The sequence below is a fragment of the Negativicutes bacterium genome (assembly GCA_021372785.1).
Classification (GTDB): domain Bacteria; phylum Bacillota; class JAAYKD01; order JAAYKD01; family JAAYKD01; genus JAJFTT01.
On the sequence record JAJFTT010000072.1, the window covers coordinates 1 to 51002 of the forward strand.

A 51002-nucleotide genomic window follows, 5' to 3' on the forward strand; every position below is an offset into this window, starting at 1 on the left:
CCCTTGGTACACCCTTGGTACACCCTTGGTACACCCTTGGTACACCCTTGGTACATGGTGGGCCATCAGGGATTCGAACCCCGGACAGGCTGATTAAGAGTCAGCTGCTCTACCAGCTGAGCTAATGACCCATAACTGGAACACGATGTATACTAACATAATTTGAAACGCTTGTAAAGAGAAAATTGCTTGTTTTATTTCAGGGTTTCACTTTATTTTCTGTTCCCTCTTGACAAAAAACTCATTTTCGGTTATACTACCGAAGTCAGTTGATTAGTCGACAGGATATCGCGGGGTAGAGCAGTCTGGTAGCTCGTCGGGCTCATAACCCGGAGGTCATAGGTTCAAATCCTATCCCCGCAACCATTCTTTTGGCGGAGTAGCTCAGCTGGCAGAGCAAGCGGTTCATACCCGCTGTGTCGTTGGTTCGATTCCGACTTCCGCCACCATTGTCAATAAAAACCACCGGGCAATGCGCTTCGGCGGTTTTTTTATGTACCTACGCTGCTTTTTTCAAAACAGAGGAAAAATCTCAGCCCTACTAGAAATAAGTTCACAATGAACAGGAAGGGCGGCGGCAGCATGAATAAATTAGACTGTTATATTCTCAATGACTCGGCAGAGCAGCACAGCCATGCTTATGCGCAGATTTTTCTGCCGCTGACCGGCTTCCTGGAACTGCATTGCAAGGATGCCGATTATACCATTCTGCCCAATGAGCTTGGTTTCATTCCACCCGATACCGTGCATCGCTGCCTGTGCAAGAATCAATTACTGACCATCAATATCCCCAACGATATGATCAAGAAGGAAGATATGCAGATCTTATCCAATCAGATTGTGTTTCCCATCAAAGGTCCGCTGATCCCGCTGATTGAGTTGATCAGGGCAGAAATCTCCGGCGGGAAAAACGATAACTCGGTTCGCTATCTTTTCTACTATCTTTATGACAAATTGATTGAAAACCACCGCACCAACTCCATCCGCTATATTCAGGAACATTTCGAAGAAGCCATTAGCGTAGCGGAGCTGGCGAAAATGGAAAACTATAATATCTCTTACTTCAATGAATGGTTCAAACGCCAGACCGGCTGCACACCGGCGAATTACCTGAAACGAGTGAGGATCGAGAAAGCAAAAGAGCTGATTGTCTCCACCGATTATACAATGATGGAAATTGCGCTGCAGGTGGGCTATCATAGCCATGCGGCGTTCAGCAGGGCTTTCAGCAAGACTACCGGGCTTTCACCGGCGCAATATCGCGCCGAACGTTGAAACCGGTCCAGGATCCAACACAACCGCCCCGGGGAGCTGAGTAATCGCGCTCTTTGGGGCGGTCGTTTTTTTGAATTACTTTAGAGTTTGCACCAGTCATGCAGATATTGCTCTTTGCTTAAGGCGGGTTGGAAGCGTTCTTTGACAAATCGCGCTTTCTCCGCCCCATCCGCCAACAGATCAATCAGCGTGCAAACCATCACTTTGGCAGCATCCAGTACGGCATAATCCGGACGAACGATATCAAAATCCACGCCGTGGAAGGTGCCTTTGGCGCCGCCGGTGTTGAAAGCCAGGGTGGGCAGCAGGTTCGCCACATCATAGGTATCAGTGGATGCGCCGAAACCGTCGCGCTCACAGTGGTCAGCACCGAAAATCTCTTTCAGATTTTCAAAGCCCAAATCTTTCAACTCCTGCGATTCATAGGGGCACATATAGCCGGGGATCTGGGTGATCTCACACTTGGCGCCAATCACGTAGCCGCCAGCCAGAAAAGCGCGGTCGACTTTTTCGGAAGCATCGAGAATTGCCGGCATGTTCTGCCCACGCACATAGGTTTCAATCCGCACATCGGCCGGGATGACATTGACGAGATTGCCGCCTTTGGTGATGATGGGATGCACCCGGATGCCATCCTCATCGCGGAACGTTTCCCGCAGGGCGTCCATCCCGTTAAAGCCGAGCCGGGCGGCAGTCAGAGCGTTGATGCCTTCACTGGGCTGAGCCGCGTGCGACTCCTTGCCGGTATAGCGGATCATTTTACCAACAAAGCCTTTGCCGATGGCGCCACCGCAGTTGGCTTTGATCTGAATCTGCTTTGTTTCTTTCTGACCTTCCGCGGCAGCATCCACTTCCGTTCCCAGCGTATGCTGCGTCAGCACAATATCCACCGCATCGAATTTACCCAGCCGAATGAATTCCTGCTTGCCGCCCAACAACTTAATTTTCCCTTGCTGAATCAGATTTTCGCGGTATTCCAGCTCGACAAATTCTTCACTCGGCACGTGCATCAGCGTCACATCGCCATCGAGATACTGCATCACGCCGGATTCTACCAGAGCCGCTGCCACGCCAATCACCGAAGCCGCCTGGGCACAGTGACCGCAGCAATGCGCTGCGCCGGTCAACGGGTCGGCATATTTATGACCAGGCACCAGCACAGCGTCCAATTCCCCCATCACGGCAACATTGATCCCGTGGCTGCGGCCGCTGAGCGGTGTAATGATGCCGGTAATCGCGACTCCATCCTCATACTTCAAACCCAGCCGGTTTAATTGTTCCTTCATCTTCGCCGCCGTCTGGAATTCTTTGTAACCAAGCTCCGGTTCCCGATAAACTGCATCATTGAGAGCGATCAATTCCTCTGCATGCCGGTCGATCACGGTACAGGCTGCTTTTTTCATTTCCTGCACATTCATCTGCATACACCCCTTTCCCTCTTCAGCTTGTTTTCTGTTCTGTTAACCCAACCATTTCGTTTGGCAAATCATACTTTGTCAGGTAAATCATAACAAAAACCGACTGCTTTGTAAAGAAATAATCTATCGTTTTCCTCAAATTTGAAACATTCTTTTCAGCCCGCCTGCCAGCTCCCGTTTCTCCGCTCCCTTTCTCTGCGTCCCACTTGGGCGGTGTTTTTAGCGCATTGGCAGACGTGTTTTTAGACATTCTCTCTTGATCTTCTGCAAATCCGACAGGTGCAGGTCTTAATTTTCTCTTGACATCGCTTGCCCAAAGCCTTATACTGACAAAAAATCACCCGTTACCGGAATGGAAAGGGAAACACCATGCACGCATTACCGACTGATTATTTAGTTGCCGTTGCTGCCAAGGCTTGCAATTCTTCTGCAAGTCTGTTTTCCTATACCTATTTTTATTATTTTAGCAGCCTGCTAAAGAATCGGCGAAGAGTACCTGCAAACTAGGTTTATAGTAATATAAACAAATGCAGCCTCGTCGGTTTCGACGGGGCTGTTTTTTATTTTCCTCGTTATTTTTGCCGGAAGTGGCCATTCTGGCATCAATATAAATCACTTAAGGAGACGAAAGCATGAAACAACATTCTTCGGTTATCATGAAAATTACTTTTGTATTACTCACAGTGACTGCTCTTTTTCTGAGCGGCTGCAATAGCGGAAATTTACCCGCTGCTTCCGCGGCAAAAACCTATCGGATCGGTATCATTCAGTTGGCAGAGCATCCCGCTTTGGATGCAGCCACAGAAGGCTTTCAAGCCACTCTAACTGAAAAACTCGGTGATAAAGTCAGCTTCAATCTGCAAAATGCTCAAGGTGAACAAACCAATTGCACCACCATCGTCAATAAATTCGTTAGCGATAAAGTCGACCTGATCATGGCAAACGCCACCAATGCAGTCAAAGCCGCCCGGGAAGCAACTTCTAAGATTCCCATTGTCGGCACTTCGGTCACAGATTACGTTAATTCCGGTTTGGCAGCTTCCAACGCCAAACCCGGTGCCAATGTCACCGGTGCTTCCGACAATAATCCGGTCTCTGTCCAAGTCGAATTACTGCAGCAGCTCTGTCCGGCTGTGAAAACCGTCGGAATCGTTATTTGTTCTGCAGAAGAGAACTCCAGAATCCAAGCTGATGAAGCCAAAACGGCTCTGGAAGCGGCAGGCTATGCCGTGAAGATCTATACCGTGGCTGACTCCAACGAGATTCAAACGGTAGTAACCAAAGCCTGCGGCGAAGTCGATGCTTTTTATGAACCCAGCGACAATCTGATCGCTTCCAATGTGACGACCATGTCCAATATTACCACCGCGGCCGGTAAACCGGTGATCTGTGCGGAGCAAAGCATGTGCGAAAACGGTTTTCTCGCTACCTATTCTATCAGTTACTATGACCTCGGCTGTCAGGCAGGCAAGATTGCCTATGATATTTTAGTCAACGGCGCCAAACCAGCCAGCACCCCGATCTTTACCTTTGATGCCAGTAATCTTGCTTTGTTTATCAACAAAGCCAACGCAGCTGAACTGGGGATTAAAATACCGGAGACTTTAAAGTAAAAAGCTCCGCGGATAAGGTAAGGTAATGATCATGCAGCTTCTATCATTGATAAATTCTTTACCCGGTGCGATCGCACAAGGATTGATCTGGGGAATTCTGGCGCTCGGGGTAGCGGTTAGTTACAAAATCTTGAATTACGCCGATTTGACGGTGGACGGCAGTCTTTGTACAGGCGGCGCGGTTTGCGCCGTCTGTATCGCGGCAGGAGTCAACCCCTATTTGGCGCTGCTGTTTGCTCTGCTGGCCGGTTTGCTGGCGGGCTTTGTCACCGGTCTTTTACATACAGCGTTAGGGATTCCCGCCATCCTGTCCGGAATTTTAAGCCAATTGGCGCTCTATTCGATTAATATGCGCATCATGAGTAAATCGAACGTGACCATCAGCCGAACCCAATTCACGCTGATTTTGACCAGCGCCGAAGTGAGGCATGCCATTCTGGTCGGGACAATAGCAGCTCTTGCCGTAATCGGTTTGCTTTTTTGGTTTTTTGGCACAGAACTCGGCTACGCCATCCGCGCCACCGGCAACAATGAAGCGATGGCACGGGCGCAGGGCATTAACACAAACACCGCCAAGGTGATCGGGCTTGCTCTTTCCAATGGTTTGGTTGGCTTCGCCGGCGGCTTGCTGGCGCAGTACCAGGGCTGTTCCGATATCAATATGGGTCGCGGCGCCATTGTGATCGGCTTAGCCGCCGTTGTGATCGGCAAAGCAATCCTGGGCAAACGCGAAAACTTGGCGCTCAGGTTTAGCGCAACAGTCTGCGGCGGCATCGCTTACTATATCGTGCTGGCCATCGTGATTTTTGCCGGCCTCTCCACAACGGATCTGAAGTTGTTCTCTGCTATCATCGTCGCTTGTTTTCTTTCTGTGCCTTTTTTGAAAGACAAGTATCTAATGCTGCATCCAAGTAAAGGAGGTAAACCCGCATGTTAAAAATACGTAACATCAGCAAGACCTTTCATGCGGCTACGGTCAATGAAAAGACCGCCCTGCAGCATCTTTCTCTCACCCTGCAGGACGGCGAGTTTGTCAGTGTGATCGGCAGCAATGGCGCCGGCAAATCGACGCTGCTCAACGCCATCGCAGGCACCTTTCTGATCGATCAGGGTAGCCTGGAAATGGATGGAATCGATTTTACTCAGCTTTCCGAAGCCAAACGCGCTGCGTTCCTGGGCAGAGTTTTTCAGGACCCCATGATGGGTACTGCTTCGGAGCTCTGGATCGAAGAAAATTTGGCACTGGCCAATCGGCGCGGCGAGCGGCGCGGTTTAAGCCGCGCGATTACCCGTCAGGAAAGGGAGCATTTTAAACAACTGCTCAAAGAACTTGATTTGGGTCTGGAGGATCGGCTGACCAGCAAAACCGGCCTGCTCTCCGGTGGACAAAGACAAGCCCTGACGCTCTTGATGGCTGTGCTGAAAAAGCCAAAATTACTGCTGCTGGATGAGCACACGGCAGCGCTCGATCCCAAAACCGCAGCCAAAGTCATGGCCATCAGCAATCATTTCATCCGGGAGGAACAGCTTTCCGTTCTGATGGTGACGCATAATATGAAGGATGCCATCGCCAACGGCAATCGCCTGATTATGATGAACAACGGAGAGATTATTTTGGATGTTAACGGCCGCGAAAAGCAGGCACTGACTGTTGAGGATCTGCTGCTGGCTTTCTCGCGCGCCAGCGGCAGGGAATTTGCCAATGATCGTGCACTTTTAGTATAACAATGAAATTGTCTCGCGTTTTTGTTCTTGTCAATGCCACAAAAACGCTTGTCTGTTTATAAATACTAAAAAGCAATCGCCGTTCTCTCACACAGAGCACGGTGATTGCTATTTTTTTGAGTTGCTGCTTCACTCGATGATAAACATGATTTCTCCCGCTCTCAGCATGCCAAGTCTGGAGCGAGCCGCTTCGGCAACATAAGCATCCGTTTGCAAATAAGCCAATTCTTCTTTCAGTTCCGCTTGTTCCTGCAACAAGGCTGCTTTTTCTTCCTGAATCATACGGTACTGCGCTTCCACCTGCTTGATGTTCTGCTCGGTGGCAATGCCCTGGATCAGGAAATAACCCAATGTAATCGAAGCAATTACCAAGAGCAGCTTTTCCCCCAGTTTTTGAAAACGCGGCGCCTTCTGCTCTGTTTTTTTACCGGTGATGGTATAGAATCTGTGTGATGGTATGACGCTTGGCGCCGCTGTCTTTGGGTTCTGCTGATCTTTCATACAGACTCCTCCTTCTCAAATATCATTAAGTTTCAGTTTAGCATGTTATTCTTCATTGTGCAAGTAAAAATTCAGATATAGATACAGAAATGTATTTTCCTGTTACCAGTCAAATGTCACTTCTTGCCGTGTTTCTGATAAAACCTTATACATTTCGGCGGCATCCTCTTTTTTAGGCGCCGCTGTGATGCTGAGAACTTGCACGGTTGTGGTGCGGGAACCGAAATGCAGCGTGATGACATCTCCCACTTTCACCTCCGCCGCCGGTTTTACCGTTCTGCCGTTGAGTTCAATCCGCTGGCTATCCGCAACTTCTTTGGCAAGCGTCCGCCGCTTGATCAAACGCGAAACTTTCAGGAATTTATCGAGCCGCATTGCTTCCCCCTATTCTGCAGCCTTGATCTGCTGCCACAATTCTTCCTGCTCTGTCAGTGTGAGTGAACTGAATACCTTGCCTTGTTGCTGCGCCAGCTGTTCCATTGCCTGAAATCGCCGGCTGAACTTCAGATTCGCCTGCAGTAAAGCCGTTTCCGGCTCCACCTCGAGGAAGCGAGCCAATTTTACGGCGGCAAACAGAAAATCACCGACTTCCTCCCGAACGGCTGCCGGATTGTTTTGCGCGGCTGCCTGTTTTACTTCTGCGCTTTCTTCCTCGATTTTCTGCCAAACATCGCGGATATCCGTCCAATCGAAACCGGTTTTGGCCGCTTTGCTCTGCAGTTTGGCAGACGCCATCAAAGCCGGCAAGGCGGGGGGAATCCCGTCCAGTGCCGAATTGCGCGGTTGATACTTTCGCTCCACGACCTTGATGGCTTCCCAGTTCTGCATTACCTCCGCGCTGTTTTTTACCTGCAGATTACCGAAGACGTGCGGATGACGCCGCTGCATTTTATCACAGATCGCCCGGATGATATCATCCATCGTAAAAGCAGCTTCCTCTTCGCCAATGGCAGCGTGATAAACAACCTGCAGCAGGAGATCGCCCAATTCATCCACCAAAGCCGGTGTATTCCCCTGCTGCACCGCTTCCGCCACCTCGTAAGCTTCTTCAATGGCATAGGGGCGTAAACTGTCATGCGTCTGCTCTCTGTCCCAGGGACAGCCATTTTCACCGCGCAGGCGCTGCATGATCTGCAGCAACGGCTGTAAATCTCCTTTGGTCATCCGCTCTCAAACCCTTTCTTATTATCGCTGCAACAGCAACCTCTTTGATCTACTTCTGTTTGGAAAAACGGTTTAAAATCTTTATCACGGCAGGTCCCAATTTAGGAATACTGCTGAGTTCTTCCCGGTTCAAACCGCCGCTGAGCAGAAGAACGCCGGCGTAGAACAAAACGCCCAGCATCACGCTGCAGCCGGTGGAGATCAGAATGCTGCCAGTGATACGGTGCAGCAGCGGATAGCCAAAATAAACCGTCAAGCCCATCAGGGCGGAACTGATCACCGGCGCAATCAGCAAACCGCGCCAGTCCGGTTTCATTTCGGTATAGCGGTAGACCGCCAGCAAATTCATCGCCACAGCAATGGCAAAACCAATTCCGGTGGCAATCGCCGCTCCGTAAATATTAATGGAGGGAATGCCGCAGAGCAGGAAAGTCAAAATAGATTTCACCGCGACACCAACCAGCATGCTGTAAACCGGTAAACTGATGCGATCAATGCCCTGCAGGATACTGGCAGATGTTTGATAGAGCAGCAAGAAAAGGATCACCCAGGAATAAACCGCAATGATATTACCGGCATTGGCAGAGCCGTAAAGCAATTGCGCCACCGGACCGCTCAGTAGATTCAATCCCAGAGCGGCAGGCAAAGCGATCAGAACACTCAACTTTAAAGCGAGATTGGCGCGGCTGCGCATGGTAACGCCGTCTTTGCGCACCATCGCTTCGGTGATGGAGGGAATCAGAGAAGCGGCTACCGCTACCGTCAGAATACTGGGCATATTGATCAAAGGCCCGGCTTGCCCGGAATAACGTCCGAACAGCGTCGTCGCTTCTTCCACACTGAAGCCGGAAGACTGTAAGCGTCCGGTAATCAAGAGCGTATCCATAAATTGCATCAACGGCCAAATCAAAGAGCCTAAGGTCACCGGAATGGCCAATTTCAGCAAACGCTGTAATACGGTGACAGTTTTTTCTTCCGGCAGCACGGCGGCGCTGACTGACCCGCTCTGTTCTTTTTGGCGGTTCGTTCGCAGATACATCATTAACAGGTAGAGGAAGCCGGCGGCTGCACCTAAGGATACCCCCATGGCAGCACCGGCGGCGGCGGTTTCCAGACCGCGCCCGATCAGTAAGAAGGCGAGCACGAGAATCATTACCACCCGCACCAGTTGTTCCACGGTGTCGGACATGGCGCGGGGGATCATATTTTGTTTGCCCTGAAAATAACCGCGGAACGGCGCCATTAAAAAAACAAAGAAGACAGCCGGAGCAATACAGCGCAGCGGCAATAAAGCGCGCGGTTCTTTTAAATTAAACTCAATCCAATAAGGCGCGCCCAAGCCCAGCAACGCGGCGATCAGCAAACCTAAGACAGCGGAAACCAGCATGGAGAGCCACAATACTTTGCGGGTGCCTTTTTCATCCTGCTCGACGGTTTTCTCGGCGACGATTTTAGAAATTGCCAAGGGCAGCCCGGTCATCCCCACCGTCATGAAAACAAGCGCCAGGTTATAGGCCATTTGGTAAAGACCAATTCCCACATCGCCAATAATTCGGGTCAGAAAAATCCGATAAACCGCCCCCAAGACTCTGGCAAAACCACCGGCAAGGGTAAGAATCATCGTATTCAATAAAAAAGAAGGTTTTTTATCCGATTTCATTGCAATGTCCACCTGTCTGCCTTTTCAATTTCAGCCTGATCCTGTTTGGATGCCGGCTCATAATCATGTTATTTTCGCTGTTGGGTAGTAAGTGACCTTCTTTTTTTGCAGAACAACCTACCTTGACACCATCAAAAAACCGCCCGGCCTGTATTCCGAGCGGTCTCTCGCCTGGTCCGTCTATTACTTATCTTCCACCATGCCGAGCATCGCATTTTTAGCGCTGGTCGGACGGATGTTGGCTTTTTCAACAACGGCTCGCAAGACGGCATTGATCTTGCTGTCAACCATATCTGTCTTGATGGTATCAATGGCTTCTGACAACGGAGTCACCTGATTGCCGTCCAAACGGATGATGTGCCAGCCGAATTCGGTTTTAACCGGCTTGCTGATTTCACCGACTTCGGTCAGCTCAAACAACGCCTTGGTATATTCTGCCACCAAACCGGTCTGTCCATAGTAACCGATCTTGCCGCCATTGGCTTTCGCGGTTGTATCGATGCTGTAGGCGTCGGATAACGCCGCAAAATCCTCACCGGCCGCCAATTTGTCATAAACCAGATTGGCAGTCGCTTCATCGGCTACCAGGATGTGGCTGGAATCTTTTTTAGTATATTTATCCAGCAGATGTTTTTGATAAAATGCCGCAATCTCTTCGTCGGTGTAGACAAGTTCCGCTTTAATTGTCTCACGCAACCGGGTGGTCAGCAAATTTGTGCGGGCGCTGACGGTAAAGTAGTCGCGGGTAATGCCGCCGGCAGTCAATTTCTCATCTAAAATCTGAGCGCCTGTTTTACCGAGCAATTCAGCCAGGCGCGCCGCTTCCGCTGCCGACGCCGACGCATCCGTACTATACAGCGCGGCGCTGTCCATTTCCAATTTGGCATCCGTCGCTGCCTGATAGAGGAAATATAATTCCAGGGATTTTATCGTATCGGCTGCGGCTGCGCTGACCTCCTCGTCGCTCACTTGCAAACCGCGAGCAGTCGCTTCCTGCACCATCAATTTGTCCATAGCCGCATAAGGGGCGATGTTTTCCTGATAATAGACATTATCTACTTTCACCGTAGCGTCATATAAGTAGTACTGACCCAAAAGCGCTTTGGCATCTGCAACAGTAACTTTTTCACCGTTGACGACCACCAGGTTATTTTTCTGATCCAGAGCAAACCAGATTGCTCCGCCTAGAATAGAAATCATCAGGACCAGAATCAGCCACTTCACCCAAGAGGCCAACGGTTTAGTGAGATTGCTTTTTGCTTGATTGCTCAATTTCTACAACTCCCATTCATCTTCGTTTTTACTGTTCTTTAGCATAATACCACAAGTCATTATAAAAGTCTGCTTAATTTTTAGCAATACGTTGGAAGCCCTGCAGGAAAATTTCAATTTGCTGTAACATTCCGGATGTGCTTAAATTACTGGCATCCAGGAGGAATGGCGTCGATTTCCCGGGTTGATACCGCAGCCGTCCATTCATTCCGATGACCAGTAAAGCGGCATCATTGAGTGAATAGCTCACGTTTTCCGTTTTGATCGCAATCACATCATCCGGTTTATAGCTGATTTGACTGACGCCGCAGGCGGACGCTCTGACACGCAGTTTGGCAATTTGGATTAAATTGCGCAGCTGCAGCGGCAAATCACCGAAGCGGTCGATCAATTCATCCACCAATTCCGCCAGTTCCGCTTCGTCTGCCGCCTGAATGCGGCGGTAGAAATCAACTTTATGCCCCGTATCGGCAATATAAGCGGACGGAATAAAGGCATCCACAGGCAATTCCAATAATGTTTCGGTTTTCTTCTTCGTCACGCTGCCCTTTAATTCCTCCACCGCTTCTTTCAGCAATTGAGAATAGTATTCGAATCCCACCGCCGCAACATGGCCATGCTGTTCCGCTCCCAGTAAATTTCCCACGCCGCGCAGTTCAAGATCGCGCAGCGCGATTTTATAGCCTTCCCCCAACTGGCAGAATTCTTTTAAGGCTGCCAGCCGTTTTTCGGAAACTTCCGACAATTGTTTATCGCGCGTGTACATAAAATAGGCATAGCCAACCCGGTTTGAACGCCCGATCCGTCCTCTCAGCTGATGCAGTTGGGAGAGTCCGTAGCGATCCGCATCACAGACAATCAGGGTATTGACGTTCGGCATATCCAGACCCGCTTCAATGATTGTGGTGGAGATCAGCACATCATATTCGCCATCGAGAAAATCCGACATGGTTTCGGCCAGTTTTCCCTCCGCCATTTGCCCGTGCGCGATCACCATGCGGACCTGCGGCAGCAGTTGCTCCAGCATATCCTTGAGGACCGGCAGCGCGGCAATCCGGTTATGCACCACAAAAACCTGACCGCCACGCTCCAACTCCCGCTCGATGGCTTCCCGTACCAGCTCCGGATTCCATTCCATCACATACGTCTGCACCGGAAACCGGTTTTCCGGCGGAGTCTCCATCATACTCATATCCCGGATCCCGATTAAAGACATATGCAGAGTACGGGGAATGGGTGTGGCCGAAAGCATCAGCACATCCACATTCGTCTTTAGTTTTTTCAGTTTTTCCTTAGCTGCCACGCCAAAACGCTGCTCTTCATCGATGATCAGCAAACCCAAATCGGCAAATTCAATATCCCTGGAGAGGATCCGATGCGTTCCGATCACGATATCGACTTGCCTGTTTTTCAGTTGGCGAATGGTGTCTTCATTTTCCCGGCTGTTGCGGAAGCGGCTCATCAACGCAACGTTAATCGGAAAATTGGCCAGCCGTTCCCGAAAAGTATTGAAATGCTGTTGGGCCAAGACCGTGGTCGGAACCAAGATCGCCACCTGTTTGCCATCGGCCACTGCTTTAAAGGCGGCACGGAGGGCTACTTCCGTCTTGCCGAAACCAACATCGCCGCAAAGCAGACGCTCCATCGGTCGGGGCTGTTCCATATCCTGCTTAATTTCTTCGACACAGCGCAGCTGATCCTCGGTTTCCTCATAGAGAAAATCATCTTCCATTTCCTGCTGCCAGACGGTATCCTTGGAAAAAGCATAGCCCGGGCTGGCTTGCCGTTTCGCATAGAGCCGCAGCAGATCCGCAGCCATATCCTGTACTGCTTTTTTGACCTTGGCAGTAGTGCGGCTCCATTCCGTACTGTTCAGGGTATTGAGATGCTGCGTCTTGTTCTCGCTGTTGCCGATATATTTCTGAACAAAACCTATTTGATCCACCGGCACATAGAGTTTGTCTTCACCGGCATATTGGATATAAAGATAATCCTTCTGCAAACCCTCCAGAATCAGGGAATGCACACCCAGATAACGGCCGATGCCGTGATTGACATGGACTACCAGATCCCCGATGTTCAGCTCCCGGTAAGTGCGCAGTTTCCGTCCTTCGGCAGACGCTTTGCCGCGCCGTTTTTTAATTTTGGCAAAAAATACGCTGTCCGGCAGGACGGCAAAGCGAATGGAAGACATCTCTATGCCTTCGCTGATAAAACCCTTTTGAACGAGAATCTGACCCGCTTGCGGAGCGGTTGCTGCCGTGGACAAGCTGCTTTCCAATTCATATTCGCGCAGCAGCTCCTGAATCTGCTTCGCCCTTGCCTCGTCTTCCGCCAGGATCAGGATATGGTAGCCGAATTTCCGCCAGCGGGTTAATTCGGAGATCAGATTGGGCAGCACGCCGCGTAGCATGGGTAAGGATTTCATCTGATTGTTGATCACATCCACCGGTTTCAGCCAGACGGGACGGCGCAGCAGCATTGTCATGCTGATGCTGCGCTCGCAGTTGAGTTCCGGCAGCAAATCGTTAAAACTGATCAGGTGCTTCAGCCTGCCGTGCAGCATTTCACCGCGGGCAAAGCTCTGCAGGCAATATTCCTGGATTTCTTCCAGGCGGTGCTCCGCTGTTTCCTGCAAACGGGAGGGTTCATCCAAAAAGACGAGCGGCTTTTGCGGAAAATAGTCCGTCAGATAAACGGTCTGCGCATAAAAGTAAGGCAGATACGGACCCCAGCGCTCATCGATTTCATTCGCATCCAAGCGCTGCAGCAATTCTTCCACCCGCTGCTGCAGTTCGGCTGCCTGCTCCGGCGCCGCGCTTTTACGCAGCCGCGCGAGACTGTCGGCCAAATCGGCCGCAATGGCTTTACGGCCATTTAGTTTCGCGGCCGGCGTCAGGATGAACTCGGCGCCGGGAGAAAGTGTGTATTCCTGAATCGGTTCATAAGAACGCTGATTGACCGGATCAAACAGGCGAATCGAATCGATTTCGTCATCAAAAAGTTCGATGCGCACCGGCAGGGCGTCAATCGCAGCGTAGATATCGATGATACCGCCGCGGCGGGCAAAACTGCCGGGAGTATCAACGGTAACCACCCGTTCATAGCCTTGCGCCACCAACGATTCCATCAAACCCTTCAAGTCCAGCCGGTCACCTGTATGGAGGCTCAGCTGACGGGAGACCATGACCTCGGGCGGCAGCAGCGGCAGCATCAGCGCCTCGATATCGGTCACAACACCGTCCAGTTTCCGATTGAGCAGATCCAAAAGCACTTGCAGCCGCTGGTTGCTGAGATCACGGCTGGCTGCGGCGGAATCATAAAAGAAGCTCTCATTGGCCGGAAAAAAACCGATGCGTTTGTCAGGCAGCAATCCGCAAATATCATCAAAAAGGTTTTGTGCCTGATTATGACCATAACTGACTAGGAGGAAAGGCAACTCCTCCGCCGCCAATAAGGCAACATGCAGGGATTTTTGAGCGGTATCGGATAATCCGTACAGACAAACAGGCCCACGCTGCGCATGCACAGCCCGGGTCAGTTGCATCATTTGTTCAGTTTGATAGAGCGGGGTAAAAGCCTTCAGCAAAGCAAGCCCTCCTTTGAGGAAATTCCGCTTTTTGTTTTGTCAATTTTGTTTGCCATTGAAACCATTAAACTGCGCCATGGCGGCTTCTGTGCCTTTGCTCAGCCAAACCTCGACGATAGCGGGGATGACGGCCAAGACACTGCTCACCGTGTCCCATTCCACTGGCTTAAAACTGCTCAACACATAATCCGCTGAATCGATTCCCGGTGTTTGAGGACCGATACCCAGACGGATGCGGGGGAAAGCATCGCTGTGCAGATGATCGATCAGGGATTTGACGCCGTTGTGTCCGCCGGCACTACCCTGCGGCCGGATGCGGATACGCCCGCAGGGCAGATCAATATCATCGTAGATGACTAAGATATTCTCCGGGGACAGCTGATAAAAACGCTGCCAGGCTCCGACCGCACGACCGCTGTCATTCATGAAGGTAAGGGGTTTGACTAAAATCACTTTTTTCCCGGCGATCTGCCCTTCTCCATAAATCGAACTATTCTTATGCCCGTTCAATGAGATTTTGTACGCACCAGCCACCCGCTCGATAGCTTTAAAGCCAAAGTTATGGCGGGTAGGCGTGTACTGAATGCCGGGATTTCCTAATCCAACCAGCAGATCCATACCATATTGTTCCTTTGCGTCTTATTTAGAATTGAACACTATTCAGGTTTCTTCTCTTCTGTCTTCTTTTCCTTGATCATTTCCGGTTCGGCAGGAGTTTCGCTTTCCGTGACAGCCGCTTCTTCGGCCAACGAACTTACAATCGCAAGCACCATCATGCCGTCAATATCCAGCGTTACATCGGCCGGCAGAACAATGTCTTTGGCGTAAACCACTTCGTTGATCCCCAGATTTGAGATGTCAACTTCAACGCGATCCGGCAAAGCGGCAGGCAAGCAGGAAATTTCGATTTGATGAATCTGAATTTCAAAGATGCCGCCATTTTTAACGCCGACAGGACTGCCGACAAAAGAGATCGGCATCCTGAAGCTTTGCACCACATTCATCTCCATCTGATGCAGATCGACATGCACATAGCGGCGGTGAACGGGATGTTTTTGAATTTCCGTCACATAGACGGTCTTTTTTTCTCCATTGATTTCCAGATCAAATAAACTATGGGCAGAATACTTTGTTATTGCTTTATCGAACTCCGCGTTGTCCAAAGAAACACCCATGGAACCATTGGCAACTTCCGCGCCATAAACGACAGCAGGAATCCTGCCGGCTTTGCGTACGGCTTTAATATGATTCTTGCCGAGTTCTTTTCTGATTTCCGCATGTAAAATCGGTCTTTCCATGATCATAAACCCCTTTCGTTTTCACGAGTTTTTTTTTAACGTCTTAGGCAAGCCATGACTTGCCAAAGACATTCCAGCATGTGAATGCAAATTACCAAAGCACTGAATGCAAATGCATCCATGACCGGAAAATTATATCGTACTCTGAGACAAAAAGCAACTTTTTGTTTCAACAGTTCCTGATAGTTTTCAATTAAACCAATCGTTTGTCTGTTTTTCAGCCCAGACACCGGGTCGGATCATCAATTGTTTGCGCTCGGAATCCACATTTTCCAGAACTAAGAGTGAAGTGAAGTCCTGCACTGATTTTTGGCTGCCGCCCGCGCTGACCAAAAAACCCATACCCACGCATTCCGCCTGGAACTCCAGCATTAAGTCCAGGATGCCTTTGGCAGTACCGCCGCCGCGCAGAAAATCATCCAGAAATAAAACTTTTGCTCCCGGTTTTACCGCCCGCCGCGGCAGGGACATGGTAGCCAGCCGCTTCTGACTGTTCGAGATATAACTGATGCCAATGCTGGTGCCTTCGCTGATCCGGCTGTCGCTGCGCACGATCGCCAACGGCACATTCAGCTGCCGGGCGGTCATCAAGCCAATGGGTATGCCTTTGGTCTCGACAGTGGCAATCAGATCCGGTTTCAAATGACGAAAATGCTGCGCAAAAAACAAACCGACCTGCTGCATCAAAGCCGGATCGCCGATCAGGTCGGTCAAATATAAAAATCCGCCGGGCAGGATGCGTTCCGGAGCATTGATCATCGTGCAGAGGGTTTTCGCTAAGCCGAGTGCCTCCTGAAAGGTAAATACCGGCGTATAAATCACGCCGCCGGTCGCTCCTGTCTGCGTTTCAATGCGTCCCATATTCAATTGGGTGAACGCTTCTTTGATAATCGCCAGATCTTCGCTGATGCTGGACTTGGCAGAATTCAGAGTTTGCGTAAATTGCGTGAGGGGGATCAATTGACTGGGATGATCGATAAGATATTTGGTGATGGCAACGATGCGATCGTTCCGGCGGATCCGCTCCATAGATTCCCTCTTTCTTTCCATCCTCCGTGGTTGACGGCAGCAATGGAATGGTTTAGATTACGAACATTCAACTTAGATTATAACTGAATTGTCCGTAAAGTCAAGGAAAGAAAACCTTGCGGCAGAGAAGATTTGCGGGAAACCGCCCCGGTTGCCGCGCAGCCCGCCACAGCAGGGTCCCGCAAATGGCGGCCACAGGCATGGCCCAAACCAGCCGGCGTATCAGATCCGCACAGCAGTCCACTTGGATCGGTGTTTTCTTAGTTCTGCTAAACTGCCCGCAACGCAGTCTTAAGCCGCCTCTCTCTTTGCCGTAAAACCGTTTTGCTGCAGCGCATCGCAGCAGAGAGTGCCGGCCGGGATTCCCTGCTCAGCGCGCCCGGGATGATATAAAAAAAGAAAGAGCATCTCTCGACGCCCTTTTTTCGCTATTCTTCCGGTTCTTCCGGTTCTTCCTCAATTTCGGCGCCCAGTTCGGTTGTCACGGCTACCCCGCTCCACCAACCCGGCGGCGTCAGCTCCTCCACCAATTTGGCGGCCAATTCGGCGTCTTTGGTGATAGCAAAGACGGTTGGTCCGCTGCCGCTCATCAAAGCTTTTTCAGCTCCGGCAAACATCAAACGTTCCTTTAGCTGCTGCAATTCCGGCAGCATGGAAAAGGTTACGCTCTCCAGATGATTGCTCAGGTAATCCGGCAGATGATGCTGATCACCCACCTGTAAGCTGCGGACTAACAATTCCGTCACCGGCGCCGGCAGATGGTCCTGCTGCAGTGAAGTATAAACCAATTTCGTCGAAATGTTTTGCGGCGGTTTAAATAAAGCCAAATGCCATGTTCCCGCAAAAGGAAGCTGTTCCACAATCTCGCCGCGGCCGCTGGCAACCGCCGTCCCGCCCATGATACAAAACGGCATATCCGAACCAAGTTTTGCTGCCATTTTCATTAAATCCGTTTGACTGTAACCCAGCTGCCATAATCGGTTCAAACCAACCAGGGTAGCGGCGCCATCCGCAGATCCGCTGCCCAAGCCGGAAGCAATCGGCAACCGCTTATCCAACCAAATCGAAGCGCCGCGCGGACATCTGCTCACTTCTTTCAAGTAACGGGCTGCCCGCAGAATATCGTTGCTTTCATCCAAGGCCAGGGCGGGAGGGCGCGCCCCCCGCGGGTCCCAGATCAATTCCAGTTTATCGCCTGCCTGAAAGGTGAGAACATCGTACAAAGAAATACTTTGCATTACCATCGATACTTCGTGATAACCATCCGTTCTGCTTCCCAGGACATCCAATGTAAAATTAATCTTTCCTCTGGCACGTACAATGACCGGCATCCCACCAGCTCCTTCGTTGCATCACTGTGATTTGATTCCTGCTCTGAATGACTCAATCGCTTTTTTATCTGTGTTGTGCTTATTTTATCATAAAACAAACAAAACTTCAAGTCATTCTTGCCTGCAACTGCCGGTAGATTGCTTCTCATCTTCTTGCATCTGGTGATGCTTCGTTTGCTTTTTTTTGCTAATCGTGTTTACCGGGGAAAAATTTCCGCCGCAGCGCGATCACCACGATTCCGATCAGCAAAGGAGCAAAGGCGGAATACCGCTGCACAATCGCCTGGAAACCGCCGCTGCCACCATCCACACTCTCCGCCGCGCTTGCTGCAGCCCAAACCACAGCGGCCGGGCTGCTGACAACCATCAGCGATAAAACAATTACCGCAGTCAAAAAAGCCCATTGATTTCTCGGCATCTTCTTTTACACACCTTTCCTTATCAATCATAGGTAAACTTATTTCCTTTCTCAATTCCCCATGCAGCGGAAAAGACCTGCATTCTCTGCCGGAAATTTATCAATTCAGCCGAACTTGCCGGTATGAGCGGGATCCCGGCCAAAAAAGTTTGCCATCGCTGCGGATTTTTGCTATACTGCAAAAAGAGATCAAGAGGAAATGGTGATAAAAGAATGAAGGAGCTCATTTTTGCTGTTCTGGGCGGCGGTTGCGGCTTTGCGTCCTATCATCTGATGAACCTGCTGCCGGCCGCCTGGTTTTCGGAGATTGATGAAGCACCGCATGCGGCCCTGCAAAAAACCATCCGTTGGCCAAGGCTGCCCTGGCTGCCACTCAGTTGTCTGCTGCTTGCTGTTCTGGCGGCGCTGATTGCAAAAGTCTATGCCGGCATTCTGTTCCCGGTTTTAAACACCTTTGCCCTGCTGCTGCTTTGGATGATTGCTTTGTCCGACGCTCGCTTTTCTATCATTCCCGATCAATTCTGCATCGGCCTGGCGGGATTGGGTGTCTTGCGTCTGATGATCGTCAACACCTCCGCCGCCCTCTGGGCCGCCGGCATTGGTCTCGCCGCCGCAGCCTTCCTGCCCTGGTTGGTCGGCTGTCTTTGGTCCGTCCTGCGTCATCAGGAAGCCCTGGGATTCGGGGATGTCAAATTGCTGGCTGCTTTAGCAATTTATTGCGGCTGGCCGGATGTTGGATTGATCTTGTTCATCACACTGTTAACCGCCGGTTTGACTTTTGGAATTCTCCTGCTGTTGAAGCGCCTGCATCTCGGCGACAGCCGACCAATAGGACCTTACATTTGTCTGGCGGCAGCGCTTTGGCTGTTATTTCGGCCGCAGCTGCTCAATCTGATTCAATGGTATCTTAGTTTGATCCGCTTTTAAAGAAAGCGGATCAAATGACGAAAAGAAGCCTGGGCAGTTCAAGTTGAACGCTGCCAGGACTTCTTTTTTCTTTATTCCGCTAAAATTGCATCCACTTTCAAAGCAATTGCCGCGGCAATTTTCTCCATCATCGCATAGTGCTCCGGTTTTAAATCCCGGGCGGAAACGATTTTGCTGAGCGCCGCCTCACTGCCGATCACATCGGCTACCAGCAGGACATCTTTCACCGCTCCGCTGTATTTGACCGTGGCGCGTTCGGCACACGACTTGCTGCAGGCATCCACTGCAATGCAGGGATACTTCCTGGCAAATTCACGTTCTTCTTCGCCGCCGGCGATATACAAGGGCAGGCAAAGCGTTGATACCCGACCCGGACGCAGTTTAGTCATCACATGACGAATCGCTAATCTGGATAAAGTACCGCCTAAGTATTCCTCTCCGCTGCAGGCGAGAACACCCACTTTTTCCGCCATTTACTCTGCCTCCTGCTGGATTGCTTCGACTCGTGCCGCTACTTTGGCCGCCAATTCATCGCTGATCTGCCAGCCTTCCTCCGTCAGATCACTGCCGGTGCCGGGGTTCGCTCCCCGATGATTACGCATCTCATCCACGGAGCGAAATTTACCCCGCACGATACCACCGGCTGCTTCCAGACTGTGAAAAGAACACAAGGCAGCGCAGCCATCAATCGAAATGCAGTTTTTCCCACAAACTTTCGCCGTTACTTCCTCGTCTCCGGTCACAATATGCGCCAGACAAACCGTTTCAGCGTTTGCTGTTGCCAAATGCCCGCTGACTGCCAGGGCAGCTTCTCTCGCCATCAAGCCGTAGACTTTGCCGATCCCGCTGCAGGGTACCACAATTACTTTAGACATGAAACTCGTCCACCTTTCTTTTCAATACCGGAAAGTAACCTGCAAATTGGTGCAGCAGTTCCCGGTCATCTGAAAACGCCGTCAATTTCATTTCCAGAATCCAGCCTTTTTCATAGGGGCTTTGATTGATCAGCTCGGGTGTGTCCAGCAGCGTCTGATTGACCGCAGTAATCACACCGCTGACCGGACTGATAATTTCAAACACGGCTTTGCCGGATTCGATATTTCCGGTTTCCTCAAATTGCTCCACTTGGCTGCCAAGCAGCGGCGGGGTAAAGTAAATGATATCAGAAAGACTATGCTGCACAAAGTCAGTCACACCGATTCTTGCTTTGTCACCAAAAACATAGGCCCAAACATCATTCTCATTGAAATAGAATCCTGGATTATCGGGTATTTTAAAGAGGAACTTGTCTTTCGTATAAGTCTGATAATGCAGCTCGGCAGGGAATTGTAATGCTTCCTCAGCGGCAGCCGGCTGCGCGCCGCTGGCAGACCTACCTATTTTTTCTGCGAGCTGGCCGGCAAATTCAATTTCTGCCGCCGTTAAGCGTAAACGATCGGACAATTCCAGACCATGGACTTTCGCTTCTTCGCTGATGTTGATTTTCTCAGCAATTTTTAAGCCTTTTTCCGCTGCCAATTTGCTGGCACAGCGCGACGAACAGCCGTCGATCACCAAAAGTGGTTTTTCTTCTGTTCGCTTTTTATATTTTGCTTCGGCGACCCGGTAAAACACAGGGCAAATCAGTTCATTTTCTCCCGTTTCGCAAAGCTGCAGAGCCACTTCTCTGGCAACCGACCCGGCTGATTTATCCAAACCATTGCATGGCAACACCGCAAATGATCTAGCCATTGTCTGTTTCCTCCCGGCGCAGTTCTTTGATGGTAGCTGTTGTTGCTTTTTTATCGGGAAAAGAGATCGCATCCGGTCCGCAGGTCTTGGAGCAAGCCCGACAAAAAACAACGCAGTGTTCGGGATTCTGCACGATCAGTTTCGGAGTTGCATTTTCCCGCACGGCAAACACCTGATGCGGACAGAATTTATCGCATTCCAGACAATCATTGCATTTTGCCGGATCGATACGCGGCGCCCAATCAATTTTACTGCGTTCCACACCCATAAAAGTACTTTCGCTCATCTTACAGTTCCTCCTCATAGCCAAGCTGGCTCAAGGCATCCCTGACCTTTTGAAAAGCTTTCTCGTTCGTCAGATCGCGGATATCAAGCATCAGACAATCCGTCTCCAGATTCATCCCGGCCTGCTGGAAGGCTTGCTTAAACATTTTCTTTTGCATATTCGGTGCGCAGGCCGCAATCACGACTTTACGCCTGGCTTGCAGGAAATCGGCTAAAAAGCGATCGCCATCCTCTTCGCAAAGCTGCGGGTGAATAAAAGCATATTCGACCGGCAGTTCGATTCGCACCTGATTGATAAAATCCCAGATATCCATGGCACGAAAACCGGGACACTTGCCTGTGCAGACACACAGGATCAAACCATATCGTTCTTTTTCCATACTAAGTCTCCGCTTCTTTGTTGTTATTCTGGCTGACCAAATGGTTCGTCGCATTTCTTTGTGGAAGTACAGCTTATTTCAAGGCCGGACTGCCTGCCGGATTGCTCATTTTTTTCAGTTTTGACTGTGAATTTATCCCAAAACGTGATGATGGCAAGCGCCTTTTCCGGATCGACGCCATATATCATCTTCTTACCGTCACGCCGCACGTTGACCAAACCACTGTCCGTCAAAAGCTTCATATGATAGGACAGGGTGGATTGGGTGAAGGAAAACGACTTCAGGATTTCACAGGCGCATAACTCTCCGCAGGAAATCAGATCAACAATCTCCAGTCTGGTTTGGTCGGCCAGTGCTTTAAACAGCAAGGCATAAGCTTTTTCCATCACTTTTTACCCCCCCGCTCCCTTCGTCAGTATTTTGCCGGTAAACTACTTGACTGCTTCAATCAGATAAGAAGCGACATAATCTTCGATTTTGCTGCCCGGAATCCAGGCGGCAATGATTTCTTTGCTGTTGTCTCTTGGCGTCAATACCGGCTCCGTGAAGCCGGCTCTTCGCAGCATGCTTTTCAATGTTTCAATCGACTCGGCTCCGGCAATACAACCGGTAATTTTGCTTAAATTCTGTTTTGCCTCTGGCGGTAATTCGACAGTCGCCACCGAATCGGAAACAGATAATCTGCCGCCTTTTTTTAATACCCGGTAGGCTTCCTTGAACACTTGTTCTTTTTCCACGGACAAGTTGATCACACAATTGGAGATGATCACATCGACCGTCGCGTCAGCCACCGGCAAATGCTCGATTTCGCCTAAGCGAAATTCAACATTGGTATAACCGCTTTCTTTTAAATTCTTGCGCGCCAGTTTGATCATCGCAGGTGTCATATCAACGCCGATGACCAAACCTTGCTCGCCAACTTGCCGGCGAGCCAAAAAGCAATCGAAACCACCGCCGCTGCCTAAGTCAAGCACCGTTTCGCCTGGTTTCAATGCGGCAATCGCCAGCGGATTGCCGCAGCCGAGCCCGAGATTGGCCTCCGGCGGCACACTCTTTAAGTCTTCTTCGGTATAACCCAAACGCAAGGAGGCCTCTGTCCTGCCGATTGGGGTGCCATTGCAGTCGCAGCCGTTGCTGCAGCAGCCGGCGGCAGGTTGATTTTTAGCGATACTGCCGTATCTTTTTCGGATTGCTTCACGCACCGTTTCTTTGTCTTTCATTCCAAGTTCCTCCCTGATTGTCTTTTTAGCACTCGTCTTTCGCCGGTTGATGACAGACACAGTCATCATGATCCCCACAGAATAAATGACAGAATTCCCGCAATTCCTGAAAACGCGTTTGATTTAAGGTATAGCGCATCCAAATGCCGTCCTTCTGACCCTCCACCAAACCGCATTCCATCAGTATCTTCATATGGTAAGAAAGTGTTGGCTGACTGATCTGAAAACCCTCTAAAATTGCACAGGCACACATTTCTCCGCACGACAGCATTTCCAGTATTTTCAATCTGGTTTCATCGGCCAGCGCCTTAAACACCGGCACAAATTCCGCATAAGAATATTTCATCATATAACCGTCCTCCGATCTTTACTGATTGAACTTTATCTATCTGTTAAGTATACACATCATATCGAACTTTGTCAATCTATTTACCGGTTATTTTTTGATTCTTTCTTCTTTCTCTGACCATGTCCCAGCGAAAATCGCCGCTGCCAAGACGAACGACACAGACCGTAAATGGAGCAGCGTTTTGTTTATCAGATAATACATATAATTATATTAATAATTATTGTTATATTATGTTGACATTTAATTATAACTATGTTATGATACGGTTGTGGGAAAGATTTGTCACTTCCTCTTCTGTGTGTTATTGATGGGAAAATCGCTGAGCGTGGTCCGCCTGCTGCGGAAATATACTAACGATAGTTAATCAAAGGAAGGAGTTTGAAAATGCAAAGAAAAACCAGTCCTGCTGATCTGCAAACAACGGTAGAGGGGAGCGTTTTCTTCTATCGCTTGATCAGAGCCTTGACAACAGTGCTCGAATGCAGCTTGGCGTTCCGCTTGTTTTTTAAATTACTGGGAGCAGATCCGGCTAATGTTTTTGTCAAAGGAATTTATACTGTTACACAATACATTGTCGGCGCCTTTGACGGGATCTTTCCGGTAACACTGACCACCATCGATGCCTTGCCGCTTTTGGAGCCTGCTACCCTCATCGCGATGCTGGTTACCGGTATCATTGGTATGATTCTCATGCGGCTGGTCCGACCCAGAAGGGTCCGTCCCGAATGGGTGGAATACCCGCCGGCCGATCTTGCCGATCAATCAGTCGATTACCCGGTAAAGAAGAGTTTATCCGATTAACAAATCAAAGCAAAAAAGCGAAGAAATGATTCTCATAAGAAGAAGGAGCGAATGATGTTATATACGATTGCAGTTGTCCTGTTTGTTCTATGGTTACTTGGATTGCTTACTGCGACGGGCGGAAGCCTTTTGCATATTCTCCTGGTCATCGCGGTGATTTTGGTGATTATCCGGTTGCTCCAAGGAAAAAGAGTAATCTAGAGGTTCCTATGGCCTAAGCGTATAGCCAGGGAAAATATTGAGGCAAACGAGCCTCAGCAATATTAAAAAGCAGGCACTGGTCAGTGCCTGCTTTTTTATGTTTATTTTGTTTCACCTGCATTTATTTTTTCAGGTAGTCCCCCAGGAATTTACTGAAAGAACCGGCGGTATCACCAAACATATGTCCGTCGTAATCCGAATAGCCGGCAAGGCTCTTGTCAAAACCTTCCAATGGGAGGAAATTGAAATTGTAATAGGTCAGACCGTATCTTTGCAGCATTTCTGAAAAATACAGGTATGCTTTTTGATAGTTTTCCGGATAAAGCTCCAATGTCTCCTGTGGGACAGGCGTAGTAAAAACCACCAGTTCAATGTCGTTTTCCCGGCAGAAGGCAACCATTTTATCAAAATAGCGATATGAATTACTCAGAATTTTCTTCTCATCCCAAAGAGAGACATTTTGAGACTTTGTTCTCTTGGTATCTTTGACAAATAAGAATCCCTCTTCTTTCAGCTGCTGATAAGAAAGGTCAAACGTAGCCAGACCGTAGTTTTTATAATTCTCCGTCTGTTTCAATTGCAGATTGGCCAGATTCGGCTGCCACTGCAATTGATAATTGAACCAGGGAAATAAAACAGCTCTAAAATCCGCCGAAGTGATTTTTGCCAGAAAATATTCTGCTTTGATCCGGGACCAGGGCATATAATTAAATAATTGGGTATAATAATAAGTATCTATATCCTTATTGATCCAATAAGTGGGATCCAGCTCATAAATCACACGTTCCGGTTTGTGATTTCTGCAGGCCTCTTGCAGAAGATAATAGGAATCTCTGGGATATTCTCCCCAGACACAGAGATTGGTGCTTTTCCGTCCTGTGATACTGTCTACAACCAAAGGATCCACAGCCGAAAAGCCATGCGAAGTGCCAAGAAATAAATCATCACAGGTCGTCGTTTCCAAATTATGCAGCTTAATTCTCATGATGTTATTTGGTATCAGGATGTAATCTAAAATGGAATTGAGCAGCAGGCAAACAGCGAAAAATGTCGCAAAGAGGATTACCCTTTTAGAATTGCGCATAGATAAAGCCTCCTCCGGATGACGACAGCGTTCCGAATGCCGGCAAAGCATATAAAAGCAGCAAATAGACGAGGAAGCGGATAACAGCCGGTTTGGCGCGCAGAACTTCGCCAATCCGAACGCCTTTTTCCTGATAAAAACTGACGATAAAAAGCAAAAGACAGCCAAACAAGACGATATTGTAGAGGCGCGGTCCGATCTGGCTGACCCCTTTCAACATGAGAGTGCCATCCCGGAAATCGGAAAAGTGAAAATCAGTCACCGTTTTCTGCATCAGGGCAAACGCATGCGTCAGATTATCGGCCCGGTCAAAATACCAGCTGATGTTGACCAATAGAAAGGTTCTGAAAATCTGAAACAGATGCCAGACTGTTGATTTAGCAGGAATATGCCAAGCGCTTTTCCATTTCCTGGCGGTCGGCGTCATCAGTCCGCTGAAGCCGATGAGCAGTCCGTTATACAAACCATAGGCGATATATTTCCAGTTCGCGCCGTGCCAGACACCGACGATGAAAAAAACGATGATATTGGCCAGGCAAATCGGCAAAGCGCGCCCCAGATTTTTGCCCAAAAGTTTTCTGGCAAACTTGCCAAAGCGCAGCATCGTTTTGGATAGCGATAAGGGATAAAAGACATAATCCTTCATCCAGGTCCCCAGCGTAATATGCCAGCGATGCCAAAAATCCGCAATGGAAACCGCAAAAAAAGGCCGTTTGAAATTTTCGTCCAACTCAATGCCAAACAGGCTGGCAGCCCCTTTGACGACATCCATACCGCCCGAAAAATCTCCGTAAAGCTGGATGGAATAGCCTAAAACGGCCACTAAAATCGTTGTGCCGCTATATTTTTGATAGTTATTGCCCCAGAAAACCTCGCCAACCACCCGAGCCGCATTATCGGCGATCACCATTTTTTTAAAGAACCCCCAGAGAATCAGCTGCAGGGAACGCTCCATGCGCGGCCAGTTAAACTCATGCTCTTCATAGAGCTGACGCGCCAGCCGATCGAAACGGCCGATGGGGCCCTGCAGAATCTGCGGGAAAAAGGAGACAAACAAAGCAAACCGAAAGGGATTCTTTTCGGCTTCGTATTTTTCCCAATAGACATCGATGATATAACCTGCCGATTGGAAGGTATAGAATGAGATACCCAGCGGCAGCAGAAAGGCCTGGAAGGAAAGCTGCAGATCGAACAAACGATTCATGTTTGCCAGGGTGAAATTCGTATATTTGATTACTGCAAGCATACCGAAATCCAGAAGCAGCATCAGCAGCAGGACGAAGCGTTTCCTTTTCTGTTTCAGCTTCTTTTCGGTTTGACTGTTTTTGATCCGGTCCATCATTCTGCCAGCCAGATAGGATACGCCGGTAGAAAAAAGCAAAAAAGGTACTATTCTGAGGCCGGCAGACGCATAATAGACGTAACTGAAAAGCAGCAGCCATACCCATTGCCATTTTTTTGGTATGCGGTAATAGCCGATCACCGCAGCCAAGAGAAAGAGCGCAAACTTCAAAGAAACTAACGACATCATCTGCCTCCGGATCTAGAAGCGTGGCTCAGACACTACGCCTTAAGACGCTCTACCATTGCCCATAGAGCTTGGGCTGAGTTGAAATTAGCCGGTTTAATATCCATCGGCGTCACATAGACATCAAATTCTTCCTGCAGTTCGGCAACAATTGATAAAATAGCGAAAGAATCCAGAATCTGATTGTCAATGAGTGTATCACACGTTGTATAATCCACCTCCGGATTGATGTCCTCCAGAATAGCGATGATCTTTTTCATTCCTTCTGAATGATCCATGATGATTCCCCTCTCTCAAATCGAATTGAATGGATGGGTAGCAAGACTCGAGCGGACCAGACGGATTCCACCGGCCTGACTATAAAACAAAACGCCGGGAAGGTCGCGGCTCAAGAATAAGTAGATGCCTTCCGTGATCGAGTAAGCGCCTAATTTGCCAAAAACCAAGATATCACCCACGCTCAGCCGCCGTAAGGGGAGCTGTTTGACAATCACATCGCCGGCTGTACACAAGGAGCCGCAGATATGCCAATTCTCTAGCGGAGCGTCGTCCTGCTCTGCCAGATGCAGGATCGGCGGCGTTTTCATGGCCATGGTCTGCCCATAATAATTAATGTGATTGATGCCTCCGTCGATGATGCAGTAATTCTGGTCCTGATTCCGCTTACAATCAACGACGGAAGTGAGATAGTAACCGCAGAGCGCCGTCAGATAGCGTCCCATCTCCAGCATAATCTTGCCGCCGAAACGCATGTTTTGCAGCAAATCGCCGAGAGCAGCCAGCAGTTCTTTGTCATCAACGGCATCATCCTGCGCAAAATAAGGAATGTAGAGACCCGGTCCGTATTCGAGGTTCGTGAAGGTGATATGATAAGAATTCTGCAGCCGAATGCAGAGTTCATCCAAATAGCGCAGTTCTTTGGCGAGCAGCGCGATCTTTTTTTTCTGCGTCCCGGAATAATACTGCAAACCGATCAGCTGCAGGCCGGGATACTCCTGCCGGCGGGATAAAATGCGGCAAATGGTTGCCTCATCCATCCCGAATTGATTGCCGCTGGTCAGGCGCAGGATGATTTTGATGGTTTTCTGCTGTTCCCCGGCACAGCTCGCCAGCAATTGCAGCTGTTGTTCCGATTCGGCTGTAAAGGTCACAGCCGTGTCATAGCTGCGCAATACGCGTTCCATTTCGGCACGCTCTTTATTCACGCCGGATAAAACGATTTGCGCTGCCGGGATGCGGTTCCGCTCGCAAATGGCGAATTCACCCGGAGAGCAAACCTCAAAACGGTCGACTAAGCCGTTCAGGTGATCAACTAAAAAGGGATTGGCTTTCATCGCAAAGCAAAGCCCCGCCGCGCCGTCCAATTGTTGGCGGATCATGGTCAGTCTTTCCGTCAATTCATCCAGTTCGAAAACATAAGCCGGCGTCGGGAATTCCTGCGCAATCCGCGCTAACAGGCTGCGTTCCATTTTTAACTCCTTTTCAAAAGATTCCGCAAAGCCCCCCGGTCAATTTTCCCGTTCCTGCTGATTGGCATGGTTTCCACCCGCAGAAGGGTATTGGGCAGCATATAAACGGGCAATTCGGTTTTCAGCTGCCGGAGGATCAAACCTTTGGTGATATCGCCTTCATAGAAAGCGACAATTTTATTCGTCTCCGCCTCAAAGATGCAGCAGGCTCGTTTGATTTCCGGGATTCGATCCAGACAAGTCTCGATTTCACCCAATTCAATCCGCTGCCCCATGTGTTTGATTTGAAAATCCTTTCTTGAAGCAAAACAAAATTCGCCGCGCTCATTAAAATAAGCCAGATCGCCCGTCCGGTATATCAGTTCCAGAAAATGCGGATTCAACGGATTTTGCACGAAGGCTTTTTCGGTTTGTTCCCGGTTGTTGTAATAACCCAAAGCGAGCGCCGTTCCGGAAACACAGAGTTCACCCTCCTGCTGCTGCGCTGTGATCAGACGGTTGTTTTCATCCAAAAGCATGACCTTTTCATTGGGAAACGCTCGGCCCATGGGCAGAACTTCACCCGGCTGAAACTCACGGTCAATGATATAATAGGTGCAGTTGCAGGTGATCTCGGTAGGCCCGTAGAGATTGACAAATAACGCTTTGGGGTAGACCGCCCGCCATTTATTCAGATGCTTAATCGGCATTACCTCGCCGCTGAATAAAACCTTTCTGATATCCGCCGGGATGCGATATTCAAAGGCATTCAGCGTGGTCAGGATACACAGAGCGGACACCGCCCAAATCAGCGTCGTCACTTTTCTGTCCGCCAGATAATCAAGCAGCTGCATCGGCATGGAAAACAGACGGCGCGGAATGATGACCATCGTGGCTCCGGTTTTCAGCGTGGTATAAATATCTTTGACCGAAACATCAAAATCAAAGGGTGCCTGATTACCGATCACATCTTGCTCTGAGATTTGAAAGAGATCGGGAAAGTAATCCATAAAATCGATGACGGAGCGATGGCTGATCACCACACATTTGGGAACACCGGTGGATCCGGAAGTAAACATGCCATAGAGCGGATCAATGTCCAGCGCCTGCTTTCGGCGCGCCGCCAAGAGCATTTCATCCGGCTGATCCGGCAGCAGCTCTTCGAACGCAAGGATTTCTCCCCTAAAATCCAAACAGGCCAAAGCGTTTTGATTGGTCTTGTCGGTGATGATGACAGACGCTTCCAGCGCCTTGACAATCTGATTCAAGCGGGTGACCGGCTGCTTCACATCCAGCATGACATAAAAACAACCGGCTGACAGAATTCCCATGAACAGGCTTATCGCTGCCACGCTTTTTTCCATGAAAACAGGCACCGCAGAACCGGCAGGGATTTTATTCGCCAAAGCACTGCCAATCCTCTGCGCCCGCTGCCATAACTCCCCGTAGGTACAGAAGGATGTTTCGTCTTCAAATGCTTTTTTATCCGGAAACCGTGCTGCCGAACGCTCTAAATACTCCAGAACACTCTTCGTCATCGTTATCTCCCCGCCGCCCGGATTCTCTGTATGATCCGCCGGCCTTTTCCTTTGCTTACGAATTCACCATAAGCTCTCACACAGTCATCTTTTTTTAGAGTGCAGATCATCACTTCACTCGCTTTTCTTATTCTTACTATAGTATCATTGACTGTTCTGCCTGTCAATAAAATCACAGGTGACCGCTTTTTGCTTTTTTGCGTAAAAGCACGGCACTGACTCCCAAACGAGACAGTCCCGTGCTTTTTTAAAACAAAGACCCGGCTGCGCTTTCCTATAACACCGGTTGTTTTTTTTGGTTTTGGATAAATTGATGCATCGCTGCTGCCGCAATCTTGCCGGCGCCCATCGCCAAGATGACAGTCGCCGCGCCGGTCACCGCGTCACCGCCGGCAAAAACAGCCGGACGGGAGGTTGATCCGTTTGGATCGGCAACAATGCAGCCGTATCGATCGGTCTGTAACCCCGCCGTAGTGGACTTGATCAAAGGATTAGGAGAAGTGCCGATGGCCATGACCACGATATCGCAATCCATTTTGAACTCGCTGCCCTGCAGCGGAACCGGTCTCGCTCTGCCGGAGGCATCCGGTTCGCTCAGCACCATCTCCTGACAAAGAACGCCGCTGACAAAGCCGTTTTCATCGCCGTAAATCTGCAGCGGGCTATGCAGAAATTTAAATTCGATTCCTTCTTCGATGGCGTGTTCCACTTCTTCGCGCCGGGCCGGCAGCTCTTTTTCGGTTCTGCGGTAGACAATCGTAACATTGGCGCCCAGCCGTTTGGCGCAGCGGGCAGAATCCATGGCAACATTGCCGCCGCCGACGACGATAACATTTTTGCCTTTTTGAATCGGCGTGCTGCTGTCGGGCTGATAAGCCTTCATCAGGTTGATGCGGGTCAGAAATTCATTGGCGGAATAGACACCTTTCAGGTTCTCACCTGGAATGTTCATGAAATTCGGCAAACCGGCGCCGGATCCGATAAAGACGGCTTCAAAGCCATATTCCTCCAGTAATTCGTCAATCGTGATCGTTTTGCCGATCACCACATTCGTCTCGACTTGCACGCCCAACGCTTTCAAACTGTCAATTTCTTTTTGCACAATCGCTTTGGGCAGACGGAATTCCGGAATCCCGTAAACAAGCACGCCTCCGGCCAGATGCAGCGCTTCAAAAATGGTAACAGCATAACCGATTTTAGCCAGATCACCGGCGCAGGTGAGACCGGAAGGTCCGGAACCGATCACGGCAACCTTATGCCCGTTGGGCAGCGGCTTCTCGATTTCTCCGCTGACTTGGGCATAATAACAGTCGGCGACAAAGCGTTCCAAACGGCCGATCCCAACCGGCTCGCCTTTGATCGCTCTGACGCAATATTTTTCGCATTGGTTTTCCTGCGGGCAGACACGGCCGCAGACTGCCGGCAAGGAACTGGCCTGATTGATCACATCATAAGCGGCAGCAAAATGGCCTGCTTCCACTTCTTTAATGAAAGCGGGAATATTGATGCTGACCGGACAGCCGTTGACGCAGGGTTTGTTTTTGCAGTTCAGGCAGCGTTTGGCTTCGTCAATCGCCTGCTCCGCCGTATAGCCGAGGGTGACTTCCAAAAAATTCTGATTTCTGACGGCAGGATCTTGCGCAGGCATGGCATTTTTCTTTAAGGATAAATTCGTCAATTTATTCTACCTCCAATTGAAAGAGATGGCAGGTATGTTCGAAAGCCGCTCGTTCAAACGCCTGATACATCGAGGCCCGCGAGATGACTTCGTCAAAATCAACCTGCTGCCCGTCAAAATCCGGACCGTCCACGCAGGCAAATTTGGTTTTGCCGCCAACCGTCAGCCGGCAGCAGCCGCACATACCGGTACCATCGATCATGATCGGGTTCATACTGACAATGGTTTTAATCCCATAGAGTTTCGTCAGCTTACAGACGTATTTCATCATGATCAAAGGGCCGATGGCAATCACTTCATCATATTGTTCACCGCTCTCAAGCAAGGCTTTCAAAGCATCGGTGCCGAAACCCTTTTCACCGTAACTGCCGTCATCCGTCATCATTTTCAATAAACTGCAGGAACACTTGAATTGATCTTCCAAAATGACCAGGTCTTTGCTGCGGAAACCGACGATCGTATGCACTTTTGCACCGAGTTCATGCAGCTTCCTGGCGATCGGATAAGCGATTGCGCAGCCGACACCGCCGCCAACCACAGCCACATTCTTTAAACCGTCAGTTTCGGTCGGTTTGCCGAGCGGACCGACAAAGTCCTGTAAGGAATCACCCACTTTGAGATGATTCAGTTTGGCGGTCGTGGCACCCACAATTTGAAAGATGATGGAAACGCTGCCGCTGCCGCGATCGTAGTCCGCCACGGTCAAAGGAATTCTTTCCCCTTCGGCATCCACGCGCAGGATAATAAACTGTCCCGGTTCCGCTTTTTTCGCGACCAGCGGAGCATAGATATCCATTTGAGTGACGGTAGGGTTCAACTCGATTTTTCTGATGATTTCGAACATATTTTGCCCTCTTTCTCTTGATCAAGTCCTTTTCTACAATTTTGAAACGGAAAGTCGGAATAAATCCGCAAATCAAACAAAGCAGCGGGTGTTCTTTTTTATGACTGCCTTTGCCGCAATCTCTCGGACCTTGCTTTCGCGTGTTCAGCGATCCCGCGTCTTATAGCGGAACGATGATTCCTCTCATATTATAACCCGGATTTTGTAAATTTGAAGTCTTACTGACTATCTTCCAGAGGGAATTTTTGTCATTATTTAATTTTTTCGGTAAATCGCACTGTTCTTGATTTTCAGGGTAAAAAAAAAACAAGTTTCCATGACAAGGGATGCTTGTTTTGTTGGTTTTCAATCTGCGGAACGATTACCGCAACGCAACGCTAACGTTTCTCGTGACAGTAACTGACTCCGCACCCGGACAGGCTGCTGAATTTCGCGCGAATTGCGTATCGAAGTAAAAATAACCGGCACTACGGCAATCCAGCCCAAACCGCTGACACAGTTGGCAGCCCAGGTACCGCCGCAGGTAATCATGATCATGTAAGTGACGCCCTTGCCGCTCAGGGCACCGCCGGCAGCCAAACGGAGCATGAGGGAGGCCGGTTAACGGGTAGATTGGCAGAATGCACGCTGCGGTATTTTGCCGGAGCCAGCCGGCTTTTCAGTTGGTCCTGCCTGAATTCACCCTGCCGCTGTAAAATTTATTTCGCTGCCCGTATGTCAGAACCCTTTTGTTTTCTCCGTGAAAATTTGCTTAGTTTCGTTGTAAAAAAGGAGATTTCAAGAACCTTGCGGAAATAAGCAAATAAAACAAACTGAAAGCAAACTGATTTTGGCAGTAAATTCCAAAGGGGGTGCGCAGATCGATGAGTGATATTTTGAAGAACCTCAATCAGCAGCAATTAGAAGCGGTCACTGCAACCGAAGGCTATATTCGGGTGATTGCCGGCGCCGGTTCCGGAAAAACACGGGCTTTGGCGCACCGCTTCGCTTATTTAGTCAATCAAGTCGGTATCATGCCCTCCCATATCCTCTGCGTTACCTTCACCAACAAATCAGCCAATGAAATGAAGCAGCGCATCCGTCTGCTGACCGGCGACAGCGATACCGGTTACATCAGTACCTTCCACAGTTTTTGTGTCTCGGTGCTGCAGGAAGACAGCAACGCGGTATCCTATCCCAAAAGTTTTCTGGTGCTGGATAATTCGGATATTGATGATATGCTGAAGATCATTTATGAAGAGCGCAACCTGACGCTGCGCCATATGACCTTCTCCCGCGCGCGTGAATTGATTGAGATCCGAAAAATCTTGCGAGAACCGGACTATTATGAAGCGATGATTGCGATGTCAATCGATCAGCTGCATCAAAAATACCTGGAGGCCACGGAAACCTTTGAAATCATCTTCTATGGCTATCTCTATCAGGAAAAGAAATGTTTCGGGCTCGATTACAACGATCTGATTAAATACACGCTTTTTATTTTTGACAGCAATGAGGAAATTCGCTTAAAATGGCAGCAGCGACTGGAATATATCATGATCGATGAATATCAGGATATCGATAACCTGCAGTACCGTCTGATGAAGGTGCTGTGTGATTATCATAAAAATCTTTTCATAGTCGGTGATCCGGATCAGACGATTTACACCTGGCGGGGAGCCAATGTGCGGCTGCTGCTCGATTTTGACCGTCAGTTCCCCCAGGTAAAAACGATTCTGATGATGCAGAATTACCGTTCCACCCCACAGATCATTGCGGTTGCCAACTCTTTGATCAGCAAAAATCAAACCAGAATCAAAAAAGACCTGATCGCTACCCGCCCCGCTGGCGCTGCGGTGATTTATCATCATGCCAAAACCGCGCAATTGGAGGCGCACTGGATTGTGACTCAGATCAAACAGTTGCTCGCTCAGGGCGCGGCTTTGCATGAAATCACCATTCTCTACCGCGCTCATTTTCTGACCCGCACTTTGGAAGAAGTGTTTCTCAAAGAAGAGCTGCCGTATACGATCTTCAGCGGCGTCCAGTTTTTTAGCCGTATGGAAATCAAGGATACCCTGGCTTATTTACGCCTGATCGTTTTTAAGGATGACCTCTCCTTTCGCCGGGTTGCCAATCTGCCGAAGCGCAACATTGGCGAACGCCGGATGAAATTTCTGCAGAGTTATGCAGAAAAAAACCAATGCTCCCTCTACGCCGCCCTGGAGGGTAATATTGAAGAGGAGATTTTTAAAAATACCAAAGCCAGGCAACTGCTCCGCCTCGTTGAACACTTTGCGGATCGATACCAAACCACAGCGATCTCGGTCCTGCTGAGCGATGTACTGGATCAAAGCGGCTATGAAGCCATGCTGCGCACCGAAGGCAATCAGGAACGTCTGGATAATCTGGCGGAACTGAAGCAATCGGTCTATGATTACGAGGTTTCCTGCGGCGAAGAAAGCACCCTGGAACACTATCTGTCCCATGTCGCCATGCTGACCAATACCGACGCGGTGACCGCTAAGAACACAGTCAAACTGATGACCGTACACACGGCCAAAGGGCTTGAATTTCCTTATGTCTTTCTTTGCGGTCTGGAGGAAGGTGTCTTCCCGTCCAAAAAAACTTCTACTGCGGAAGCTATGGAGGAAGAGCGCCGACTGGCTTTTGTAGCCATCACCCGCGCGGAAAAAGCGCTGTTCCTGACCGATTCCGAGGGCAGCAACCTGGACGGATCTTACCGCTATCCTTCGCGTTTTCTGCTGAATATTGATCAATCTTTGCTGACCTATACGCATGAACTCGATGACAGTCTGATCAAAGATGCCACTTGGCAAATCAGCAACAGTGAGAACCAGCTGCAGGCAAAAAACAGTGACCTCACTTTTCAGACAGGTGACCGCATCATACACAGCATCATGGGCGCCGGCGAAGTGATCGCCATTGACCGTGACCTCGCGGCCTACGTCATCCAGTTTGATCTGTTGGATACGGTGCGAAAAATCAGCTTTAAAGTCCCTCTGACAGCGGAAACGCCAAACGAACGGGAACTTCGGTCCTGATCATCGTCTTTTTTTCATGGTGCTGCGATGCATCGGCAGAATTAAACAGGCAAACAGTCAGCCTGATTCGACTTGCAGGAAAGTCTGCCGATCCGGAAAGGAACAAACGGTTATGCCATCAAAAGCGCGGTTCGGCGCGAGGCGAATCTTAGCGGCCGGTTTTGCCTTGATCATTCTCTGCGGCGCTTTGTTATTAATGCTGCCGCCGGCCAGCAGGAATGGAGAATCCATTCCTTTCCTCAACGCTCTCTTCACCGCCACCTCTGCCACCTGTGTCACGGGTTTGGTTGTCTATGATACCTGGACGCAATTCAGCCTGTTTGGTCAGGTAATCATCCTCTTGCTGGTTCAGATCGGCGGACTCGGTTTTATGACTTTCACCATTCTCTTTTCCATGGCCCTGGGTAAACGGGTCGGCTTGAAAGAGCGCGGTTACTTAATGGAAGCCGTCAGCGCCTTTCAGTTGGGCGGTGTGGTCAGATTAGCCAAACACATTCTGCTTGGCACGCTTTTTTTTGAAAGTCTGGGCGCAATTCTGCTCTTCAGCCGATTTTGGCAGCGTTTTGGTCTGACCGGCGGAATTTGGTTTGCCATTTTCCATTCCGTTTCTGCTTTTTGCAACGCCGGTTTTGATCTGATGGGTTCCATCCGGCCATTCGCTTCTTTTACTCCTTTTGCGAATGACCCTCTTGTCAATCTGACCCTCATCGGTCTGATCATCATCGGTGGCATCGGCTTTGTGATCTGGGACGATCTGCTGAAAAATCGCTGGCATTACGGCAGTTATCTGCTGCATACCAAGGTCACGCTCGTCTCTACCGGCCTCGTTTTATGTGTTTCCGCGGCTTTATTTTATTTTTTGGAAAAAGACGTCTCTTTCGCCGGTCTCAGCGGCGGAGGCAAGCTGCTCGCCGCTCTGTTTCAGGCTGTCACCCCAAGAACGGCAGGCTTCAACACAGTTGACACCGCTGCTCTCAGCCAGGGCGGTTCCCTGCTCACTATGCTGCTGATGGCAATCGGCGCCGCTCCCGGCTCTACCGGCGGCGGTATTAAAATTACTACATTTGTTGTCATTTTATCGGCTGTATGGGCAAATCTGCAACGGCGGGATGACGTTGAAATCTTTCATCGCCGTCTGGAGACAAGTCAGATCAAAAGAGCTTTTCTCAGCGCTGCTTTTTATTTTATCTTGTTGAGCTCGGCTTGTCTGCTGATTTTAGCCACGCAAAATCTGACTCTCAAAGATGCGCTGTTTGAAACATTTTCCGCAATCGGCACGGTGGGACTCAGTATGGGAATCACCCGTGAACTGCTTCCCTTCTCCAAACTGGTGATCATCCTGCTGATGTATGCCGGCCGGGTCGGCAGCTTAACCATTTTTCTAGCCGCTACGGAACATCGCAGCGTCAGCCCCCTGAGAAGCCCGGAAGGTAAAATTATCGTTGGATAGGAGGAATATGATGAGACCAATGCTGGTAATCGGTCTTGGCCATTTCGGCAGCAATCTGGCCCGGAAGCTGACCGAATTGGGTAATGAGGTGATGGCAGTCGATATCGATGAGGAACTGGTGAATAAAATTGCTCCTTTTGTCACCAGAGCCCAAATTGGCGACTGCATGGAAATTGAGGTACTGCAGGCGCTCGATGTCAGGAGTTTTGATGTCTGTTTTGTCTGCATCAGCGATAATTTTCAGTCTTCACTGGAAATTACTTCCTTGTTGAAAGAACTCGGCGCCCGCTGTGTCATCTCCAAAACGGACCGGGAAATTCAAGCGAAGTTTTTACGTAAAATCGGAGCGGATGAGGTGATCTATCCGGAAAGAGACATGGCGCAGCGCACCGCTGTAAAATATAGCATTGCCAATGCTTTTGAGTATTATGAACTGACGCCGGAATATGCCATTCTGGAAATCGCAGTACCGGGAAGCTGGGTTGGCAAGAGTATACGGTCGTTGAATGTGCGCACCGCTCATCATATCAATATCATCGGCGTAAAACGCAACGGTCAAATGACGCCAATAACCAATCCCGATTACGTTTTTATTCAAGAGGAGCATTTGGTGGCTGCCGGCAGTAAAAGCGACCTGCTCCAGCTGCTAAAGAAAAATTAAGAAATCCAAAGCAAGACAAAGCCTTCCTCCCGCAATCAGCCTGTATATTGAAGCTTGATTGCCGCTGCCGCCCATAAAAAAACCTGCCCCAACATCTGCCGGTGCGATCCTCAGACGGCAGATATTTGGCCAGGTTTGTTTACTTCTACGAATCGCTTCAGACTTCCCGGTTGGAGTCTTTCCTTTTTTCATAATGCCTGTTGATAAAATAGCTGAAGTTGCCAAGAATTAAAAAAGCTATGATGATGATATGCCCAAGCGATTGCGCATCCATAGCGGAAACTGCCGAAGCCGGGTGCCCTGCCAACATTTCCAAATAGGCTGCGCCGCCGATCCCTCCGACGACACCTTTCAATAAGCCGGATTGATAATAATTGTAGCATACCGGAGTAGAAACCGCGGTACAAGCCGTGAGTACATCAATACTCTCCGTTGCATACCACATATTGATCCAACCGTGCGGCCCGGGGTCGGTTCCATAGAAAGAAAACACACAGGCAAAATCACTTGCTTTGGTGATTGTCTTCATGATCGGCAGCTCCGACAATTTTGTGCCATATTTGTCGATACCGCCCAAAGCTCCGGAAAGATCTGTTCTTGATTGTTCCATAAATGACTGATAGTTCACAATAAATCCCAGATGCACAACGTCTTGACCATAGACCTTCCCCATTTCTTTGATGATGGGATCGATCCACAGCGAGGACAGGCTGTTGGAATCCGCTGTGGTGGCAATCATCACCACTTTATGTCCCAATTCAAAAGAACGGCGCAGCAGCACTTCGGCAGGCGGTTTTGTTTCTGTCATGGCAGAAGCGCTTGTATCAAAAGAATAGAGTACGACACTATCCGCCGGTAAAGCATTGATGTAGTCCCAGCTGGCCAGCGTAGATTCTTCCGCAGGTACCGGCAAGCCGATCGGAAAAAAAAGAACTCCGGCAATCCCCAGAAACATTGTAAGGTATAAGATACGCTGATCGACTTTCATGAGTCTTTGATACCAGGGCACGGTAATCCCTCCATTTCATTTGGCAGGTTTCCAGCGGCAGGGCATGGCCCGTTGGTACGCTTTGGCTTACATAGGACTCACCTTATTTCGTCTGTAAAATACCCGCAAAAGAATATTTTGCCTGTTAGAGATGAATCATTTATTTTACGACAATTATAATGCTATTCCAACAATATGTCAAGCAAAACAGATCTTTTCTGCTAAAAAATATCACCGGGGCCGGCCGATTGCAAAGCCAGCTCTGCCTGTGGTATCCTTTTCTCCGCTTACCCGAAGTGGATAACCGGAAATTCGATGGCGTTCTGGGAAGGATGATGACCATGAAAAAACAACTTCGGGAAGCTGAATACGACCCTTATACCGGCTTGCGCTTCTATTCCGCCCTGACACACGGGATCGGGGCGCTGCTCGCTTTTGCCGGCACTCTGCTGTTGCTGCAAAAAGCGCGGCGCCTGTCACTGCCGCCGCAGTCGCTGCCGGCTGTGCTGATTTACGGCACATCCGCCGTCTGCCTTTTTACGGCAAGCAGCTTGTATCATAGTCTGCGGACTGGCATTTCCGGGCGTCTGGCTTTGCGAAAGCTGGATCACAGCATGATTTATTGCCTGATTGCCGGCACTTATACCCCCATCTGCTTAGTTTCCCTGGCCGGCAGCGGCGGGGAACTGCTGTTTGCTGTGGTCTGGCTGATTGCACTGGGCGGTACCATTCTCAGTATTTTCTGGATTGGCATGCCGCGCTGGCTTGCTGCCGCCATCTATATCGCAATGGGCTGGCTGGCGGTTTTCGTGATCGGTCCCCTGCTGAGCAGATTGTCTTTGGCAGCCCTTGGCTGGTTATTCGGCGGCGGATTCTTCTACACGGTTGGCGGTGTGCTTTACGCTCTCAAATGGCCCGGCCGCGATCATCCCCGTTTCGGTTTTCACGAAGTGTTTCATGTTTTTGTGGTGCTGGGCAGCATCTGCCATTTTGTCTTGATTTACCAATTTGTTATTTAAGTAACCTCCAGACTGCCAGCCCGTTGGAACCGTTAAAAAAAAAAGCCGCAGCATGATTGTGAACCGCTCCTTACAGTGTAGTCTCGAATTTTTATTCTTGCGAGTATCTACTCTATGGGGGAGCGGTTCAAAGATTTCTGCCGGGGCTCTTTTTTTAATTATTTCTGGCCGGGGGCTTTTATTTCCGGTGGAATCGGGCATTGATAGGGCTGGCCGCCGGTTGCTTCCAGGAATTCCGCTTTGGCTTTGGCGACGGTTTCCGGATCACGCAGCAGATTGCCTGCCGCATCCGCCATCACTTTAGCGGCATAAATCATGCCTTTATGACCGATGCTCATACCGGAGCAGGCAGTGATCTGCCAGCTATGTCCGGGAGCACCCAGATTATCGGTGGCAGTACCGAATGAAGCGCAGGGAACGATATGCTGAACATCACCGACATCGGTCGAACCGCCACCAATTTTTCCGGTGGCAATCATGGGAGAGACATCGGCGGCGATTTCCGTGCCTTCCGGCAGATTCATCTGCTTCAAAGCGGCGGGATACTGGACCGGCTGCTGTTCATTGAGGCGTTTGGCAAAAGCCAGTTCTTCCGCAGTCCAAGCTTCCGGCGGAATTGCCTTCATGCTTTCATACAGGACAGTAGCCAGTACCTTGTTGGGCAGGGTATTATGGCAGCCGCCCAGGAATTCGATTTCCATTTCGGTTTCGGTCATCATCGCAGCACCTTTGCCTACTTTGATCAGCCGTGCATAGACTTCGTCGATGACACTGCGTTTCGGGCCGCGCACATAATACCAAACGGAGGCTTTATCCGGCACAATATTGGGCGCCATGCCGCCTTCTTTGATGACATAGTGAATTCTCACATCGGTTGTGACGTGTTCCCTGAGGTAATTGGCGCCGACATTCATCAATTCCACGGCGTCGAGCGCGCTGCGGCCGTTATGCGGATCGCCGCCGGCATGCGCAGTGCGGCCTCTGAAATGAAAGACGGCAGAGTTAAGACCATTGGAACTATCCAAGCCAACATAGTTGCCGCGGCCGGGATGATACGCCAAAGCCAAATCCAGACCATCAAAAGCGCCGCCGCGTGCCATGAAGGTTTTTCCGGTCAGAACTTCTTCGGCAGGGCAGCCATAGAAGATGATCGTGCCGGACAGGTGATTTTCAATCATTTCCTGCTTTAATCCGATTACGGCACCCAGGGTCGCTACGCCCAGCAAATTATGGCCGCAGCCCTGGCCGGGGGCATTGGGAATCACCGGATCAAGCTCTGTGCCGGCTTTTTGGCTGAGCCCGGGCAAAGCATCGTACTCGGCCAGAAAACCGATGACAGGCTTACCTGAGCCCCAGGAAGCCATAAAAGCAGTAGGCAGGCCGGCGACTTCGTCTTGCAAGCGGAAGCCATCGTCCGCCAGGAATTTTTTCAGGGCGGCTACGGCTTTGTATTCCGTGTAAGCCGGTTCCGGGTTTTCCCAGATGTAGTCGCTGATTTGAATCAGTTCTTTGCGTCTTGCTTCGATCGTCTTTAATGCGATTTCGTTCATCGGAACAACTCCTTTACTTTTATTCAATTTGATTCAACTTGGTACAGAAGATGAAATCAGAACGTTCCGGGGACTCTGACTTCAACCGGAATGGGACATTGATCAGATGCATCCTTGGTTGCTTCAGCAAATTCAGCCCCGGCAGTTTCGATTCGATCCGATTCGCCCAAGCAGCCGGTCGGCCGCTTAAATATTCGTTTTGGCTTTATAAATCATTCCTTTATGACCGGGACCGGAGCCGGCACAAGCGATAATCTGCCGGCAGCACTTCTTTGATGACAGCGACCGCTATGAATTCTTGCTAAGCCGTTTCGGGATTTACCCACAAATAATCATTCAGATCGACCAGATGTGCTCTGCGTTTTTCAATCACTCTTTGCGCAATCTCATTCATTGCATCAACTCCTTTTCTTCTCTTCTCTATTTCTCAAACGCCTTGCGGCATTGAAAACAGTCGGACCAGAAAAGACAGTCCCCATCCGTTCCCATGCTCCTGCGCAGATACGGCAGAACATTTTTCACGCCGCGCTCCCGCCTTGTTCTGCCATCCGTTCAGCCTATTCCGCCGTCACCGTGACTTTTTTCATCTTGTCTCCCTGCCGGAGCGCGTCAACAACTTCCATCCCTCTGCTGACTTCGCCAAACACGGTGTGAACGCCATCCAGGTGCGGAAATGCGTCAAAGCAAATAAAGAATTGACTGCCTCCGGTATCTTTGCCCGCATGTGCCATCGACAAACGGCCCCGGGTCTGTTTATAGGGATTGCCAACCGTCTCGCATTTGATGGTGTAACCGGGACCGCCTGTTCCGGTGCTGTTGGGACAGCCGCCCTGGGCAACAAACCCTTTGATCACGCGATGAAAGGTCAGCCCGTCGTAGAACCCTTTTTTTGCTAAATCGCAGAAATTTTTCACGGTGTTCGGTGCGGCATCATCGAAAAAATCGATTTCGATTTTGCCGCCTTTTTCCATTTCAATGACAGCTTTACTCATTTCAAAAGTTCCTCCTGTGTTTTTCATTCATCAGCCTTGCCGGCTCCTTCCGCAATTGCTCCCTGTTATATTATCCGTTAGACGAAATAATTCCTGCACCGCAGCGGCAAATTCTCTAAAGAGTACTGACCGGCAGTGATGGCAATAACACCCTGCTGCCTTTTCTGCGCTCAAAATTCATTTGCTCCCGGATCCGCGCCTCTTTCGCCAATTGCACAGCATAACCCAGAGCGCGTCCGCAATCGCTGCTGTGATGGGCATCGGAGCCAAAGCTGATCTGACAGTCTAAATCAGCGGCAGCCTGCAACAACCCTAAGGGCGGGCAAATTGTGCCGGCAGGATAGCGGTATAGCAGCCCTGTGTTGATCTCCAGCGCTGTCTGATGCTGCCGTAAGGCAGCTGCAAGCTTTGCATACCAGGGCTGCATATCAATTCCCTGCGGCCAATGCTGAAAAGCCTTACAGGAAAAAGCATGTCCGATAACATCAAACAAATCACTCTCAATTGCCTGCAGTAAAACTTCTTGATACACCGTATACACTTCGTTCACTGCTTTGCCCTGCCACAGTTCCGCTTTGGTATCAAATCCCCAGCCTTGCAGCCAATGCACCGAGCCAATACAATAATCAAACGGATATTGTTTGAGGATCGCGCGCAGCGTTTCCTCTTCACCGGGAAAATAACAAACCTCCAGACCGAGTTTCAAAGGCAGACCCGCTTTTTTGCCGGTTTCGATCAGCGAAACGTACTGATCCAGCGTGTAACAAAAAGACTTGGCACTCTGCAGCAGCCAATTTCTCTGGTAGTTGCCAACCGCCGAATCATCCATGATCACATGGCGCAAATAGATTGCCTGAAATTCTTTGAAATGATGCGTATGCTCGCTGATGCCCAGTTCAGTCACGCCGCGCCTGGCTCCGGCCGCGACAAACTCCTGCAAGTACTCCTGCCGATATTCTCCTCTTTCGAGATGCATGTGATAATCTCTCAAGCTGACACCCCCTTTTTTTGCACCCCGGATCATCTGCTGCAATGGTTCGTCTCTTTGATTCGCGGAACAAAGTAAGCAATCCTTTTTGATCCGGCAGCCGGTGTTTTACCGAAAAATGCAAAGGGCAAGCCCGATCGATTGACAGAGCAACCATCTTCTCCTATAATGAATTCGTATTCACCTTGATTGACTCGGATCACTTAGTCTGTGAGGAGAAAAAATGAAACAAGAACGTGTTATTTTTGCGGATCTGCTCAGAATTACAGCCACCTTTGCTGTCATGCTGCTTCATATCGCCGCCGGTCACTGGGATACGGCCAGCGTATTTTCTGCCGAATGGCATGTTATGAACTTCTATAACAGCGCGGTGCGTTTTTGTGTGCCGATTTTCATTATGGTCAGCGGCATGTTTTTTTTGGATCCCGAACGGAATCTGACTTATCGCAAAATCTACCTGAAATACATCCTGCGGATCGCGGTAGCTTTTCTCTTCTGGTCCGCTGCTTATGCGGCAACCCCTTTGATTCTGCAATGGAGCCGTCACTTACCTATTGATCGGAGCATGCTAAAACAGGCAATCATTTCCTTCCTGACCGGCCATTATCATCTCTGGTTTTTATATATGATTGCCGGATTATATGCCGTCACACCATTTTTACGGAAAATCGTGCGGCATGATCAAACAATGACGCAGTATTTTCTCCTGCTCTCTTTTTTATTCGCATCCGTTGTCCCTCTCATCACCCGGCGCAGCGGCCCGCCGCTCAAATCCATTTTCAATACGATCCTCTCCTATGCGGATTTTAAATTCGTTCTGGGCAACGTAGGTTATTTTGTGGCCGGCCATTATCTCGCTCAATATGCGCTCAGCCGTCGGAAACGTCTGTTCCTCTATGCGCTGGGAGGGTTCGGTTTCCTGGCTACTTTCCTCTTGACCCAGTTCCTGTCCGAACAAGCCGGGTTCGGTGATTTGACTTTCTACCAGTATAATTCGCCGACCGTCGTCCTGCAAAGCATCGCTGTTTTCGTTTTCTTTCAGTCTGTTTTTTTGAACCGCAATTATGCGCCAAAGCTGCTTCCGATTATTTCCGTGCTCTCTTCCTGCAGTTTTGGTATGTATCTGGTGCATCCTTTTATTCTTGCTTTCTTTTCACGCATGGACATTTTTTCCTGTCTCAACAATCCGTTTATCGCCATCCCCCTCTTAGCGCGTCTCGTGTTTGTTTGCAGCTTCCTTGTCAGCTGGCTGCTGCGGCGCATTCCCAAAATCAGCAGCTATATTACTTAGTAGCAAAAGAATGCCGGTTTTTTTGTGCTTCGTCCTGCACCATCTGTCCGGCAGTGTGATGGTATGCCATTTCACTCAGCGACTCTCTCCTTTCATAAGCGAAAACTGCTAAACTGATCGCACTCGATTGAGGAAAAGAGGATGCATTTTTAGAGATGGCCGGAAGAGGTTCCGGTCAATGAGGTAAAAACAAAAGGCCGCTTTTCGTGCATCTTGTTTTTGGTTCTGCTCTTTTTCGTCAAAGGGAAATCAGGATTATTACCGGTTGCATCCGCGCTGCCGGCATTGGACGGAAAGAGCCGGCAATCAGTTTTAGCCTGTATCTCAAATTCAGGCGTTCTTGTGTTTTTAGCGCGGCAAGATAGGCAAATTGCCGCTTTTTAAGCAGGCCCAGCCGGCGTTAACGCATCTGTACACACAAAAAACCTCACTATCGCATAGTGAGGTTTTTTGTGTGTTCAATTACTCTTCGATCAGCTCGACGTTTGCACGCGGAACCACTACGACGTCGCCATTGCGCAGTTTGACATGCATGATACGCACTTTAGCACCGGTTTCAATAACAACCAATTCCGGCGGTAAATCTACGATTTCGGCTAATTGTCCAAAATAAGGTTCACGGATGCAGCGAACAATCGTGCCGGAATCCAAATTACCTTCCAGGTCGATGGTGGATTCGTGAATCACAGCCGCTTCGTTGGGAACAATAATTTCCGGACGCATAACGCCGGCGCGAATTTGCGTGGCGCCATTGATGGAAGCATTTTTGCCTTCCAGGGATTTTAAGAGGTCAAACGTCTTGTTGGCCATCGGAATTTCACCGAAGCCTTCGGTGACGATTAAGGTAAGGGGAATATCTTCATGGCCGGTAATGGCAACGCCAATATCAAAGCCAAGGAAGTCCACCAAATCTTTATCGATGATGCCGCCGGCCACAATACCGCGGGCACCGACGGAAGCTGCTTTTTTGATTGCAGACGCAGTCATCAGGGAGCCGCCGATAATAATTTTGTCTTTGCAATCCGCAGTGATCGCGGGTCCGTCCAGGACTTCGTCAGGACGTTGACTGACCATTTTCAGAACGCCTTCCCGCTCGCCGCCAACGCCAAAAATCCCCTGAATGAAGGCACCTTTGGTTTCTACGGTGACGCCTTCGCGGTCGAGAATCTCAGTAACAGTACCGTTTACATAGGCGTTAATCACAATCGGCATAGCCGGCTCACGAATAATAACCTGACCGGTAACTTCTGATACATGTTCTACCGTGCCGGCAACAGGAGACTTGCATTCGGTCTTGAACAGACCAAAGAATGTTTTTGAGGAGGCAAGAATCTCATCTTTCGCGATGGTGTCTCCAGCCTTCTTTTTCATGTAACCTTCAATATCTTCCGCTTCGCAGCCGAGAATGTTCGCAACATTGATCGATTGGGGATTGCCGGGAATATATGCTTTGGCTACAGGGGTCTCCGGGCTCACTTTGGAACCTTTTTGTACCAGCACTTCGCCTAAAATAGGCAAACGGCGCTTCTTGGAAATTATAGAGGCAGCCGTAACCTTAAGTCCCGGGGTATAAGCATTAGCCATTGATTGCCGCTCCTTTCATACACAATTTGAATTACTTCGATGTCTTCATATAGCGATCCAGAACATCCATGGAATAGATGTCCAGAGCTTTGAACCATTCAAACAATTTCGCAATACGCGTGCTCTTGTCGGTCGGTAAATTGAAAGGACGACGGCCGCGGGCATCAATGATGATACCGCCGGCGACACCACCGCGCACTTTTTTATTGACGGATCGGCCTCTGCCATGGCCCATATCGAAATTGCCGGAAGGAGAGACTTCCACCTCGGCATATTCTGTTTCTCCCAATGGAATGTTAGCCAAAGAACCATACGCCACTTCTTTGGTGATCACTTCGCCATTCGGCATGGTCGCTTTGACAGTGACGCATCTATCACCGTCTTTTTGCGCATTGCCTACCGGGCAGATAGCGGTACCTAAGAAGATCAGACAGTCACGATCGAACACTTCGGCAGCAGCCTTGGGAAGCACTTCGGACAAGACGCCTAATTGCGGAGTCATGAAGATGGAGTCAACGGTTAACTCGGTGAAGCCTTCTAATTGGAAGGAGTCAAGCATCATCAATGCAGCCTGTTGACGACGGGGTGCATGGGATAAAACACCGCCGGAACCGACGATCATACCAAGATCCATCAGATTGATCACAGTATCACTGGAAGAGGAAGTATCAAAAGCTTCGGAAATATCACGCACTTTTTGAACGCCCTTCAGACCGGTGGCTAAGGATTTATGATGGATGAAGGCAAGGCGCAATGCTTCACGGGCCACTGCCTGTTCAATCACCAGTTCATCCAACGTTTGCGGGATGGTAGTAGGACGAATCATCTTATTACGGATACGGTTGCGCAGGTCGGCTTCCTCAATCTCGAAAGGAACCCACCGCATGATATTGTCTACGCCCGCTTCCAACAAAACGTTGCAGATGGAATAGCTCATACCAAGATTAGCGGAAACGGTACGATTGAAGAACTCATGATCATCACCGAAGACGGAGAAGACGTCGGTCGTAGCACCGCCGATATCCACACCAATGATATGGATATTGTACTCAGCTGCGCAGGTCTGAATGATTTTACCAACCGCAGCAGGTGTCGGCATGATCGGTACTTCGGTCCATTGCATTAATTTATTGTAGCCGGGAGCCTGAGCCATAACATGCTCCATGAACAGGTTATGAATTTCTGCGCGTGCCGGTCCAAGATTTTCCGATTCCAGAACAGGACGAAGGTTGTCTACAATACGTAAGTCAACTTTCTTTTCCAGAATGTCGGTAATGTACTTACGGGCTTCTTTATTTCCGGCGTAAATAATCGGAAGCTGAAAGCCAATACCAAGACGCGGTTTCGGTTCAGCGGCAGAAATCAGCTCAGCGATTTCCACAACGTGTGTAACGGTGCCGCCGTCGATACCACCGGATAACAGAATCATATCCGGACGCAGTTGGCGAATGCGTTGAATTTTCTCATAGGCTTTGCGGCCGTCGTCAATGGAAATGACATCCATAACAATAGCGCCGGCGCCTAAAGCAGCACGTTGGGCAGATTCAGCAGTCATAGATTTGACAACACCGGCAACCATCATCTGCAACCCGCCGCCGGCGGAGGAAGTAGACAGATAAATGTCAACACCTGTGCCATCTGCTTGTCTGGGCGTAACAACACCGTCAGGGCCTAAGAATTTACGGCCTACCAGTTCTTCCAATTCATGAACTGCATTGCGGACACCTGCGGTAACATCTTCAAAAGGCGCCTCAACGGTTGTAGGGGATTCACCACGATTGATCAAACGATACGCGCCGTCAATCTTTTCAATCAAGATTGCCTTTGTTGTTGTCGATCCGCAGTCCGTGGCAATAATGGAATTAATCTCGCGAGTTATTGATTCTCGCTTCACTTCATGAGCCATGAACGTTCCTCCTTCTTACCTTAATGGCAAGCCTGACCTTTTCGCAAAAAACACGAAAATGAAACAAGCTGCCGTTAAATACCAAACTCTTTTCGCTTCTTATGAGCCAAAACCCTTCCATGTTGAAAAAGAAACTGATAGTATCAATTTGCACACGCTTTGCTAGTCAATTTCGAGCTTTTACGACTGCATCAATCACCAGAACTTCCACCAGGGTTTTCTGCCTTCGGCAATCGCGCGCTTTTTGGCTTCCTGTTTTTCAATTTTTTCGCGGGCGACCCGTTCATATTCCATACTTTCAATTTTCTCAATCAGCAGTTCGATGTTTTTTCTGTCTTCGAGAAAGAGCGCAATTTCGCGAACATATTGATCATTGACAAAGATATTCAAAAACGGAGCAGCTCCCCAGACGAGCGAACCGCCGATAAAACTAACCGGACGTCCGGCTTCCAAAAAGATGATGGCCGGCGTTGCCATTTGGTATTTATCGATTTTCTTGGCCATATAGTCTACGATAAAATCACGGCGGGAAGGATCGAGTTCATAATAATCCGGTTCTAAAATCGGATTGGGACTGGCAGGAATTTTTTCGTCATTATTTTTACTCATTTGTCTTCACTCCTTTTTGATCCGATTTTTCTCCGGCTTTTTCCTGTGACTCACCCTCGAGTTTCGCAACCACTTCTTCCCTGATCCGGGTATCCTCGCTCTCCATCCGTGCCCGGATTTGTTTCCAGGCAGCCCCGTGATATTCCCGAATCAAGCGCTCTACTTCTTCCCGGTTCTGATCATAATAGACCGGCATGCTGCGCTGAATGCGTGCCCGGATATTACCGCGTTCAAAAAATAATTCTGCCATTTCATCTTCAAAAATAAAGCCTTCAATCGCGATCCAGGGTTTAAACATTTGGTTCGCAAAATTTTTCCAATAAACGCCTTCGGTTGTCACCACATAATAACTGTTCACCAGATGAGATGAGGAATTTCCCAGCAGAACCAATGGAACGACAGCCAGAAAAATCCCGAATTCCGGTATGATTCTAACCGCCAGCAGGCAGAGACAAAGATAGAAGAACACCAAAATTGCCAATTTTTTAGGGCGGGCCCGCCAAGGCCGGCCTTTCCAGTCCAGCAAGATTTCGCCGGGTACTTCTGTCCAGCCGATTTTCCCGTTTTCATCACGGATCTGTTTGTTTTTTTCGGTAGCAGCACTGCTCTGCTTTGAATTTTTCGCCGCATCTTTCTTCTTGCGTTTTGCCAAATTATCACCTTCCGCTTATTTTTTCGCTTGTTTCATGCTCAGTCCGATACGATTTCGCTGCTTGTCCAACGAAATTACCATTACCTCTACGTGATCGCCTACTTTCACCGCACTGGACGGGTGACTGATCCTGTGGCGGGAAATTTCTGATACATGTACCAAGCCGTCCTGATGCACCCCGATATCCACAAAGCAGCCAAAATCAACCACATTACGGACAATACCCTGCAGGATCATGCCAATCTTCACATCTTCCATATTCAGCACATCACGGGAAAAAACGACAGGCGGCAAATCATCTCTGGGATCCCGGCCGGGACGAGCCAGAGCTTCCAGAATATCACGCAGAGTGGGGATACCGATCTGCAAAGCCGTTGCCAAACGTTCAATATCCTGATCGGTCAGCGTTTTCCGGATGGCAGTAAATTCGGAAATTCCCGCCCTGTTCCAATCGATTTTCAGCATCGCCAATAAATCTTTGACAGCAGGATAACTCTCCGGATGAATCGGGGTATTATCGAACGGCTCGTCACCGTCCGTTATGCGCAGGAAACCGGCAGCCTGCACAAAACTTTGCGCACCCAATCCAGCTACCTTCTTCAATTCCGACCGCTTCCTGAAACGCCGGTTTTCTTCCCGATAAGCAACGATATTTTTTGCGACATTTGCCTTCAAACCGGATACATATTGCAGCAGCGAGGGTGAGGCGGTATTCAAATCGACGCCCACATGATTAACAACACTTTCCACTACCGTATCCAGTTTTTTAGCCAATTGTTTTTGATTGACGTCGTGCTGATATAAACCAACCCCAATGCTCTTTGGATCGATTTTCACCAATTCCGCCAAAGGGTCCTGTAAACGGCGGGCTATGGAAATTGCGCTGCGTTCCGAGACATCCAAAGCAGGGAATTCTGCGCCTGCCAATTTCGATGCGGAATAGACCGAGGCTCCCGCTTCGTTGACGATGGTATAAAAGACAGAGCGCGGGATCTTTTTTAAGGTCTCCGCCACAAAAATCTCAGTTTCACGGGAAGCAGTACCGTTGCCAATGGCAAGACAATCGACCTGGTGTTTTTCGATCATTGCGGTCATTTTAGCAGCGGACTGTTCTGTTTCGCGATGCGGCGCTGTTGGATAGATCACTGCCAAATCCAGCAACTTTCCGGTGGTATCGACCACTGCCAGTTTGCATCCCGTGCGAAACGCCGGGTCCACCCCCATGACGACCCGATTGCGCACGGGAGGCTGCAGCAATAAGTTGCGCACATTTTCCGCAAAACTCTCAATGGCATGTATTTCTGCTTTTTCGCTGAGCGCGGTGCGAATATCCCGTTCAATCGAAGGAGCCATCAGGCGATCATAACCATCCGCGGCGGCAGCTGCCACCAATTCCGCGGCGGCCGAACCCCGCGGCGCCTGATAAGCCAGTTGCAGCCGAGTGAGAATCTGATCTCTGGGCGTCAGTAGTTTCAGTTTCAAAAAGCCTTCTGCCTCCCCACGATTCAAAGCCAAAATCCGATGCGGCGGCAGATGTATAACCGGTTCTTCATACTCATAATAGCCGCTAAAGTCACTGACCTTTTCCGCATCGACAGCCTGTGCTTTCAGAATTGCCTGATTAAAGCTGTAATTGCGTACCCAGCTACGCAATTCGGCATCCTCAGCTACTTTTTCCGCCAAAATGTCCTGTGCTCCGGCCAGCGCTGCAGCCACGTCGCGCACAGAATCGTCCCCGGTCAAGAATCTTTCCGCTGCATTTTGTAAGGATTCCGCTGTAAAAAACTGCTGCAGACAAAAAATTGCCAGCGGTTCCAAGCCTTTTTCTTTGGCAATACCGGCTCGCGTCCGGCGTTTGGGACGGTAGGGCAGATAAAGATCTTCCACTTCCTGCAGGATGGCAGCCCGGCTGATTTTGTCACTCAACCCGGCGGTTAATTTGCCCTGCTCCTCAATACTGG

The 51002-nt window shown here is 49.5% G+C and carries 50 protein-coding genes and 3 tRNA genes; 14 read left to right on the forward strand and 39 right to left on the reverse strand.

Features of this window, described 5'->3' with window-relative positions:
* Positions 1–55: 55 nt before the first annotated feature.
* Positions 56–131: transfer RNA gene (locus LLG09_09150), tRNA-Lys, on the reverse strand.
* A gap of 158 nt (positions 132–289) precedes the next feature.
* Between LLG09_09150 and LLG09_09155 the strand changes: the two genes are divergently transcribed.
* The 3 genes from LLG09_09155 (at position 290) to LLG09_09165 (ending at position 1275) form a co-directional block, all read left to right on the forward strand.
* Positions 290–366: transfer RNA gene (locus LLG09_09155), tRNA-Met, on the forward strand.
* A 7-nt stretch (positions 367–373) separates the two neighbouring features.
* Positions 374–449 (forward strand) — tRNA-Met (locus tag LLG09_09160).
* Positions 450–582: 133 nt separating this feature from the next.
* The gene (locus LLG09_09165; protein MCE5197267.1) at positions 583–1275 is read left to right on the forward strand and encodes an AraC family transcriptional regulator; all 693 of its coding nucleotides are present in this window, start codon (positions 583–585) and stop codon (positions 1273–1275) included.
* 80 nt (positions 1276–1355) lie between these two features.
* On the opposite strand, the gene LLG09_09170 is transcribed toward LLG09_09165, so the two are convergent.
* Positions 1356–2699: a M20/M25/M40 family metallo-hydrolase gene (locus LLG09_09170; GenBank protein ID MCE5197268.1), complete on the reverse strand. Its 1344-nt coding sequence runs from the start codon at positions 2697–2699 to the stop codon at positions 1356–1358.
* A 16-nt stretch (positions 2700–2715) separates the two neighbouring features.
* The gene (locus LLG09_09175; protein ID MCE5197269.1) at positions 2716–2943 is read right to left on the reverse strand and encodes a hypothetical protein; all 228 of its coding nucleotides are present in this window, start codon (positions 2941–2943) and stop codon (positions 2716–2718) included.
* 382 nt (positions 2944–3325) lie between these two features.
* On the opposite strand from LLG09_09175, the gene LLG09_09180 reads away from it, so the two are divergent.
* The 3 genes from LLG09_09180 to LLG09_09190 are packed head-to-tail and all read left to right on the forward strand — an operon-like array spanning position 3326 to position 6031.
* A complete protein-coding gene (locus tag LLG09_09180) occupies positions 3326–4306 on the forward strand; it encodes an ABC transporter substrate-binding protein (GenBank protein ID MCE5197270.1) in 981 nt (326 codons plus the stop codon).
* A gap of 31 nt (positions 4307–4337) precedes the next feature.
* Positions 4338–5243 carry an ABC transporter permease gene (locus tag LLG09_09185; protein MCE5197271.1) on the forward strand — a complete coding sequence of 302 codons (906 nt, stop codon included), beginning with the start codon at positions 4338–4340 and terminating at the stop codon, positions 5241–5243.
* Complete coding sequence (locus tag LLG09_09190) at positions 5237–6031, forward strand: ATP-binding cassette domain-containing protein (protein ID MCE5197272.1); 795 nt, start codon at positions 5237–5239, stop codon at positions 6029–6031. Before LLG09_09185 ends, LLG09_09190 begins: the two co-directional genes overlap by 7 nt.
* Positions 6032–6160: 129 nt before the next feature.
* Here the strand turns inward: LLG09_09190 and LLG09_09195 are convergent, their stop codons facing one another.
* The 11 genes from LLG09_09195 to LLG09_09245 all read right to left on the reverse strand — a co-directional run bounded on the left by LLG09_09195 (position 6161) and on the right by LLG09_09245 (position 18293).
* Entirely contained in the window at positions 6161–6532 is a 372-nt protein-coding gene (locus LLG09_09195) for a septum formation initiator family protein (protein MCE5197273.1), read from the reverse strand.
* 102 nt (positions 6533–6634) lie between these two features.
* Positions 6635–6907 (reverse strand): RNA-binding S4 domain-containing protein, encoded by a 273-nt coding sequence (locus tag LLG09_09200; GenBank protein MCE5197274.1) that lies wholly within the window; start codon positions 6905–6907, stop codon positions 6635–6637.
* A gap of 9 nt (positions 6908–6916) precedes the next feature.
* The gene (gene mazG / locus LLG09_09205) at positions 6917–7696 is read right to left on the reverse strand and encodes a nucleoside triphosphate pyrophosphohydrolase (GenBank protein ID MCE5197275.1); all 780 of its coding nucleotides are present in this window, start codon (positions 7694–7696) and stop codon (positions 6917–6919) included.
* Positions 7697–7745: 49 nt separating this feature from the next.
* The gene (locus tag LLG09_09210; protein MCE5197276.1) at positions 7746–9356 is read right to left on the reverse strand and encodes a polysaccharide biosynthesis protein; all 1611 of its coding nucleotides are present in this window, start codon (positions 9354–9356) and stop codon (positions 7746–7748) included.
* 183 nt (positions 9357–9539) lie between these two features.
* The gene (locus tag LLG09_09215; GenBank protein MCE5197277.1) at positions 9540–10628 is read right to left on the reverse strand and encodes a peptidylprolyl isomerase; all 1089 of its coding nucleotides are present in this window, start codon (positions 10626–10628) and stop codon (positions 9540–9542) included.
* Between the two features lie 73 nt (positions 10629–10701).
* Positions 10702–14217, reverse strand: a complete 3516-nt coding sequence (gene mfd / locus LLG09_09220; protein MCE5197278.1) for a transcription-repair coupling factor — start codon at positions 14215–14217, stop codon at positions 10702–10704.
* Positions 14218–14256: 39 nt separating this feature from the next.
* Positions 14257–14835 (reverse strand): aminoacyl-tRNA hydrolase, encoded by a 579-nt coding sequence (gene pth, locus LLG09_09225; protein MCE5197279.1) that lies wholly within the window; start codon positions 14833–14835, stop codon positions 14257–14259.
* A 38-nt stretch (positions 14836–14873) separates the two neighbouring features.
* Positions 14874–15515: a 50S ribosomal protein L25 gene (locus LLG09_09230; protein MCE5197280.1), complete on the reverse strand. Its 642-nt coding sequence runs from the start codon at positions 15513–15515 to the stop codon at positions 14874–14876.
* 189 nt (positions 15516–15704) lie between these two features.
* Positions 15705–16544: a pur operon repressor gene (purR, locus tag LLG09_09235; protein ID MCE5197281.1), complete on the reverse strand. Its 840-nt coding sequence runs from the start codon at positions 16542–16544 to the stop codon at positions 15705–15707.
* Between the two features lie 428 nt (positions 16545–16972).
* Complete coding sequence (gene ispE, locus LLG09_09240) at positions 16973–17875, reverse strand: 4-(cytidine 5'-diphospho)-2-C-methyl-D-erythritol kinase (protein MCE5197282.1); 903 nt, start codon at positions 17873–17875, stop codon at positions 16973–16975.
* Positions 17876–18062: 187 nt separating this feature from the next.
* Positions 18063–18293: a hypothetical protein gene (locus tag LLG09_09245; GenBank protein ID MCE5197283.1), complete on the reverse strand. Its 231-nt coding sequence runs from the start codon at positions 18291–18293 to the stop codon at positions 18063–18065.
* Between the two features lie 213 nt (positions 18294–18506).
* Here LLG09_09245 and LLG09_09250 point away from each other — a divergent pair, with 213 nt between their 5' ends.
* Positions 18507–19220: an A24 family peptidase gene (locus tag LLG09_09250; protein MCE5197284.1), complete on the forward strand. Its 714-nt coding sequence runs from the start codon at positions 18507–18509 to the stop codon at positions 19218–19220.
* 71 nt (positions 19221–19291) lie between these two features.
* Here the strand turns inward: LLG09_09250 and LLG09_09255 are convergent, their stop codons facing one another.
* Genes LLG09_09255 through LLG09_09290 form a run of 8 tightly spaced genes read right to left on the reverse strand, consistent with a single transcriptional unit; the run spans position 19292 to position 23182 of the window.
* Positions 19292–19693, reverse strand: a complete 402-nt coding sequence (locus LLG09_09255; GenBank protein MCE5197285.1) for a putative zinc-binding protein — start codon at positions 19691–19693, stop codon at positions 19292–19294.
* Positions 19694–20095, reverse strand: a complete 402-nt coding sequence (locus LLG09_09260) for a hypothetical protein (protein MCE5197286.1) — start codon at positions 20093–20095, stop codon at positions 19694–19696.
* Positions 20088–20951, reverse strand: coding sequence for a glycine cleavage system protein H (locus LLG09_09265; GenBank protein ID MCE5197287.1), 864 nt, complete (start codon positions 20949–20951; stop codon positions 20088–20090). The genes LLG09_09260 and LLG09_09265 overlap by 8 nt, the downstream gene beginning before the upstream one ends.
* On the reverse strand, positions 20944–21237 hold the full coding sequence (locus tag LLG09_09270; GenBank protein MCE5197288.1) for a ferredoxin family protein: 294 nt from the start codon (positions 21235–21237) through the stop codon (positions 20944–20946). Before LLG09_09270 ends, LLG09_09265 begins: the two co-directional genes overlap by 8 nt.
* 1 nt (position 21238) lies before the next feature.
* The gene (locus LLG09_09275; GenBank protein ID MCE5197289.1) at positions 21239–21616 is read right to left on the reverse strand and encodes a hypothetical protein; all 378 of its coding nucleotides are present in this window, start codon (positions 21614–21616) and stop codon (positions 21239–21241) included.
* Positions 21617–21639: 23 nt separating this feature from the next.
* Entirely contained in the window at positions 21640–22002 is a 363-nt protein-coding gene (locus tag LLG09_09280; protein ID MCE5197290.1) for a metalloregulator ArsR/SmtB family transcription factor, read from the reverse strand.
* 45 nt (positions 22003–22047) lie between these two features.
* Positions 22048–22836: an arsenite methyltransferase gene (locus tag LLG09_09285; GenBank protein ID MCE5197291.1), complete on the reverse strand. Its 789-nt coding sequence runs from the start codon at positions 22834–22836 to the stop codon at positions 22048–22050.
* A 25-nt stretch (positions 22837–22861) separates the two neighbouring features.
* On the reverse strand, positions 22862–23182 hold the full coding sequence (locus LLG09_09290) for a metalloregulator ArsR/SmtB family transcription factor (protein ID MCE5197292.1): 321 nt from the start codon (positions 23180–23182) through the stop codon (positions 22862–22864).
* A 387-nt stretch (positions 23183–23569) separates the two neighbouring features.
* On the opposite strand from LLG09_09290, the gene LLG09_09295 reads away from it, so the two are divergent.
* Complete coding sequence (locus LLG09_09295; protein MCE5197293.1) at positions 23570–23986, forward strand: hypothetical protein; 417 nt, start codon at positions 23570–23572, stop codon at positions 23984–23986.
* Between the two features lie 54 nt (positions 23987–24040).
* Positions 24041–24187, forward strand: coding sequence for a lmo0937 family membrane protein (locus LLG09_09300; protein MCE5197294.1), 147 nt, complete (start codon positions 24041–24043; stop codon positions 24185–24187).
* Between the two features lie 121 nt (positions 24188–24308).
* On the opposite strand, the gene LLG09_09305 is transcribed toward LLG09_09300, so the two are convergent.
* From LLG09_09305 to LLG09_09340, 8 genes are all read right to left on the reverse strand, one after another.
* Positions 24309–25271: a hypothetical protein gene (locus tag LLG09_09305; GenBank protein MCE5197295.1), complete on the reverse strand. Its 963-nt coding sequence runs from the start codon at positions 25269–25271 to the stop codon at positions 24309–24311.
* Entirely contained in the window at positions 25258–26799 is a 1542-nt protein-coding gene (locus LLG09_09310) for an MBOAT family protein (protein MCE5197296.1), read from the reverse strand. The genes LLG09_09305 and LLG09_09310 overlap by 14 nt, the downstream gene beginning before the upstream one ends.
* 35 nt (positions 26800–26834) lie before the next feature.
* The gene (locus LLG09_09315) at positions 26835–27059 is read right to left on the reverse strand and encodes an acyl carrier protein (GenBank protein MCE5197297.1); all 225 of its coding nucleotides are present in this window, start codon (positions 27057–27059) and stop codon (positions 26835–26837) included.
* Between the two features lie 33 nt (positions 27060–27092).
* Positions 27093–28268, reverse strand: a complete 1176-nt coding sequence (locus LLG09_09320) for an alanine racemase (GenBank protein ID MCE5197298.1) — start codon at positions 28266–28268, stop codon at positions 27093–27095.
* A 2-nt stretch (positions 28269–28270) separates the two neighbouring features.
* Positions 28271–29785, reverse strand: coding sequence for an amino acid adenylation domain-containing protein (locus LLG09_09325; GenBank protein MCE5197299.1), 1515 nt, complete (start codon positions 29783–29785; stop codon positions 28271–28273).
* A 274-nt stretch (positions 29786–30059) separates the two neighbouring features.
* On the reverse strand, positions 30060–31463 hold the full coding sequence (gene gltA / locus LLG09_09330; GenBank protein ID MCE5197300.1) for an NADPH-dependent glutamate synthase: 1404 nt from the start codon (positions 31461–31463) through the stop codon (positions 30060–30062).
* A 1-nt stretch (position 31464) separates the two neighbouring features.
* The gene (locus tag LLG09_09335) at positions 31465–32307 is read right to left on the reverse strand and encodes a sulfide/dihydroorotate dehydrogenase-like FAD/NAD-binding protein (GenBank protein ID MCE5197301.1); all 843 of its coding nucleotides are present in this window, start codon (positions 32305–32307) and stop codon (positions 31465–31467) included.
* 345 nt (positions 32308–32652) lie between these two features.
* On the reverse strand, positions 32653–32895 hold the full coding sequence (locus LLG09_09340) for a hypothetical protein (protein MCE5197302.1): 243 nt from the start codon (positions 32893–32895) through the stop codon (positions 32653–32655).
* A gap of 275 nt (positions 32896–33170) precedes the next feature.
* Between LLG09_09340 and LLG09_09345 the strand changes: the two genes are divergently transcribed.
* The 3 genes from LLG09_09345 to LLG09_09355 all read left to right on the forward strand — a co-directional run bounded on the left by LLG09_09345 (position 33171) and on the right by LLG09_09355 (position 37462).
* Positions 33171–35351, forward strand: coding sequence for a UvrD-helicase domain-containing protein (locus LLG09_09345; GenBank protein ID MCE5197303.1), 2181 nt, complete (start codon positions 33171–33173; stop codon positions 35349–35351).
* A 112-nt stretch (positions 35352–35463) separates the two neighbouring features.
* Positions 35464–36801 carry a TrkH family potassium uptake protein gene (locus LLG09_09350; protein ID MCE5197304.1) on the forward strand — a complete coding sequence of 446 codons (1338 nt, stop codon included), beginning with the start codon at positions 35464–35466 and terminating at the stop codon, positions 36799–36801.
* 10 nt (positions 36802–36811) lie between these two features.
* On the forward strand, positions 36812–37462 hold the full coding sequence (locus tag LLG09_09355) for a TrkA family potassium uptake protein (GenBank protein MCE5197305.1): 651 nt from the start codon (positions 36812–36814) through the stop codon (positions 37460–37462).
* Between the two features lie 157 nt (positions 37463–37619).
* Here LLG09_09355 and LLG09_09360 read toward each other — a convergent pair whose 3' ends face one another.
* Entirely contained in the window at positions 37620–38471 is an 852-nt protein-coding gene (locus LLG09_09360) for a hypothetical protein (GenBank protein MCE5197306.1), read from the reverse strand.
* A gap of 320 nt (positions 38472–38791) precedes the next feature.
* Between LLG09_09360 and LLG09_09365 the strand changes: the two genes are divergently transcribed.
* Positions 38792–39469, forward strand: coding sequence for a hemolysin III family protein (locus LLG09_09365; GenBank protein ID MCE5197307.1), 678 nt, complete (start codon positions 38792–38794; stop codon positions 39467–39469).
* Positions 39470–39627: 158 nt separating this feature from the next.
* Here the strand turns inward: LLG09_09365 and LLG09_09370 are convergent, their stop codons facing one another.
* The 3 genes from LLG09_09370 to LLG09_09380 form a co-directional block, all read right to left on the reverse strand.
* Entirely contained in the window at positions 39628–41019 is a 1392-nt protein-coding gene (locus LLG09_09370) for a M20 family metallopeptidase (GenBank protein MCE5197308.1), read from the reverse strand.
* A 557-nt stretch (positions 41020–41576) separates the two neighbouring features.
* Complete coding sequence (locus LLG09_09375; protein ID MCE5197309.1) at positions 41577–42011, reverse strand: peptidylprolyl isomerase; 435 nt, start codon at positions 42009–42011, stop codon at positions 41577–41579.
* 115 nt (positions 42012–42126) lie between these two features.
* Positions 42127–43002: a PHP domain-containing protein gene (locus LLG09_09380; protein MCE5197310.1), complete on the reverse strand. Its 876-nt coding sequence runs from the start codon at positions 43000–43002 to the stop codon at positions 42127–42129.
* A gap of 220 nt (positions 43003–43222) precedes the next feature.
* On the opposite strand from LLG09_09380, the gene LLG09_09385 reads away from it, so the two are divergent.
* Positions 43223–44290 (forward strand): acyltransferase family protein, encoded by a 1068-nt coding sequence (locus tag LLG09_09385; GenBank protein ID MCE5197311.1) that lies wholly within the window; start codon positions 43223–43225, stop codon positions 44288–44290.
* Between the two features lie 462 nt (positions 44291–44752).
* On the opposite strand, the gene LLG09_09390 is transcribed toward LLG09_09385, so the two are convergent.
* From LLG09_09390 to LLG09_09410, 5 genes are all read right to left on the reverse strand, one after another.
* Positions 44753–45874 carry a hypothetical protein gene (locus LLG09_09390; protein ID MCE5197312.1) on the reverse strand — a complete coding sequence of 374 codons (1122 nt, stop codon included), beginning with the start codon at positions 45872–45874 and terminating at the stop codon, positions 44753–44755.
* Positions 45875–45905: 31 nt separating this feature from the next.
* Complete coding sequence (locus LLG09_09395) at positions 45906–47780, reverse strand: glutamate mutase L (protein ID MCE5197313.1); 1875 nt, start codon at positions 47778–47780, stop codon at positions 45906–45908.
* A 195-nt stretch (positions 47781–47975) separates the two neighbouring features.
* Positions 47976–48389 carry a hypothetical protein gene (locus LLG09_09400; GenBank protein MCE5197314.1) on the reverse strand — a complete coding sequence of 138 codons (414 nt, stop codon included), beginning with the start codon at positions 48387–48389 and terminating at the stop codon, positions 47976–47978.
* Entirely contained in the window at positions 48382–49041 is a 660-nt protein-coding gene (locus LLG09_09405; protein MCE5197315.1) for a hypothetical protein, read from the reverse strand. The genes LLG09_09400 and LLG09_09405 overlap by 8 nt, the downstream gene beginning before the upstream one ends.
* A 15-nt stretch (positions 49042–49056) precedes the next feature.
* Positions 49057–51002: RNA-binding transcriptional accessory protein (locus LLG09_09410; GenBank protein MCE5197316.1), on the reverse strand; the 1946-nt coding region annotated here is incomplete at its 5' end.

Bases quoted from the DNA above. Each gene is read 5' to 3' on its own strand.
- LLG09_09165 (MCE5197267.1), top strand. From the start codon at position 583: ATGAATAAATTAGACTGTTATATTCTCAATGACTCGGCAGAGCAGCAC.
- LLG09_09170 (MCE5197268.1), bottom strand. From the start codon at position 2,699: ATGCAGATGAATGTGCAGGAAATGAAAAAAGCAGCCTGTACCGTGATC.
- LLG09_09175 (MCE5197269.1), bottom strand. From the start codon at position 2,943: ATGTCTAAAAACACGTCTGCCAATGCGCTAAAAACACCGCCCAAGTGG.
- LLG09_09180 (MCE5197270.1), top strand. From the start codon at position 3,326: ATGAAACAACATTCTTCGGTTATCATGAAAATTACTTTTGTATTACTC.
- LLG09_09185 (MCE5197271.1), top strand. From the start codon at position 4,338: ATGCAGCTTCTATCATTGATAAATTCTTTACCCGGTGCGATCGCACAA.
- LLG09_09190 (MCE5197272.1), top strand. From the start codon at position 5,237: ATGTTAAAAATACGTAACATCAGCAAGACCTTTCATGCGGCTACGGTC.
- LLG09_09195 (MCE5197273.1), bottom strand. From the start codon at position 6,532: ATGAAAGATCAGCAGAACCCAAAGACAGCGGCGCCAAGCGTCATACCA.
- LLG09_09200 (MCE5197274.1), bottom strand. From the start codon at position 6,907: ATGCGGCTCGATAAATTCCTGAAAGTTTCGCGTTTGATCAAGCGGCGG.
- mazG (MCE5197275.1), bottom strand. From the start codon at position 7,696: ATGACCAAAGGAGATTTACAGCCGTTGCTGCAGATCATGCAGCGCCTG.
- LLG09_09210 (MCE5197276.1), bottom strand. From the start codon at position 9,356: ATGAAATCGGATAAAAAACCTTCTTTTTTATTGAATACGATGATTCTT.
- pth (MCE5197279.1), bottom strand. From the start codon at position 14,835: ATGGATCTGCTGGTTGGATTAGGAAATCCCGGCATTCAGTACACGCCT.
- LLG09_09230 (MCE5197280.1), bottom strand. From the start codon at position 15,515: ATGGAAAGACCGATTTTACATGCGGAAATCAGAAAAGAACTCGGCAAG.
- purR (MCE5197281.1), bottom strand. From the start codon at position 16,544: ATGGAGCGGATCCGCCGGAACGATCGCATCGTTGCCATCACCAAATAT.
- ispE (MCE5197282.1), bottom strand. From the start codon at position 17,875: ATGCCGGTCATTGTACGTGCCAGAGGAAAGATTAATTTTACATTGGAT.
- LLG09_09245 (MCE5197283.1), bottom strand. From the start codon at position 18,293: ATGCCGAGAAATCAATGGGCTTTTTTGACTGCGGTAATTGTTTTATCG.
- LLG09_09250 (MCE5197284.1), top strand. From the start codon at position 18,507: ATGAAGGAGCTCATTTTTGCTGTTCTGGGCGGCGGTTGCGGCTTTGCG.
- LLG09_09255 (MCE5197285.1), bottom strand. From the start codon at position 19,693: ATGGCGGAAAAAGTGGGTGTTCTCGCCTGCAGCGGAGAGGAATACTTA.
- LLG09_09260 (MCE5197286.1), bottom strand. From the start codon at position 20,095: ATGTCTAAAGTAATTGTGGTACCCTGCAGCGGGATCGGCAAAGTCTAC.
- LLG09_09265 (MCE5197287.1), bottom strand. From the start codon at position 20,951: ATGGCTAGATCATTTGCGGTGTTGCCATGCAATGGTTTGGATAAATCA.
- LLG09_09270 (MCE5197288.1), bottom strand. From the start codon at position 21,237: ATGAGCGAAAGTACTTTTATGGGTGTGGAACGCAGTAAAATTGATTGG.
- LLG09_09275 (MCE5197289.1), bottom strand. From the start codon at position 21,616: ATGGAAAAAGAACGATATGGTTTGATCCTGTGTGTCTGCACAGGCAAG.
- LLG09_09280 (MCE5197290.1), bottom strand. From the start codon at position 22,002: ATGGAAAAAGCTTATGCCTTGCTGTTTAAAGCACTGGCCGACCAAACC.
- LLG09_09285 (MCE5197291.1), bottom strand. From the start codon at position 22,836: ATGAAAGACAAAGAAACGGTGCGTGAAGCAATCCGAAAAAGATACGGC.
- LLG09_09290 (MCE5197292.1), bottom strand. From the start codon at position 23,182: ATGAAATATTCTTATGCGGAATTTGTGCCGGTGTTTAAGGCGCTGGCC.
- LLG09_09295 (MCE5197293.1), top strand. From the start codon at position 23,570: ATGCAAAGAAAAACCAGTCCTGCTGATCTGCAAACAACGGTAGAGGGG.
- LLG09_09300 (MCE5197294.1), top strand. From the start codon at position 24,041: ATGTTATATACGATTGCAGTTGTCCTGTTTGTTCTATGGTTACTTGGA.
- LLG09_09305 (MCE5197295.1), bottom strand. From the start codon at position 25,271: ATGCGCAATTCTAAAAGGGTAATCCTCTTTGCGACATTTTTCGCTGTT.
- LLG09_09310 (MCE5197296.1), bottom strand. From the start codon at position 26,799: ATGTCGTTAGTTTCTTTGAAGTTTGCGCTCTTTCTCTTGGCTGCGGTG.
- LLG09_09315 (MCE5197297.1), bottom strand. From the start codon at position 27,059: ATGAAAAAGATCATCGCTATTCTGGAGGACATCAATCCGGAGGTGGAT.
- LLG09_09320 (MCE5197298.1), bottom strand. From the start codon at position 28,268: ATGGAACGCAGCCTGTTAGCGCGGATTGCGCAGGAATTCCCGACGCCG.
- LLG09_09325 (MCE5197299.1), bottom strand. From the start codon at position 29,785: ATGACGAAGAGTGTTCTGGAGTATTTAGAGCGTTCGGCAGCACGGTTT.
- LLG09_09335 (MCE5197301.1), bottom strand. From the start codon at position 32,307: ATGTTCGAAATCATCAGAAAAATCGAGTTGAACCCTACCGTCACTCAA.
- LLG09_09340 (MCE5197302.1), bottom strand. From the start codon at position 32,895: ATGCTCCGTTTGGCTGCCGGCGGTGCCCTGAGCGGCAAGGGCGTCACT.
- LLG09_09345 (MCE5197303.1), top strand. From the start codon at position 33,171: ATGAGTGATATTTTGAAGAACCTCAATCAGCAGCAATTAGAAGCGGTC.
- LLG09_09350 (MCE5197304.1), top strand. From the start codon at position 35,464: ATGCCATCAAAAGCGCGGTTCGGCGCGAGGCGAATCTTAGCGGCCGGT.
- LLG09_09355 (MCE5197305.1), top strand. From the start codon at position 36,812: ATGAGACCAATGCTGGTAATCGGTCTTGGCCATTTCGGCAGCAATCTG.
- LLG09_09365 (MCE5197307.1), top strand. From the start codon at position 38,792: ATGAAAAAACAACTTCGGGAAGCTGAATACGACCCTTATACCGGCTTG.
- LLG09_09370 (MCE5197308.1), bottom strand. From the start codon at position 41,019: ATGAACGAAATCGCATTAAAGACGATCGAAGCAAGACGCAAAGAACTG.
- LLG09_09375 (MCE5197309.1), bottom strand. From the start codon at position 42,011: ATGAGTAAAGCTGTCATTGAAATGGAAAAAGGCGGCAAAATCGAAATC.
- LLG09_09385 (MCE5197311.1), top strand. From the start codon at position 43,223: ATGAAACAAGAACGTGTTATTTTTGCGGATCTGCTCAGAATTACAGCC.
- LLG09_09390 (MCE5197312.1), bottom strand. From the start codon at position 45,874: ATGGCTAATGCTTATACCCCGGGACTTAAGGTTACGGCTGCCTCTATA.
- LLG09_09395 (MCE5197313.1), bottom strand. From the start codon at position 47,780: ATGGCTCATGAAGTGAAGCGAGAATCAATAACTCGCGAGATTAATTCC.
- LLG09_09400 (MCE5197314.1), bottom strand. From the start codon at position 48,389: ATGAGTAAAAATAATGACGAAAAAATTCCTGCCAGTCCCAATCCGATT.